Below are 55,080 nucleotides of genomic sequence, written 5' to 3' on the forward strand. Positions count from 1 at the left end.
CGCCCCGAGCGCGTCGCGGACGACCTCATAGGCCCCGGCGCTGACGCCGCCGACGGTGATCGCGAGGTCCACCTCGGCCGCGTGCGCATCGAGGAGCGCGAGGAGGTCCTCCGGCCGGTCGCTGCCGCACGGCACGACCACCGGCAGGCCGCCGGCCTCGCGGACCGCCTCGGCCAGCAGGGATCCGTTGGCGTCGTAGATCTGCGCGTCCTCGAGCTCGGAGCCGGCCGCGCGGATCTCGTGCCCGGTCGGCACGATCAGCACGCGGACGCGGGGGAGCACCTCGACCTCGGTCCGACCGAGCGAGGCGAGCAGACCGTAGTGCGCAGCGCGCAGAACGGTGCCGGCGGGCAGCGCGAGATCGCCCTGCCTCGCGTCGCTGCCCCGGGCGCGGACGAAGGTCGCCGCGACGACGGGGCGCGAGAACGCCACCCGGACGCCGGTGCTGCCGGGCGCGGGGAAGCGCGGCGGGTCGACGGTCTCGATCGCGACGACGGCGTCGGCGCCGGCGGGCAGCGGCGAGCCGGTCATGATCGGCACCGCGGTGCCCGCCTCGTGCCGGGGAGCGCGGTCGCCGGCCGGGATCGGCGCGGTGACCGGCAGCGAGACCGGGCTGTCGGCGCTCGCGCCGGCGAGGTCCGCCGCGCGCACCGCGAAGCCGTCCATCTGCGAGTTGTCGAAGCGCGGCAGATCCAGCGGAGCGTCGACCGAGCGGGCGAGCACCCGGCGGTCGTAGGCGCCCGGGTCGGCGGCGACGACGGCGGGATCGAGCGCCAGCGTCTCGCGGGCGCCCCGGGTGGCCAGCGGCGAGAGCAGGGCGCGCACGCGGGCGGCGTGCAGATCGATCGAGGTCATCGGGTCCTCTCGGAGGTCCTGGCCGGGGATGGCGTGCCTGAAGGGGCGCGGGCGTTCCTGACCGGCGGCAGGGACGTCTCCATCTTGCCCGCTCCCGCCCGGATCCGGCGCGTAGTCTGTCCGGATGAGCACAGCACTCGGGATCCCCGGCCTCCGGCCCCGTCAGCGCAGTGCCGTCCTCCCGGCCGAGCGGCCCGACACTCCGCTCCTGCTCGACACCTACGGGCGCGTCGCCGACGACCTGCGCATCTCGCTCACCGATCGCTGCAACCTCCGCTGCACCTACTGCATGCCGGCCGAGGGGCTGCCGTTCCAGCCGCCCGCCTCGCTGCTGAACCGCGAGGAGATCGTCCGCCTCGCCCGCATCGCCGTCGAGCAGTTCGGCGTCCGCCAGATCCGCTTCACCGGCGGCGAGCCGCTGCTGCGCAAGGACCTCGTCGATATCATCCGCGACGTCGCCGCGATCGAGCCCCGCCCCGAGATCTCGCTGACCACCAATGCGATCGGCCTCTCCGGCCGCGCACAGGCGCTCGCCGACGCGGGCCTGGACCGGGTGAACGTCTCGCTCGACTCCATCTGCGCCGAGACCTTCGCGAAGGTCACCCGCCGCCCCTTCCTCGACCGGGTCCTCGCCGGCATCGACGCGCTTGGCCCCGCGGGCCTGAAGCAGACCAAGATCAACGCGGTGCTGCTGCCCGGGATCAACGACCACGAGGCGCCCGAGCTGCTCGCCTGGGCGCTCGCCGGAGGGCACCAGCTCCGCTTCATCGAGCAGATGGCCCTCGACGCCGACCACGGCTGGGACCGCTCGACCATGATCACGGCGGCGATGATCCGCGACCTCCTCTCGGAGCGCTTCGTCCTCACGCCGAACGCCGCCCCGCGCGACGGCGCGCCCGCCGAGCTGTTCGACGTCCGCGCGATCGGCTCCGACGAGCTGCTCGGCACGGTCGGCATCATCGCCTCGGTCACCGAGGCCTTCTGCGGCGACTGCCGCCGCACCCGGCTCACTGCCGAGGGCGGCGTGCGCAGCTGCCTCTTCTCCAATGAGGAGACCGACCTGCTCGGCGCGATGCGCTCCGGTGCCGACGACCACCACGTCGCCCAGCTCTGGCGCGGCGCGATGTGGGCGAAGCCGGCCGGCCACGAGATGAACCGGGCCGGCTTCGTCCAGCCCGAGCGCACCATGAGCGCGATCGGCGGCTGAGCGTGCGCGTCCGCTACTTCGCCGCGGCGAAGGCCGCCCTGGGGCGCGCCTCCGACGAGCTCGAGGGCGTGGCCGACCTGGCGGCGCTGGAAGCTGTGCTGGTCGCCTCCGTGCCGTCCGCCGCCGACGTCCTCGCGCGCTGCAGCTACCTGGTCGACGGTGTCTCGACGACCGACCGCGCCACTCCGCTGCCCGCGGGCGCCGCGGTCGACGTCCTGCCGCCCTTCGCCGGCGGCTGACCCGCCTTCCGTCCTCCGGGTCCCCGCCCGTTCCGCAGGTAGCCGTCCCGTCTGCAGGTGCTGGTCCGATCTGCAGGTGCCTGTCCGATCCGCAGGTGCCTGTCCGATCCGCCGGTGCCTGTCAGTTGTGCAGGCTCCTGTCTGTTGTGCAGGAGATCTCGGCTCCGGTCTGCCGCGCCACGCGGCGAGACGGCACAGGGAACGCGGAAGACCTGCGAATCGAACCTCCGACCGGCGATCGGATCAGTGCCAGCCCGCCATCCCGCCGAGCAGCGAGTCCGACGCGATCCCCGCCGCCGCCGCGCGGTCGGCCGCGATCCGCGAGCGCACCCCCGACGCGCAGTGCAGCACCAGCGGCCCCCCGGGCAGCAGCGCCGGATCGAAGCGTGACATCGGCAGCCGCACCGCCCCGGGGATCGCGACGGTGCGGTCCTCGTCGTCCTCCCGGAGGTCGACGACGGTCGGCGGGGTCGATCCCGCGAGGCGCGCCCGCAGCTCGTCGGCGGTCACGGCTCCGGCGACCGCCGAGACGACGGCCACCGGCGGCACCGCGCGCGCCAGCGGCAGCTCGCTCCACGAGCCGTCCAGCGCGTCGTGCACCACGACCCGCCCGAACAGCGGCTCGCCGACGCCCGTGACGAGCTTCACCACCTCGCTCGCCATCGCCGAGCCGACCGCCGCGCAGAGCGAGCCGAGCACCCCGACCGTCGCGCAGCTGTCGGCCGCGTCCTCCGCTCCGGGATGCAGGGCGCGGAGGGTGACCCCGCCGCCGGGCGCGTCGGCCCAGAAGGTGGACAGCTGCCCGTCGAAGCCGAGCGCCGACCCCCAGACGTGCGGGATCCCGGCCCGGGTCGTCGCGTCGGAGGCGAGGTAGCGCGAGCCGAAGGTGTCGAAGCCGTCGACCACCACGTCCCAGCCCGCGACGAGCGCGTCGGCGTTCGCGCCGGTGAAGGAGACGGGGAAGGCCTGCACGTCGATGCCCGGGGACAGCCGCCGCGCGGTCGCCGCCGCGGACTCCGCCTTGGAGGAGCCGATCGACGACTCGTCGTGCGCCGTCTGCCGCGCCAGGTTGGAGGCCTCGACCACGTCGCCGTCGACGATCCCGAGGTGGCCGATTCCGGCCGCGGCGAGCGCCGTGATCACCGGGGAGCCGATGCCGCCCGCGCCGAGCACGAGCACCCGCGCGTTCCGCAGCCGCCGCTGCCCGAGCTCGCCGAGCGGCGAGAGCCGGATCTGCCGGGCGAAGCGCTCGCGCTCCGCGGCGGTGAGCGGCGGTCCGGGCTCCACGAGCGGGGTCACCGCGTCGCCTCCGTCGAGGTTCCCCGGCGCTCCGGCGCCCCGTGGTCGTCGAGCCGCCACTGGCCCTCCACCGCGATCGCGCGGAAGCCCACGGCCTCGTTGACGGCGAGCATCGGCCGGTTCTCCTCCGCGTTCCAGGTGTAGACGGCACGGCAGTCGGGGTCGGCCGCGGCCAGGTGCTCGAGCGCGTCGAGCTTGAGCAGCATCCCGAGGCGGTGCCCGCGGTGCGCCGGCTGCACGAGGGTCGCTCCCCACAGTGCGGCGCGACCCGGGAGCACGTCGACGGTGCAGTAGCCGACCGGCTGCCCGTCCCGCAGCGCGACCGAGGTCAGCTCCACCCGCCCGCCGGCGGTCGCCGCGCGGTCGTGCGCCTCCAGCCGCTCGCGAGTCCAGGTCTCCTCGGGCACGGACAGCCCGGCCGTCGGCGCCTGCGCGGACATGCTCGCGCGCAGGGCGAGCATCCCGTCGACGAGCTCCGCGGGCGTCGCGCCGCTCCAGTGCCGCAGCTCGTAGCCGTCGGCGTGCGCCAGCGCGCCTCGGCGCCGGGACGCGGCCAGCACGACGTCGAGCGGCAGCCGCACCACGCTCACCCGCTCCACATGCTCGAGCACCCAGCCGCGCGAGGCGAGCCAGCGCGCGCCGGGGTCGTCGGCGGGCACGGAGCCGGCACCCGAGCGTGCGGTCAGTCGCGGCCCCGAGCGGTCGGCCCGGTGCGCTGTCCAGGTCTGCAGCACGGTCCGCCCGAGCGCGTGCGCCTCCGCCGTCAGCCGCTCGAGCAGGGCGGAGCCGACGCCGTGCCCGCGCTCGGCGTCGAGGACCGAGAACGCCAGCCAGGCCGCGTCGTCGCCCTCCTCGGTGCTCCAGTGCAGCTCACCGCTGCCGACGGCGCGGACACCGTCCGCCGTCACGAGCTCGGCGAGGAACGCGCGGCGCGGGTCGAACTCCTGCTGCCGCCACTCGCCGAGGTTCGTCTCGGCCGGGAAGCCGAGCTCGTCCGTCCCGGTGCCCTCGGCCTCGACGGCGTTGCCGATCGCGGTGAGGGTGACGAAGTCGTCCCAGCCCTCGGCACCCGGGCGCTCGGGGATCGGCAGCTCGCGGATCCGGAGCGCGGGGTCGGTGGGGCTCGTCACCTCCCCAGTGTGCACGCCGCCGGGCCGCACCGCGCGGTTCCGCGGCACGACGGAGACCGTCGAGTACCGTAGGGAGCGTTTTCGAGCGGAGCGAGGCGGCCGGGTGTACCTGAAGAGCCTGACCCTCAAGGGGTTCAAGTCCTTCGCGCAGCCGACCACGTTCGCCTTCGAGCCCGGGGTCACCTGCGTGGTCGGGCCCAACGGCTCGGGCAAGAGCAACGTCGTCGACGCGCTCGCGTGGGTGATGGGGGAGCAGGGCGCGAAGACCCTCCGCGGCGGCAAGATGGAGGACGTCATCTTCGCCGGCACCTCCACCCGCGGCCCGCTCGGCCGCGCGGAGGTCGCGCTCACCATCGACAACACCGACGGCGCGCTGCCGATCGAGTACACCGAGGTGACGATCAAGCGCACCCTGTTTCGCAACGGCGGCAGCGAGTACGCGATCAACGGCCGCGCCTGCCGGCTCCTCGACGTGCAGGAGCTGCTGAGCGACTCCGGTCTCGGCCGCGAGATGCACGTGATCGTCGGCCAGGGCCAGCTCGACGCCGTCCTGCACGCGACCCCGGAGGAGCGCCGCGGCTTCATCGAGGAGGCGGCCGGCATCCTCAAGCACCGCCGCCGCAAGGAGAAGACCCTCCGCAAGCTCGACGGGATGCAGGCGAACCTCACCCGCCTCTCCGACCTCGCCGGCGAGATCCGCCGCCAGCTCAAGCCGCTCGGCCGCCAGGCCGAGGTCGCCCGGCAGGCGCAGACCATCGCCGCGGTCGTCCGCGACGCCCGCGCGCGCCTGCTCGCCGACGACGTCGTCACCCTCCGCACCGCGCTCGACGGCTTCGCGCGGACGGAGAGCGAGCGGCACAGCGAGCGCCTCGTGCTGCAGGAGCGGCTCGAGCAGAGCACTCTGCGGACCGCCCGGATCGAGTCCGAGATGGTCGGCGACGCCGTCGACGACGCCCGGCGCACCACCTTCGAGCTGGAGTCCGTCCAGGAGCGGCTGCGCAATCTGGCGGCGCTCGCCGGGCAGCGCCTCGCCCTGCTCGAGGCGGAGTCGGAGCAGCCCGCGGTGCAGCCGCGCGTCACGGCACCCATGGTCGAGGAGGCGCGCGCCGAGCTGGAGCGCCTCCGCGTCGCCGTGCTCGACGCCGAGACCGCGTGGACCGACTCCCAGAAGGCGACGGTCCGCGCCCGCGGCGCCCTGGACGCGACCGACGAGGAGATCGCGGCGCAGTCGGCGCTGGTCTCCCGGCACGACCTCGAGCTGTCCAAGCTCACCGGCCAGGCCGACACCGCGGCCTCCCGCCTGGCGGCCGTCCGCGGCGAGGTGCTCCGTGCGCAGAACACCCTCGACTCCGCCGTGCAGCGCCGCGAGGCCGCTCAGCGCCAGCTCGACGCGCTGGAGGACGAGATCGGCGAGGCGGGCGGCGGCACCGACGGCACGCTCGACGAGGGCTACGAGCTCGCCCAGTCCGCCGTCTTCGAGGCCGAGGGCGAGATCGAGCGGCTCCGCGAGGAGCTGCACGCTCTCGAGCGCGAGCGCGACGGCCTCGCCGCCCGCCGCAGCGCCCTCTCGCTCGCCCTCGACGTCTCCGACGGCTCCGCCGAGCTGATCGCCACCCGCTTGGACGGGATCCGCGGCCGCGTCGCCGAGCGCATCCAGGTCCGCCCCGGCTACGAGGCGGCGATCGCGGCGGCCCTCGGCGCTGCCGCCGACTCCGTGCTCGCCGACTCGCAGCCGCAGGCCGAGGCCGCACTCGACGAGGCGATCCGCCGCGAGCTCGGCCGGGTCGAGCTGCTGATCGGCGACGCCGCCCGCCCCGCCCTCGCGATCGAGGTGCCGGAGGGGGCGATTCGCGCCCGCGACCTGGTCACCGGACCCGACGGCGTCCTCGCCCTGCTCGAGCAGGTCGTCGTCGTCGACGACCTCGACGCCGCCCGCCGGCTCTGGCCCGCTCTGGCCGGCGGCGAGCACCCCGTCACCGTCGTCACCCGCGACGGCGCCTCGATCTCGGACGCCGTGCTCAGCGGCGGAGCGGGCGGGCAGCGCAGCCGCCTCGAGCTGGTCTCCGAGCGCGACGCGGCCGCGAGCCGGCTGGAGGAGATCGAGGGCCGGATCGATCGCCTCCGCTTCGACCTCGCCGAGCAGACCGGCGCCCTGCGCGCCGCCAAGGACCAGTCGCGCCTCGCCCTCGCGGCGCTGCGGGAGCACGACGCCGCCCGCGCCGCCCACACCGAGCGGCTCGGCCGGGTGCGCGCGCAGCTCGAGGGCGCCACCGCGGAGCTCGGCCGCGGCGAGAAGGCCCTGACCATCGCGACGGAGCGGGTCGGCGACGCCGAGGCCGCGGCGCAGAAGGCGAAGGGCGAGCTGGACGTCGCCCGCTCGCGCCCCCGGCCGGTCCTCGACGTCAGCGCGCGCGACGCGCTCCAGCGCGAGGTCGACGCGGCCCGCGAGCGCGAGATCGAGGCGCGCCTCGGCGTCGAGACCGCCAACGAGCGCGTCCGGGCCGAGCAGTCCCGCGGCGAGTCGCTCGAGCGCCAGCTCGCGGCCGACCGCGCGGCCGCCGACGAGGCCGCCCGCCGCGCGGTGATCCGCCGCCGCCAGCACGACGCCGCGGCCGACGTGACCGGCGCGACCCCCGCCGTGCTCGCCTCCGTCGACCGCTCGGTGCAGCAGTCGCGCGCCGAGCTGCTGCGCGCCGAGACCGCCCGCTCGCAGCAGAACGAGGAGCTGCAGGCGCTGCGCCGCGAGGAGGGCGTCCTCCGCGACCGGCTGCAGAGCGTCACCGAGAGCGTGCACGGCCTCGAGCTGCAGATCTACGAGAAGCGCCTGCAGCTCACCGGGCTGCTCGAGCGCGCCGGCTCCGAGCTCGGCCTGGTGGAGGACGTGCTGGTCGCCGAGTACGGCCCCGAGGTCGCGGTCCCCGACGAGACCGACGCGGAGGCGCCCGCGCGCCCGTTCCTCCGAGACGAGCAGCGCCGCCGCCTGGACAAGGCCGAGAAGCAGCTCGGCCAGCTCGGCCGGGTGAACCCGCTCGCCCTCGAGGAGTTCGCGGCACTCGAGCAGCGGCACGTCTTCCTCACCGAGCAGCTGACCGACCTGACGAACACCCGGCGCGACCTGCTGACCATCATCGAGGAGCTCGACGAGACCATGCAGACGGTCTTCGCCTCGGCCTTCGACGACACCCAGGCCGCCTTCGCGGACGTCTTCCCGGTGCTCTTCCCCGGCGGCACCGGCAGTATCCGGCTCACCGATCCGGAGAACCTGCTCACCACCGGCATCGAGGTCGCGGTGCGCCCGGCCGGCAAGAAGATCGAGCGGCTGTCGCTGCTCTCGGGCGGGGAGCGCTCGCTCGCCGCGGTGGCCTTCATGGTCGCGATCTTCAAGTCGCGGCCGAGCCCGTTCTACATCATGGACGAGGTGGAGGCGGCGCTCGACGACGCGAACCTCGGCCGCCTGCTCAGCATCTTCCAGGACCTCCGCACCTCGAGCCAGCTGATCGTGATCACGCACCAGAAGCGCACGATGGAGATCGCCGACGCCCTGTACGGAGTCTCGATGCGCCAGGACGGGGTCTCCGCCGTGGTCGGTCAGCGCGTGGAGGCGCCGGCGGTCTGACACCCGCGTCCGATTCGCAGGCGATGCCGGCCGGCAGGCCCATCCTGCCGCAGGTGCAGGCGCCGCGAAGGGCGGATCGCCTGCAGATCGGACGTCCACCCGCCGGTAGCCTGGGCGCATGGCAGAACGCAGCTCCTGGTCGCTCGGTCGCGCACTCCGCGGCCTGTTCGAGAAGCGCACGATCGACGAGCAGACCTGGGACGACCTCGAGACCGCCCTGATCACCGCCGACTTCGGGCCCGACATCACTGAGGAGATGGTGGAGGACCTCCGCGCCAAGGTCGCCCGCTACAACACGACCGACCCGCGCGACCTCCAGCGGATGCTCCGCGAGTCGCTCGAGGAGCGCCTCTCCAAGTACGACACGACCCTGAAGCTCAGCGAGCGGCCGGCCGTGATCCTGGTCGTCGGCGTCAACGGCGTCGGCAAGACCACGACCATCGGCAAGTTCGCGAAGTTCCTCCGCAACTTCGATCGGAGCGTCGTGGTCGGCGCCGCCGACACCTTCCGCGCCGCCGCGGTCGACCAGCTCGCCACCTGGGCGCAGCGCGCCGACGCGCAGATCGTCCGCCCGCAGCAGGAGCGCCAGGACCCGGCCTCCGTCGCCTACCAGACCGTCGAGTACGCGAAGACCCACGGCATCGAGATGGTCATCATCGACACCGCCGGGCGCCTGCACACCAAGGGCGGCCTGATGGACGAGCTCGGCAAGATCAAGCGCGTCGTCGAGAAGCAGGCGCCGATCTCCGAGATCCTGCTCGTCCTCGACGCGACCACCGGTCAGAACGGCCTGATGCAGGCCCAGGCCTTCATCGAGCACGCCGGCGTCACCGGCCTCGTCATCACCAAGCTCGACGGCTCGGCCAAGGGCGGCTTCGTCCTCGCCGTCCAGGAGAAGACCGGCATCCCCATCAAGCTCGTCGGCCAGGGCGAGGGCATCAACGACCTCACCGGCTTCACCCCCCACGTCTTCGCCGCCCAGCTCGTCGCCTGACCCGGGGGAGCCCTCCCCCCTCCGCGAGATGCCACTTGTGCACGCGACACGCCGCGAAAAGCGAGCACAACTGGCATCTCGCGGGGTGAGTCAGAGGCGTCGGGTCCGAAGTGCCTCGGCCAAGGGCAGGAGCTCCTCGTCGAGGATCTCGACGATCAGCTCGGGCTGGATGCGGAAGTACTCGTGGATGATCACGTTGCGGAGCCCCGCGATGGCCGCCCAGGGAACGCCGTCGAACTCGGCCAGAGCAGAATCGGGGAGTGCGCGCACGGCCTCTCCGATCACGGCGAGATTGCGCAGGACCGCGTCCAGAGCCATCCCGGCCATCGCGGTGTCGGCGCCGCTGAGGTAGGGCCGGTACTCGATGCAGCGGTCGATCGCCGCGCGGATGTCCGAGAAGCGGTCCTCGGGCGATCTGCTCACAGGGCGACCATGTCGCGGTGCGCTGTCTCCGAGACGGGTCTGCGGAGCAGCGACTCCGTCACCACGTCCACCCGCACCCCGAGGATGCGGCTGATCTCCTCGCCGATCCCCGCGACCCGCAGCAGGGTGTTGCCCCTGCCCTTCTCGAGGTCGACGAACAGATCGATGTCGCTGTCCGGACGGGCATCGCCGCGAGCGACGGAGCCGAAGAGCCGCGGGTCGCGCGCTCCGTACCGGGCGAGGACCTCGTCCACTGCGGCGCGATGCGTCTCCAGCGCTCGGCGCAGGAGGACTGCTCGCGCCGTGGCCGTGGACATGCGTCCAGGATACGAGGCGGGGTCACCCACCGCTGCCCCTCCTTGCGAGATGCCACTTGTGCACGCGACACGCCGTGAAAGGCGTGCACAAGTGGCATCTCGCGGAGGAGGCGGCCGGTCAGACCGCCTGGGAGAAAGTGAGCGCGGCGTCGGCCAGATGGCGGAGGTGCTCGGGGACCGGCAGGCCCTTCGACTCCATCGAGCGGGCCCAGAGGCGGCCGGCGCGGTAGGAGGAGCGGACGAGCGGGCCGGACAGCACGCCGAGGAAGCCGATGTCCTCCGCCTCCTCCTTGATCGCGACGAACTCCTCCGGGTGCACCCAGCGGTCCACCGGCAGGTGCCGCGGAGTCGGGCGGAGGTACTGCGTGATCGTCACGATGTCGGTGCCCGCGTCGTGCAGGTCCTGCAGCGCCTGCGAGATCTCCTCGCGCTCCTCGCCCATGCCGAGGATGAGGTTCGACTTCGTGATCAGCCCCGCGTCGCGCCCCTGGGTCAGCACGTCGAGCGAGCGCTCGTAGCGGAAGGCCGGCCTGATCCGCTTGAAGATGCGCGGCACCGTCTCGACGTTGTGCGCGAAGACCTCGGGCCGGGCGTCGAACACCCGCCGCAGGTGCTCCGCTCGCCCGGTGAAGTCGGGCACCAGGATCTCCACGCCCGTCCCCGGCGCCTGAGCGTGGATCTGCCGGATGGTCTCGGCGTAGAGCCAGGAGCCCTCGTCCGGCAGGTCGTCGCGGGCCACCCCGGTGACGGTCGCGTAGCGCAGCTTCATCCGCGCCACCGACTCGCCGACCCGGCGCGGCTCGTCGGCGTCGTAATCGGCCGGCTTGCCGGTGTCGATCTGGCAGAAGTCGCAGCGCCGCGTGCACTGCGAGCCGCCGATCAGGAAGGTCGCCTCGCGGTCCTCCCAGCACTCGAAGATGTTCGGGCAGCCCGCCTCCTGGCAGACCGTGTGCAGCTCCTCGTCCTTCACCAGGGACTGCAGCTGCCGGTACTCCGGTCCCATCACGGCCTTCGTCTTGATCCACTCGGGCTTGCGCTCGATCGGCGTCTCGGCGTTGCGCACCTCGAGGCGCAGCAGCTTCCGGCCGCCGGTCTCGGCGCTCACGCGGCGACCCCCGCGACGACGTCGACGACCGCGAAGGCGGGTGCCGCCTCCCGGAACCGCGCCTCGACCCGGTCCCGCACCGACTCCATCGACGGCGCCTCGCCGCGCTCGCGCTCGACGGTGGTGACCCCGGCGTCGGCGATGCCGCACGCGATGACGCGGGAGTAGGGCTCCAGGCTGTTCGACACGTTCAGCGCGAAGCCGTGCATGGTCACGCCGTGCGCCACACGGATGCCGATCGCCGCGATCTTGTCGGCGCCGTCGCCGCGGCGGATCCAGACGCCCGAGCGTCCCTCGATCCGCACCCCGGCGACGCCGAGATCGTCGAGCACGTCGATCAGGACGCCCTCGAGCGAGCGGACGTAGGCGACCACGTCGACGGGCTCCCGCAGCCGCACGATCGGGTAGCCGACGAGCTGACCCGGGCCGTGCCAGGTGAGCCGGCCGCCCCGGTCGACGTCGACGACGGGGGAGCCGTCGACCGGCCGCTCGTGCGGCTCGGTGCGCTTGCCGGCGGTGTAGACGGACGCGTGCTCGCAGAGCACCAGCACGCCGGGCCGCGCTCCCGCGACCACCTCGCTGTGCAGCCGGCGCTGCAGCTCCCAGCCGTCGCGGTAGTCCAGGGGATCCGCGGAGTCGCCCGCGAGCAGTGTCTCGATCACGCGGCCACCCTAGACGACTTCCTGCACTCGGTACGGTTAATCGCGCACGGGCGTCGTCGTCCGACGTCCGGAATGGCTCCGGTAGAATTCCCGGCATCATGGCTACTTTCGGCACCCTCTCCGATCGACTCGTCGAGACCTTCAAGAACCTGCGCACGAAGGGCAAGCTCTCGGCCTCGGACGTCGACGGCACCGTCCGCGAGATCCGGCGCGCGCTGCTCGACGCCGACGTCGCGCTCGACGTCGTCAAGGCGTTCACCGGCAAGGTCCGCGAGCGCGCCCTCGGCGACGAGGTGAACAAGGCGCTGAATCCCGCGCAGCAGGTCGTGCAGATCGTCAACGAGGAGCTCGTCGCGATCCTCGGCGGCCAGTCGCGCCGCCTCGAGTTCGCCAAGCGCCCGCCGACGGTCATCATGCTCGCCGGCCTCCAGGGCGCGGGAAAGACGACCCTCGCCGGCAAGCTCGGCAAGTACCTCGGCAAGGACGGCCACACCCCGCTGCTCGTCGCGGCCGACCTCCAGCGCCCCAACGCCGTGCAGCAGCTGCAGGTCGTCGGCGAGCAGGCCGGCGTCGCGGTGTACGCCCCGGAGCCCGGCAACGGCGTCGGCAACCCGGTGAAGGTCGCGCAGAACGCGATCCGCTTCGCCACCGACAAGCAGTACGACACCGTCATCATCGACACCGCCGGTCGCCTCGGCGTCGATGCCGACATGATGAAGCAGGCCTCCGACATCCGCCGTGTGACGAACCCGGACGAGGTCCTCTTCGTCATCGACGCGATGATCGGCCAGGACGCGGTCGCCACCGCGAAGGCCTTCCAGGAGGGCGTCGACTTCACCGGCGTCGTCCTCTCCAAGCTCGACGGCGACGCCCGCGGCGGCGCGGCCCTGTCGGTCGCCTCGCTCACCGGCCGCCCGATCCTCTTCGCCTCCACCGGTGAGGGCCTCGACGACTTCGAGCAGTTCCACCCGGACCGCATGGCGAGCCGCATCCTCGACCTCGGTGACGTCCTCACGCTCATCGAGCAGGCGCAGAGCGCGTTCGACGAGGACGAGGCGCGCAAGATCGCCGAGAAGATCATGGGGGACACGTTCACCCTCGACGACTTCCTCGGCCAGATGCAGCAGCTGCGCAACATGGGCTCGATCAAGAAGATGATCGGCATGCTCCCCGGTGCCAAGGGCATGCGCGAGCAGCTCGACCAGTTCGACGAGCGCGAGATCGTCCGCACCGAGGCGATCATCCAGTCGATGACCAAGGCCGAGCGGGTGAACCCGAAGCTGCTCAACGGCTCGCGGCGCCTGCGCATCGCGCGCGGATCCGGCATGACCGTGACCGACGTCAACCAGCTCGTCCTCCGCTTCGACCAGGCCGCGAAGATGATGAAGACCGTCGCCAAGGGCGGCGTGCCGAACGTCCCCGGCATGGGCCCCGTGCCCGGCGCCGGCTACCAGGGCCGCCCGAAGCCGCAGAAGAAGAAGAGCAGCAAGTCGGGCAACCCGGCCAAGCGCGCGGCCGAGAACGCCGCGATCTCCTCCGGCCCGCAATCCACGAACGCGGGCGGTTCGGGCTTCGGCCTCGGCGGCGGCGCGGGTGCGGGCGCGCAGCCCACTCCGGAGGAGCTGGAGCAGCTGCAGAAGCTCCTCGGCCGATGAGGAGCGTGCGCGCCGGTCTCGCGGTCGCCGCGGCGGCCGCACTGGCCCTCGGGCTGGCCGGCTGCTCCGAGGGCTCGGGAGTCGACGCCGCGTCGGCCCCGTCGCCGGACGAGCTCGTCGGCCGCTGGGTCACCGGAGTCTCCTACGAGTCCCCGGAGGTCCCGTTCCTGCTCCTCGCCGAGGACGGCACCTGGACCGGCTCGGACGGCTGCAACGGCGTGCAGGGCGAGTGGTCGATCGACGGCGAGGGCGCGCTGACCGTCGACGCCGGCCCCAGCACGATGATCGCCTGCGACGGCGTCGCCCTCCCGATGATCTTCGCCGACGCGATGACGGCCTCGATCGACGGCGGCCGCCTCCGCCTCTTCGACGCCGACGGCGCCACCACCGTCAAGCTCGCCCGCTCCACCAGCGACGACGCCCCCACCGCGTCCCCCGACCCGGCCGGCGAGTAGCCGCCCCTTCTGCATGCTGACGGCCTCGCCCCGTGCTGGCCGGGCATTCCGGCTTCCATGCTGGTCGAGCAGCCCCGCAGGGGCGTATCGAGACCTGCCGTCGCCGTGCGGTGGCCTCGCTGCGCTCTCGTCCCGATCACGTGGATCTCGATACGCCCGCTGCGCGGCCTACTCGATCAGCATGCTCCCGCGACTCCCGGACCGCCCGTCGCGAGGTCTAGCGTGAAGGCATGACAACCGCTTCTCCGCGCCCCGTCCGCATCGGCGTCCAGATCGCTCCGCAGCACGTCTCCTACGAGGTCATCCGCGACACGCTCGCCGAGCTCGAGGACATCGGCGTCGACATCGCCTTCAACTGGGACCACTTCTACCCGCTCTCCGGCGAGCCCGACGGCCTGCACTTCGAGGGCTGGAGCATGCTCGCCGCCTGGGCCGAGCAGACCAGCCGCATCGAGTTCGGCCCGCTCGTCACCTGCAACAGCTACCGCAACCCCGATCTGCTCGCCGACATGGCCCGCACCGTCGACCACATCAGCGCGAAGGGCGCCGAGGGCCGCCTGATCTTCGGCATCGGCTCCGGCTGGTTCGAGCGCGACTACCAGGAGTACGGCTACGACTTCGGGACCGCCGGCTCGCGCCTGGACGAGCTGTCTGAGGCGATGCCGCGCATCCGCGCCCGCTGGGACAAGCTGAACCCGCAGCCCACCCGCGACATCCCCGTGATGATCGGCGGCGGCGGCGAGAAGAAGACCCTCCGCATCGTCGCGGAGCACGCCGACATCTGGCACAGCTTCTCCGACGTCCCCACCCTCGAGCGCAAGCTCGGCGTCCTCGCCGACTGGTGCGGCCGCGTCGACCGCGACATCGACGCCATCGAGATCTCGACGGGCGCGAGCGTCCGCGGGGGAGTCGGCGACGCCTCGTTCGGCGTGCTCGACCAGCAGTTCGATCTCGGCGCCCGCCTGTTCACGCTCGGCATCACCGGCCCGGACATCGACCTCCAGCCGGTGCGCGACCTGCTGTCCTGGCGCGACGGCAAGAACAGCACCACCCGCTGAGCGGATCCCCGGGGTCAGTCGGGCGCGTCCGTCGCCCGCTGATCGCCGGGGATCGCCTGCGCGAGCCCGGCCTTCTCCGCCGCCAGCACGAAGGCGTCCGCGAGCGCGGCCTGGCCCTGGGCTGTCGGATGCACGCCGTCCTCGGCGAGCAGCCCGTCGGGCCGCAGCGGATCCGGATACTCCAGCGCGAAACCGCCCGCCGCGTCCACCGCGTCCACGAGCGCCGCGTCGTACGCGTCCAGGTCCTCGGGACGCGGATCCGGACCCCACACCGAGTCGAGCGCGATCAGCTGCGCCGAGGGGGAGGCCTGGGCGATCGCCTGCACGGCCGGGCCCATCGCGTCCGCGACCTCCTCGGGCGTCCAGCCGAGGTCGTTGCTGCTGGCGATCAGCACGATCGCATCGGGCCGTGTGTCGGCGATCTCCTCGGCCCGGTCGCCGATCGCCACTCCGCAGTCGCCCGGCTCGATGAAGCCGCCGCCGTCGCAGCCCAGGTTGTCCACGGTCCAGCCGAGGTCGTCGCCGACGAGCGCGGGCCAGGCCTGCCCGGGGTCGAGCCCCAGGCCGCGGACGATGCTGTCGCCCACGATCGTCACCCGCGCGCCGGCGGGAAGCGTGCCGCCGAGGGCGAGGGGTGCGGAGTCGGACAGCGGATCCGGGGTCGGCGTCGGGAGGGCCGCTGCGGTCGCCGTGGCCGACGTCGGGGCGCCGTCTCCTCCGGCCGGGGACCCGCTGGCACTCGAGCACCCGGCCAGGGCGAGCGCTCCCGCACCGAGCAGCATCACGCTCGCGACGAGCCGGCGCGTCATGCCCGCGGGTCCTTGAGCCCGTCGCGCAGCTCGCCCGCGAGCGCGCGGACCACGGCCTTCAGATCGCCGTCGTTCTCCGACGCGGTGCGCAGCTGGCGCTGGTAGCTCGCCCCGGCGACGAGGATCAGCTCGACGTCGGCGAGCTCCGCGGCGCAGTCGAGGCGCTCCGCCACCGGTGCGAGGGTCGTCAGCAGATCGCGGATGTCGTCGGTGACGAGCCGCTCGTTCCCGGCCGCGTCGAGGATGATCTCGGCGTCGAGTCCGTAGCGGGCGGCGCGCCACTTGTTCTCCCGGACGTACCAGGGCTGCATCGTGGCGAGCGTGCCGCCCTCGTCGAGCTGGGTCGACAGGTGCTCGACCAGGCACTGGATGAGCGCGGCGACCGCTCCGATCTCCTCCGGCGAGGACAGCCCGTCGCAGGCGCGCATCTCGATCGTGCCCCACTGCGGGGAGGGGCGGATGTCCCAGCGGACCTCGGTGTGATCGTCGATGACGCCGGTGCGCATCATGTCGTCGACGTACTCCTCGTAGTTCGCCCAGGCGCCGAACTGCGGCGGCAGACCCGCGGTGGGCAGCTGCTGGAACATCAGCGCGCGGTTCGAGGCGTAGCCGGTGTCGACGCCGCCCCAGAACGGGCTCGACGCCGAGAGGGCCTGCAGATGCGGGTAGTAGTCGAGCAGCGAGTTGAGGATGGTGAGGACCTTGTCGCGGTCCTCGATCCCCACGTGCACGTGGATGCCCCAGATCATCATGTTGCGGCCCCACCACTGCGTGCGGTCGATGAGCCGGTGGTAGCGCTCCTTGTCGGTGATGGTCTGGTCGTACCACTGCGCGAAGGGGTGCGAGCCGGAGCAGACGAGGTCCAGGCCCATCGGGTCGGTGATCTCGCGCACCTGGCGCAGCTGGTCCTGCAGATCGGCGACGGCGTCGCGGACGGTGCGGTGCACTCCGGAGACCAGCTCGACCGTGTTCTTCAGCAGCTCGCCGGTGATCCGCGGGTGCGGCGACCCGTCCTCGCCGCGGAGCGCCTCGAGCACGACGTCGGCGACGTTGGCGAGATCGCCCGTCTGCCGGTCGACGATGGCGACCTCCCACTCGATCCCGAGGGTGGAGCGGTCGGATTCGGCGAAGGTGATCTCCATGACGGCGTCCTCGTCAGTCGGGCGTCCACCGGGGCGGGACGCGCCCCCACATCCTCGCATCAGAGACCGGAGCGGACGCCGAGTGACGGGTGTCCGTGTCGGCGCCGCAGGGCGCGGGTTTTTCTGGCAGAATGATCCGTCGGGTCCGAGGCGGTCGACCCTCTACTCACCGCCGAAGAAACCCCCTCGAGCTTCCGGCCGGGTGTGCCCCCACGCTCACGGCTCAGTTCATCCATCATCGACCTCACGGTCAACGACCACACAGGAGAATTGTGGCTGTCAAGATTCGTCTGAAGCGCCTCGGCAAGATCCGAGCGCCCTACTACCGCATCGTCGTCGCCGACTCGCGCACCAAGCGCGACGGCCGCGTGATCGAGGAGATCGGTCAGTACCACCCGACCGAGCAGCCCTCGTTCATCAAGGTCGACTCGGAGCGCGCGCAGTACTGGCTCGGAGTCGGCGCGCAGCCGACCGAGCAGGTCGCCGCGATCCTCAAGCTGACCGGCGACTGGGGCCGCTTCAAGGGCGACGCCGACGCCGTCAGCACCGTCCAGGTGAAGGAGCCCAAGGCTCCGTTCGTCGTCGACGCGAAGAAGAAGCCGGTTCTCAAGCCGAAGTCCGAGGCTCCCGCCAAGGCCACCGCGCCCGAGGCGCCCGCCGCCGACGAAGCCTCCACCGAGGCGTAGTCCGTGCTCGCTCCCGCCGTCGAACACCTCGTCAAGGGGATCGTCGAGAACCCCGATGAGGTCAAGGTCGTGGCTACGAGCTCCCCGCGCGGAGAGGTCCTCGAGGTGCGCGTGCACCCCGAGGACCTCGGCCGCGTGATCGGACGTTCCGGTCGCACCGCCAAGGCCGTCCGCACCCTCGTCGCTGCCCTCGCCGACGGGCGACGCGTGCGCGTCGACGTCGTCGACACCGACAAGTAGGGTGGCGACCCCCGCAGCGGGCACGACGCAGCTCCGCGTCGCCCGACTCACCAAGGCCCACGGGCTCAAGGGCGCGATCAAGCTCGAGCTCTACACCGACGAGCCCGACAAGCGCTTCACCCCCGGTGCCTCCTTCACCCTCCAGGTGCCCCGCACCTCCGAGTGGCACGGCAAGAAGCTCGAACTCGTCGAGCTGCGCTGGTACAACAGCCACCCCGTCGCCTTCTTCAAGGGCATCGCCGACCGCGACGCCGCCGAGACCCTCCTCAAGGCGATCCTCTGGATCGACGAGGCGGTGCAGACCGAGCCCGGCGACGACGACTCCTGGTACGACTACCAGCTGGTCGGCATGTCCGTCGTCCGCGACGGCCGCGAGGTGGGCACGGTCCGCCGCGTCGACCACTTCCCCGCGCAGGACCTCCTCATCGTCGGCACGCCGTCGGGCGAGGTGATGGTCCCGTTCGTGAACGCGATCGTGCCGTCCGTCGACCCCGTCGCCGGCGTCGTCACCGTCACGCCGCCGATCGGCCTCTTCGAGGAGGCTCCCGAGGAGGAGCCCGCCGAGGTGGACCTCAGCGGCGTCGACCTCTCCGACCCCGAGCTGGCCGCGGCCGCCCCGGTCGAGGAGGAGGACGACGCCGTCGACGCTGATCCGGCTGACGCGTCCGCTCCGGCCGCGGACGACGACTCCGCCGACGCCGCGACCCCGGACTCCCAGGAGGAGCCGCGGTCGTGAGGATCGACATCGTCACGATCTTCCCGGAGTTCTTCGGCGTCCTCGACATCAGCCTGCTCGGGCGCGCGCGCCAGAGCGGGCTGATCGAGCTCGGCGTGCACGATCTCCGCTCGTTCACCCACGACCGGCACCGCACCGTCGACGACACGCCCTACGGCGGCGGCGCCGGCATGGTGATGCGGCCGGAGCCGTGGGGCGAGGCGTTCGACACGATCCTCGATGCGGCCGCGGACCCGCTGGTGATCTTCCCCTCGCCCGCCGGCGAGGTCTTCACCCAGGCCACCGCGCGCGAGCTCGCGCAGGAGTCGTCCCTCGTCTTCGGCTGCGGCCGCTACGAGGGCATCGACCAGCGCGTCGTCGACCACACGGCCGAGCGCGCCCGTGTGCGGATGATCAGCCTCGGCGACTACGTCCTCAACGGGGGAGAGGTCGCCGTGATGGCGATGATCGAGGCCGTCGGCCGCCTCGTCCCCGGTGTCGTCGGCAACCCGGCGAGCCTGGTCGAGGAGAGCCACTCCGACGGCCTGCTCGAGTACCCCAGCTACACCAAGCCCGCCTCCTGGCGCGGCCTCGACGTCCCGCCGGTGCTGCTCAGCGGCAACCACGGAGCGATCGCCGCCTGGCGCCACGAGCAGAGCGTCGAGCGCACCCGCCGCGTCCGCCCGGAGCTCCTGCCCTGACCGCCCCTCGCGAGATGCCACTTGCGCACGCCTTCCACGGCGTGTCGCGTACCCAAGTGGCATCTCGCCACTGCGTGCCACGGTCCGATCTCGCGAGATGCCACTTGTGCACACCTTCTGCGGCGTGTCGCGCTCATAAGTGGCATCTCGCGAAGGGGGTCAGGGCTCCCGGGCCAGGGTGAGGTGGCGTTCGCGGAGGGCGAGGAAGAGAGGGAAGGCGAAGGCCAGCGCGACCAGCGGCGCGAGTACCACGAGGATCCAGACCTGCTTCATGCCGATGCGGCGCCCCTCGGCGATCATGAAGGCGACGGCGGCGATCGCCACCACGAGCAGATCCGTCGTGATCGACGAGACCGCCGGTCCGCCGCCCGCGAGGTCGCCGAGGAAGTCGACGCTCTCCAGCACGGCGCGGACGTTGTACGTCCAGGTGCCGACGAGGCCGGCGACGGCGAGCAGCAGGTAGATCACTGCGGGCGGCGTCCAGCCGCGGCGCAGCCGGCTCATCGCGCGACCTCGACGGAGGCGCGGCGGACGGCGACGACCGCCGCGAGGACCAGGACGACCGTCACCGCGCCGCCGACGGCGAGGGTGAGCGCATCCGGAGCCACGATCGACTGCCCGCGCAGCGCCTGCCAGCAGGTCAGCGCGACGACGGCGGCCCAGGCGAGCGCCGCGAGCGCGACGAGCCGGAATCGGAGGGTCGCGTCGCCGAGCAGCCGCACCCGCGACGCCGGCCAGCCGAGCGCGACGGCCAGCAGCGGCAGCCCCTGCAGCGCGTGCATCCCGAGGAAGTGCGGGATCCGCAGATCTCCGCCCGTGGTGCTCCAGCCGAGCAGCGGCAGACCCGCACCGCCGTCGTCCACGCCGACCGCGTGCGCGCCGACGACCCCCTGGTAGTCGGAGAGCTGCGACGCGGTCGGCCCGGTCATCAGGAACGCGAGCGCCATCCCGACCAGTCCGATCACGAGCCCGGCGCGGACCGCGAGGGTGAGGGCGGGATCGCCCAGCGGCACCCGCGCCAGGAGCGCGGCGAGCACCAGGGTGACCAGCCAGACGACGACGATCGAGACCGCCATCGCCGCCCACAGCGCCGAGTGCAGCGGCGTCGTCACGTTGAAGTGGCTCGTGACGCCGACCGCGGCGGCCCCGCCGATGACGACCATCTCGATCGCGAGCCCGGCGACCGCGACGCTGCCGAGGAGCCGCGCGAGGCGACGGCGGCGCTCGGGGACGAGACCGATCAGCCAGGCGAGGGTCAGCGCGTACACCGCGATGGAGAGGCAGAACTTCAGCGGCTTCCCCCAGAGCGGCTGGCCGCCGAGCTCGCGCGGGTCGACGAGCAGAAGGACGAAGCAGGCCAGGACGCCGACGGCCATCGCCGCGGCGAGGACGAGGAGCGGGCGGTGCGGCCGGCCGGGGGTCGCGGCGGCCCGCTCCGGGCGCTGGATCGTGGCGGTCATCGCGCCACCTCGGCGATCTCTCGCGCCGCGGCGTGCTCGGAGGCGGACACCGAGTCCTGCCGCTCCCCGAATCTCCGCTGCGTCTCCCGGGCCTGGGCGACGCGGCGCATCGACTGCAGCACGACGTCGCCGAGGGCCGTGCCGACCGCCGCGATCGACGTCTGCTCGCTCACGCTGCTGCGCGCCTCGAGCTCGTCCAGGTCCGCGCTCGCGACGATCTCTGCCGCCCGGGCGTAGGCGGCGAGCCAGGACGGCGTCATCCCGCCCCCGGAGAGCTCGAGGGCGTCGAGGGCTCGGGCCGCCGTCCGCACCGCCGGGTGCTCGCAGTAGTCGTCGCCGACCACCGACCGCACCCGCTCGAGTGCGTCGTCCGAGGCGACGGCCTCGGAGTCGACGTTCGCGGAGACGACGTCCTGCGCCACCTCGAACGCGACCGCCGGGGGAGCGCCCTCGTCCAGCACGGCCGTGATCCGCTTCGCTCCCGCGATGCCGACTCCGCCGCTCTCGATCAGCGCGCGGAGCAGGCGGAGCCGGGCGAGGTGCTCGTCGCCGTAGTCGGAGCGCTGCGGCCCGGACGCCCTGCCCGGTGGCAGCAGACCCTCGCGGATGTAGTACTTGATCGTGGGCAGGCTGACACCGCTGAGGCGGCTGAGCTCCGAGACTCGCATGCGGATAGTATCGCTATCGGATACTGCTGCTGTCCAGTGATCAGTCCAAGAACGTCCCGGGTCGCGGTCAGGCGCGGAGGGAGGTCAGTCCCGCGCGGAGAGGACGATGTTGCCGGTCTCCGTGATGGCGATGGTGTGCTCCATGTGCGCGCCGCGCGAGCCGTCGCGGCTGCGGAGGGTCCAGCCGTCCTTGTCGGTGTAGATCTCGTCGGTGCTCTGCAGGAACCACGGCTCGATCGCGACGACGAGGCCCGGGCGCAGCGGGTAGCCGCGGCCGGCGCGGCCGTCGTTCGCGATGTGCGGGTCGCCGTGCATGGTGCGGCCGACGCCGTGACCGCCGAAGTCGGTGTTGATGCTGAGGCCCTCGGCGCGGGCGACCGCGGCGATGGCGGCGGAGATGTCGCCGATCTTCTTGCCGGGCTGCGCGGCGGCGATGCCGGCCTCGAGCGCGCGGGTGGTGGTGTCGACCAGCTTCAGGTCCTCGGGGCGCGGCGTGCCGACGGCGACGGTGATCGCGGAGTCGGCGACCCAGCCGTCGACGGAGGCGGCGAAGTCGAGGGTCAGCAGGTCGCCGTCGCGCAGGCGGTAGTCGAAGGGGAGTCCGTGCAGCACGGCGTCGTTGACCGACGTGCAGATCACCTTGCCGAACGGGCTGGCGCCGAACGAGGGGTGGTAGTCGATGTAGCAGGACTCGGCGCCGGCCGAGCGGATCATGTCGTGCGCGAGGCGGTCGAGCTCGAGCAGGTTGACGCCCACGGCGGCCGCGGCGGACGTCGCCTTCAGCACCTCGGCGACGAAGCGGCCGGCCGGGCGCATCTCCTCGATCTCGGCGGGTGTGCGCAGCTCGATCATGCTGATCCTCTCGGTGGTCGCTGAGGCGTTCTTCAGCGGTCGTGGGTACCGTCGGTGCATGCGCACGAGACGGGCTTTCGGTTCCTGGCTGTACCCGGCGGCGGTCGTCCTGCCGCTCTGGATCCTCCTGGGGTACGGACTCTTCGGAGGATCGAGCGGCTGGACCGTGCTCGGCCTGGTCATCGCCCTCCCTATTCTGGCGGTCGGCCTGGCCGTCGTCGCGAGCATCGTGGCGTTTCGGGTCACCGTCCGCCCCTCGCGGACACCCGCCTGGGGCGACGTGGCGGCGCTCGGCGCCTGGCACGCCTCGCTGATCGCCTTCGGCTTCTTCCCTCCGGGCGCGTGGGCGCTCGGCCTGCTGTCGGTCCTGCTGGGCGTCCTCGCCTTCACGCACTCCGTCTGGCGCTTCTTCACGGATGCCCGCGCGACGCTCCTCGCCTTCGCCGCGGCCGCCGAGGTGCAGGCCCAGGGCGGCCCGCAGCCCCAGCCCGTGACGGACGAGCGCTTCGACCCGGACCGCCCCCAGGACGGCCAGACGATCGTCCTCTGAGGGGACCGTGCCGGAACGCGGCTTCCACTCCTCGCACGTTGTCGTAGTGGACGTCCGAGTACGACAACTTCTGCGTTCTTCCGCTGGACCTGCGCGACCCCGCGTCGCCGCTCTCCAGAAGTTGTCGTGGCGGGCGCCCCGGTACGACAACTTCTGCGGAGTTGCGCTCGCGCACCCGTCCTCTAGACCTCGACCGGCCGGTCGCTTTGACGCACGCTCCGGCGCCATGGCAGAATGGGCGCTTGTGCCTCGCGCAGGCTCTGCCACAGGGGAGCCGCGACGACGTGGGCACGACCGACTTCCATCAACGAAACGGTGTTCGACCTGTGGCGGGCACGGAGAGCGATACAGCATGCACATCCTCGACTCACTCGATGCGGCGTCACTCCGCACCGACATCCCTGAGTTCCGCGCCGGCGACACCGTCAAGGTGCACGTCAACATCGTCGAGGGCACCCGCTCGCGCATCCAGATCTTCCAGGGCGTCGTCATCGGCCGCTCGAACGAAGGCGTCCGCGAGACCTTCACGGTCCGCAAGGTCAGCTTCCAGGTCGGCGTCGAGCGCACCTTCCCGGTCCACTCCCCGGTGATCGACCACATCGAGGTCGTCACCCGCGGTGACGTGCGTCGCGCGAAGCTCTACTACCTCCGCAACCTCCGCGGCAAGAAGGCGAAGATCAAGGAGAAGCGCGACTCCTGAGCGGCGTCCGCACAGCGATTCCCGGACCCCGGCCCATCTATGATGGACCGGGGTCCGACCCTTTTCCGGGGCGGTACGACCCGGTGATCCACAGATCGGCGCTGCACCGCGCGGGTCGACCACAGTAGGGGCCACGGCACGCGATGACAGACAGCACGGCCCCCGTGACCCTCCCGCACGAGGGCGGCCGTCACTCCGCCGATTCCGACGGTGACGACCGTCCCCGCCGTCGTCGCCGCGGCGTGCTTCTCTTCCTCCGCGACGTGCTGATCATCGTCGTGGTCGCCGTACTGGTGTCGTTCCTGGTCAAGACGTTCCTCATCCGCTCGTTCTACATCCCGTCCTCCTCGATGGAGCAGACGCTGGTCGAGAACGACCGCATCCTCGTGAACGAGCTGGTCCCCGGCGTCGTCCCGATCTCCCGCGGCGACGTGGTCGTCTTCCGCGATCCGGGCGGCTGGCTCTCGCCGACCACCGAGCCCGAGGTCCCCGCGTTCCAGGCCGCCATCGACTCGGCCCTCGCGCTCGTCGGCCTCACCGCGCCCGACAGCAACGACCACCTGATCAAGAGGGTCATCGGCCTGCCGGGCGACCACGTCACCTGCTGCACCCCGCTCGGCCAGGTCGAGATCAACGGCAACCCGATCTCGGAGCCCTACGTGAAGCTCCCCGAGGGCGTCCAGGCGGTCTCGGCCACCCCGTTCGACGTGGTCGTGCCCGAGGGCTCGCTCTGGGTGATGGGCGACAACCGCTACAACTCCGCCGACTCCCGCTACAACACCGACAAGCCCGGCAACGGCTTCGTGCCGATCGACAACGTCGTCGGCCGCGCGATCCTGGTCACCTGGCCGGTGCAGCAGTGGGCCTGGCTGGACGACTACCCGTCGGTGTTCCGCGGCGTCGACACCGAGGCGTCCGAGGAGCAGTCGGAGGACGACCGGGCCAGCGCGGGCGGTCGCTAGGTGGCCGTCGCCGATCCGGACCTCCGCGAGGAGCGCCGGCTGTTCCGTCAGGGCTACGAGAGCGTCATCGGCTGCGACGAGGTCGGCCGCGGCGCGATCGCCGGACCCGTTTCGGTCGGCGTCGTCGCGATCGGCTCGCGCTGCGGCCGCTTCCCGGAGGGCCTGCGCGACTCGAAGATGCTCGCCCCTGCGCGTCGTGAGGGGCTGCTGCCCGGCGTCGTGAAGTGGGCGTCCGGCTGGGCGATCGGCGAGTCCTCCGCCGACGAGATCGACGACACCGGGATCATCGCCGGCCTCGGCAGCGCCGCCGCGCGCGGCATCGAGCGCCTCGTCGACCAGGGCGTCGAGCTGTCGCGTGCCGTCGTCCTGCTGGACGGCAAGCACGACTGGTTGACCCCCGCGCTCGGCCCGTGGGCGGCGGAGCTGACCATCGTCACCCGGATCAAGGCCGACCGCGACTGCGCCTCCGTCTCGGCCGCGTCCGTGCTGGCGAAGGTCGGCCGCGACGGCCAGATGGTGCGCCATCACGACGACTTCGCCGACTACGCCTGGGACAGCAACAAGGGCTACGGCAGCGCGGCGCACTGGGCGGGCCTCGACCGTGTCGGGCCGTCGCCGCTGCACCGGGTGACCTGGCTGTCGCGCTCGCGCGAGGCGGAGGCGGACGCCGTCTCTGCCCAGGGCGGTCCCGACGCGGGGTCGTGTCGCGTAGAATTGGCGAACGATGGATGACGACGAGTTCGAGGACTACGACCGCGAGGTCGAGCTGGCACTGTACCGGGAGTACCGCGACGTCGTCTCGCAGTTCTCGTACGTCGTCGAGACCGAGCGGCGCTTCTACCTCGCCAACGAGGTGGAGCTGGTCCGCCGCGACACCGAGCACGACTTCTACTTCGAGCTGACCATGCGCGACGTCTGGGTCTGGGACGTCTACCGCTCCGACCGCTTCGTGAAGTCCGTCCGCGTCCTCACCTTCAAGGACGTCAACGTCGAGGAGCTCTCCCGCAAGGAGTTCGAGCTCCCGAAGGAGCTCGCCCTCGACGAGTAGGGCCTCCGGCTCGTGCTCGCGGCGCTGAGGAGCGCTTCCAGCGCATACTTCCCCCTGCCGAGGAGCGCTTGCAGCGCACCGTTCTCCGGCTGGGGAGCGCTTGCCGCGCACCCTTCCCTCCGCTGATCGAGTAGCGGCGGCGATCATCGAAACTTCGCAGACGGACGTCGCTGACGGCTCTTCCTTCGCGACGCCGCCGGCACCACCCATGCTGGTCGAGTAGCCGCCGAAGGCGGCGTGACGAGACCCACCCTCACAAGGGGCCGGCAGCGGCTGGTCTCACGATTCCGGCATGCATCACGCACCGCCCGGCCTTCATGCTGGTCGAGTAGCCGCCGCAGGCGGCGTATCGAGACCCACTGTCGACGGACGATCCCGCGCCGATCGACGCCGCCGGGCCCGCCCTCCACATCTCCTGATTTCCCGCTCCCTCCCCAGTTCTACCGCCGCCCGCCCCGTGCCGCCTCTCCCTCAGCGACCCTTCCCCCGGGAGGTTCTGCATCGACAAGGACGAGTTGGGCCGTCGTGGCGAGGACATCGCTGCGGCGCACCTGAGGGAGCGCGGTTTCGAGATCCTCGACCGCAACTGGCGGGTGCGCGAGGGGGAGTTGGACATCGTGGCGCGGGAGGGTGCGGCGTTGGTGGTGGTGGAGGTGAAGACGCGGTCCTCGACGCGGTTCGGGTTGCCGATCGAGGCGATCACGCGGGTGAAGGCGCAGCGGCTGCGCCGGTTGGCGTATGCGTGGGCGCGGGCGCACGACGAGCGGTCGCGGCATCTGCGGATCGACGCGGTCGGGATCGTCGCGCCGGAGGGTGTGCCGTCGCAGGTGCGGCACGTGCGGGCGGTGGCGTGATGGGGCTGGGGCGGACGTCCGCGGTCGGTCTGGTCGGCTTCACCGGTGCGGTGGTGGGGGTGGAGGCGCACTCGGCGGACGGCACTCCGGGGATGGTGATCATCGGGTTGCCGGATGCGGCGCTGTCGCAGGCGAAGGAGCGGGTGCGGTCCGCGGCGATCAACTCGGGGAGTGGGATCGCGGAGTACAAGATGACGGTGAACCTGTCGCCGGCGGCGATGCCCAAGCACGGGTCCGCGTTCGATTTCGCGATCGGGCTCGCGGCGCTGGCGGCGCTGGGGGAGGTGAACCGCGAGTCGGTCGCGGCGGTCGTGCACATCGGCGAGCTCGGGCTCGACGGGCGACTGCAATCGGTGCCGGGCGTGCTGCCCGCGGTGCTCGCCGCCGCGCGGGCGGGCCGATACAGGGTGATGGTGCCCGAGGACGACCGTCTCGAGGCGGAGCTGGTGGACGGGGTGGACGTCATCCCGGTGTCGTCCCTGGCGGCGGCCGCGGTCTGGCACGGGGCGGAGTGGGACGTGCCGGTCCTGCCGGAGCGCACTGCTGCGCCTCCTGCCGTTCGTGAGCCGGAGTCGCGCCTCGATTTCGCGGACGTGATCGGCAACGAGGAGGCGGCGTCCGCGATGGTCGCCGCGGCGGCGGGCGGGCACCACGTGTTCCTGCTCGGGCCGCCCGGAGCCGGGAAGACGATGCTCGCGTCACGCCTGCCCGGGATCCTGCCGGATCTCGACGACGAAGCGGCGCTCGAGGCGACCTGCATGCGCTCCCTCGTCGGGGAGCACACCGGCGGGACACTGGTGAGGCGTCCGCCGTTCGAGAGCCCGCACCACTCCGCCTCCGCCGCCGCGATCGTCGGTGGGGGCAGTGGGAGGATCCGACCGGGAGCCGTCGCACGCGCGACCCGCGGCGTCCTCTTCCTGGACGAGGCGTGAAGTTGCAAAGTACACCACGTGCTGTCGGAGGTCGATGGAAGGATCAGACACATGCAGACCGCCGTAGAGCCGACGTTCGAAGAAATCCTGTCCGCATGGTCGACCTTCGGAACCGCCGTTGTGGCCTTCCTCGCGCTGGTCGCTGCGCTGTGGGTCGGAATCCGTCAGCTCAGCGCCGCAGCCAAGCTCGATCGCGAGCGGTCTCAGCCCTACGTTGTCGTGTCGATGGAGGCCGTACCCGGCACTCCGGGCTTCATGGATCTGGTCATTCGCAACTACGGGCAGACGCTCGCGCGCAACGTCCGCTTCAAGACGGACACGGATCTGCAGTCTAGTAACCACGGTGATCCCGAGACCTTGATGTTCCCGCAGCTCATCCCAGTGCTTGCTCCTGGTCAGGAGTTCCGTACGTTCTGGGACGTCTCACGCGACCGTCTTCACTTCAACTTGCCGCGGCGCCACGACGGTCGGGTTTCGTACGAAGGCATCGGAGGCGACAAGCTCAAGACGGACGTCGTGCTCGACTGGGACGTCTACATGCACCAGAGCGCGATCGCTAGACGTGGCGTGCACGACATCGCCGAAGCCCTCCGCGACATAAAACGAAACACCGATTGGTGGACCGACCAAGAGCACCGCGGTTTCCGTGTGTTTGGGCGCAGCGGCGAGCGCGCTGATGCAGCGGTCGAGAAGCGGTGGCGTAAGGGCAAGAAGGAACGCCGCAGTCGACGAGCGAGCTAGCGAGCGGCCACAGGGAGTTCTTCGTGGTCTCGTACCGACACCATTGCTGCAACCGAAGTGATAACGGCTTGATCCTCAACCACTAACGGAACGCCGCTCGCTTGAGTGGATTCGTTGACGTAATTGGTGAGGTCGAACGTATCTTGCATGTGTACATCTATTGTCTCAAACAGGGGTCCTTAAGTCTGTTGTAATTTCTACGGTTTACGATCTAGCGCGCATGCTTCTTACTAGTGGCAGACCGACACATCCCGTGACGGTCAACGACAACAAGGAGTGTGATCCCCATGGGGTTCCGCCAGATCAGGGTCTCGGACCTCACCGGGGCCGAAGCGACCGAGGACGAGATCGTAACGATCGTCGTCCGCAGCCACCCCGACCTCGACGAGCCGAAGCAGTTCGACGCGCTTCCGTCCGAGGTCAAGGATCTGAAGCCCGCCAGCAACCTGGTGGCGCTGGAGATCCGCAACGGCGAGACGACCGAGATGGTCGTCACCGTGGCCGAGTTCAACAAGCTCGCGCCGAACATCAGCGCCGTCCTGGAGAACGCTGACGGCCTCAAGGGTCGTCGCAAGGGCTACAAGCCCGGCTCCTGAACGGTCCACCGACGCCCCTACCATCCACTTGAGCGACCCGAAGGCTCGTGGATGGTAGGGGCCCCTTCATTTACAGTGGCCAGTTTTGTAGCAGGATCGCGATGATCGCGCCCAAACCAGCCAGCACCGGACCAACGAACGATGCTGTCATCGAAAACTTCGTCGTTGTAGACTCGTTCTGCGAGGTTTTAATTTTTCGTGTAAACTTCAGCATGTGAAGCTCCTCCAAAGGGTTTTGCGTAGATATTGCAATATGGGTCGCAAGCGGGAACTTGCGGTCACAAAAAGGGGCCGGTCGTCCGAAAGGATGGCCGGCCCTTCTGTTCGAAGTGGCAAGTAGGACTCTAGCACCTATGCCCCGCTTATGGAAGGCCTAGGGCAAAGAGCCTTAACTCTCAGCCTGGCACTTAGAGAGGCCATGCCCCGTGCTTCGTCAGTGGATCAATATTCGTCGTAATTTTGATCATCAGTCTTCATCGTTAATGTTGATCATCATATATACGGTGAATAAGTTCATCAGTTAGGAAAACCCATGGCTGATTACGGCACGGGGTTCCCCACGATCATTTTGGTACAACTTTAAATTTCGTGATGTCTTCATGAGCGCCTTGCAGATTCAGCGCAGCGTTGTATGCAGAACGCCACGTGTCGAAGGGCATGCGCATGTCGATCCACTCGTCGCTGTTCGCGCGCTGCACGAGCACGGTCAGCCGTTTTGACGGGAACATCGGATCGACGTAGTGGTCGTCCACATCTGACAGTCCGTCCTCGTTGGTGCGCATCGGTCCGGTGAGCACCATGGTTCCGCGAAGGAACGGGTTCGTAGTCGGGTGTACGGAGTGAACGACGAGCAGCCACATCGCGTGCTTGTTCCACTGCTTGCCGTCGATCGCCGCTTCGTCGTTGATCCAGAGCGTCGCGTCCGGGGTGGCGAGATCGAGGATCTCGAACCAGCCTTCGACGAGTGCGTGGATGTCAGCTGCGCTGTTGACGTCGACGAGGTACGGGGCGTCTGTTGCGGGCAAGACGATGGCCTTGGTCACGAGGTCTCCTAGTGATCGTGGGTGGTCAGCACGTCCGGTTGGGCGTGCAGTTCGACCCGCGTTAAAAGAGGTACGACTCGATCAGCGCCACGGCTGCGTCGTAGCCGATCGCGAACTCAGCTCGGTACCCGCGCTCGCGTAGTGAAGCGAGCATCGCCGCCTGCTCTTGGAGGTGCTCGTCAGCCCGCAGCGTTCCGTCCTGCTTGAACACGACGACACCCTTGCGCTTCAGCTCGATGAAGAGTCCGGCGTGTTCACCGCGTGGCTCGACGATGTGGAGATCTGGCCACGCCCTGCTCGACTGGAGTCGCTTGTGGAGCGACGCCTGCGCGATCGACAACTTCAGCCCCGACGCGAAGTCTGAGCGGAAGATCACATCGGGGTAGTGCGTCGCCAGGTACAGGCAGACGCGCTGCTGGATCACGGACTCGCTGTTGGGCAGCATCGCGCTACGCACGGCGGCCGGCTCTGATGATGGGGGAGTGGGTTGGTATTGCTGTGTCCTCCTAGTTCCACGCACCTGCGAGGTATGCGCGGAACTAGGAGGTCGACGAGGCGGAGGGTAGTTGCCTGGTCGACCACTGGCTGAAGCGCACGATCAGGGGGACGCCTGAAATCGCGCGCCCGTCTGGTCCGTCCTGTCCCCGCCTCGCAACATGGGCGGCGACGGTGAACGAGCCAGACGGCTCAACGACTGCATCGCGAGGTGAGGACTTGCACCTCACAGTGGGGACGGTTATCGGACGAAGGATCGCCCGTGCGGGTCCTCTCGGTACTCCGCCGTCATCGGCCTAAACTTTGACCTAGCGTACTTCTCTCACGCTTCTTGCGTGCATGTCTGTCGTTGATCCGGTTGTGAAAGGTGCGAGGCGGCTGTGCTTGATACGTTGCGCACACGGTACGTCTGCCACGGTATTGACGCTCACCGTCTTCTGTCTTCAAGGACACCCTGATATTCGCATTTCTAATGGTTTGGTCAATAGTTCACAATCGGATGCCAAGCTTCCGGCGTTGCGCACGATTCATCTCAGCCGCACGTGCAATGGAGATAAGACCTCCGTCCTTCTGCTCCACCCATGAAGGCTTCATATTGGTGATGATCATGCCTGACTCCGACTCAATCACTCGCGAGTCTCGCATAAGTTCGTTCACCTCTTTTTCTTTTCGTTCCTGCGCCCGGATACAGATTGGGTCTGAGCAGAACCACCCTGAATGTTGTGGATGCCCATGGGGGAAATCACTCACGCCTTGGCCTCTGCTTCAGGTTGCCCTGCTTTGACGATCCGGTCCGTGGCCCTGAACACTTGACGGACGTCTAGCTCGTTCGGCTCACCTCCGCGTAGCCAGTGCTGCACATAGGCACGGCTCTCGCTTGCATCCATCTGGTCTTCGGCACCTAGCTGGTGCAGCGTCAGGTACGCGGTCGACTCCGCTTGAAACTCACCGATGCCCTGATGCATGGATCCCGGCTCTTCTTCCTCATCGGGAGCGTCCCCGGTGTGCCCAAGCTCAACGTGGCCTAGCTCGTGGATCTTCGTCTTGAACGGGTACGGCGCAACAGGGGAGACGGCGATGGTCCGGTCGTAGGAGTAGCCCATGATGTTGCCGTTGTAGTGCGCGAACGGCTCTTCGGTGATGTCGAGTGTCTCGAGCGCACGGTCCTCGTCCCAGTTCGGCGGAACGTACGGCGGTAGACCAGCCTCGCAGGCCACCTGCGCGTAGTGGAACAGCGCCCGCACTACCTTGAAGCGACGCATCATCTTCGGCTGCTCCGGCTCCGTGTCGGGCGCCGGTCCAGCTTCGCCCTCGTCCCGCTTCAACTTGACGGTGATGGGTCGGAGGATCGAGTACGCCTTCTCTCCCTTCTTAACGTGGTAGCCGAGCTCCTGCCAGCGCTTGAAGGTCGCGACCGGTTGAGGCGGGCATCCTTGCAGTGCGAGGAAGCCGATGTTCCGGAGACTGTAGCTGTGGAAGCGGTTGTAGCTGGCTCCGAACGAGCCCTCGACGTGAAGGATCGACTCCAGCAGCTCGGCGTTACTCGGGACGTCGATGGGCGGCTGTCGCTCGCTCACGCGTCCCACCCGCAGCGGTTGCCTCCTCTGCACGGCCATCCGGCCTGTTGACGCGGGCACTGGCCGAAGTTGTGGAGCAGTCGGTGGAGGAAGCGCGTCATCGCTGCGTTCCGGTCGTCATGTGGTTGGTCTGGTTCATATCACCTCCTTCGGTGTTCGTTGGTGGGTGGTCAGCCCTAGTGTTTGACCGTGAACTGGTGGACAGATTTCTGGTCAGCGGCCCCTTGGTGGCAGGACGTCCTCAACCGCACGAGTTGGCTAGAACTGATCGCCTCGTTCGTGAGCATCATCCTGTCCGTGCTCGTGGCGCTCTGGATCCAGCGTGCAGACTTCGAAAAGCGCGCGGAGGAGGCGGCTGCTGCTGAGCAGGCGCGGGTATCTGATGTAGCTGAGGAGGCTCGCCGCGACCTCCTCATCCGTGCGTATGACCTCATCGCAGACGCGACCTCGGTTGGCCTGCAACTGACGGCAGTCAAGGGTCGGAAGGAGATCTACCGATTGCGAGCCATGACGACGGCGTCTCTCTTCCGGCTTCAGAAAGAACCAGGCGCCCGAGGCTTTGCAGGGAAGTTCACCGACGACATCGTTCATCTGCTGGACAGTCCGCAATACAGTTTCGTCGCGCCAAGGCTTGTCTTCTTTCTGGAGGAGTGGGCACGAGGCGAGGTCGGGCTGCGCGACTATCACTGGCAGAATGAGCCGCCGATCGTCGACTAGTCGCGATCCGAAGCGAACGGCGGGTGTATAGCACTAACGGTTAGTTGTTAGTCCCGCTCGCTCAGTTCGAGCCGCGACCTGTGGAAAAGTGGTCGGCGCTGTCGTCTTTGACAGACCCGTCCGACCGTGGTGTGCGATGCATACAAGGCCACGAACGCGGGCCGCAGTCCAACTTTTCAACTAATTGACAATGTGCGGTTCTGGGGTGTCGCTACCGTCGCTTGGCCGACCCCGTCCTGAGATAAGCCCGTAGGGGGTTGCATTTCATTCACGTTGCTTCATAATGATACGTGAACGAACAGCTAACCGTCCTACCAAGGGCGGTTCTTTTGTAGTCTCGGGAGTCCCTGACTGTTGGCTTCCGTGCAGACGTTAAATGGCACGGTAAAACAGCTCAACGTTTTCGGCTATCGTAAAGCCTGCTCTGTACTGATGGGATCAAAGAGAAACAACCCGCGTACCTTCACAACCTGGTTCAGAACATGCTCAGAACGTGCGCAACACGTGCTCAACTGGTCATGAGGGAGTTACTATTCACCCTAACCCTGAAGAACCAACCGACTGCAACCCACTCAGGGAATGCTTCAATACTAACTCCCCGAGCCTGTTACGCGCTCGACGGGGGGTCTGTTTGCGTTTGCGTTAAATCCTTGCGATGTACGTGGATATGGCCGCAAGAAGTGAGCCCAGTGCAGACATCGAAAGTGTCGTGAAAATATACTTCCAGGTTACGTTACCGACGCCTCTGGCAAACACCAGCACGATGCGCACAAGTCCCATTAGAACGAGAGGGACTGCGGCTACGAGAAGTACTACGCTAATGATCTGTCGCGCTGACGGTAGTTTGAAGATGCCCAAAATCAGCGCCGTTAAGTAGCTCAGCAGTAGGACGATCAGCGCGGCAAGGACACCAGCGATCGTGCGGGTTGTTACTTCGCGCCAGAACTTCTCGTCGTACCACCACTCGCGTGGCCAGTTCCATGGTCTGGAGACCCTGTCCTCGTTCGTCATGACCCTCACCGTAGGACACGCCGCACGGGCTCGCGTTCGTACATACGTTCTACTACGGTCTGACGCCATGGGATCGAACCGACGCTACGAAGACCACTACGACCGGCTGACGCAGCAGCGCGTGTCGGAGGCAGCGGTCAGGCCGGAGCCCGTGTCCCTCACGCCCGCCGAGCTCGATGAGGCGAACCATCCCATCCGACGAGGGCCGGCTGTGCCAGTGCGGGCCTGGGTGCGCTTCCAGGAGCGACCCGTCGTCACCGATGCGTTCGCGGTGGAGTGGACCGACCGCGCAGTGCACGTTGAGTGGAGCATGTCGGACGGCACGAAGCTCGACGCCTGGGTGTGGGCCAACGCGGTACGGCGGATCTGACCGGTACGTTCGTGGCATGAAGAACCTCCGGCCACGAAGCGGTCCAGTGCCCACTGACGTGCTCTGGCACTACACCGATGCCACGGCCGCAGTGAGCATGATCCGCAACAAGGAGTTCTGGGCTTCCCATGTGCGTCATATGAACGACACGGGAGAGATGCAGCAGTTTGCGGATAGGATCGCGCAAGCCCTTCGGGTCCAGGTCAAGCTCCCCATCAATTCCGAGATTGTCGAGTCCATAGAACGCGCAATCGATGGTTTCGAGTCCTGGCTTGAGGTCAACTATTTTGTCGTCTCCTTCTCCCAAGAGCCCGATTCCCTGAGCCAGTGGAGAGGGTACGGTGGGACTGGCCAGGGTTACGCGCTCGGATTTGCTAAGTCGATGTTGACCGATATAAATGGCTGGCGCTTGGTTGAGTGCGCCTACGTCGACGAAGTCGCACGAGATTTCGCAGCCGAGATTGTAAATGACGGTCTTCGGGCGGTTCGGGCGGGGGGCTTCGAGTACGAGATCCCAGAGGGTCGAGTCTGGCAAGCGATCTATCCGAGGGCCATCACGGAAGCACCTTCGGTGAAAGATCAAGCGTTTCGCGAGGAGCGCGAGTGGCGCCTGGTCGGAGGCCCATTCCCTGGTGGTTCAGTCGAGGTTCGAGCGGGCCGCCGTGGCATGTTGCCTTACGTGAAGCTTCCGTGGAAAGTGGATGGTGAGGGTCAGTATGATCTTCGCGAAATCGTCGCCGGTCCAGGGGCGGCTGAAGACACTTTTCATGCGATGGAAATTGCGACTCATCACGACGCGCTGTTCCCGGATTTTCCTCGAGTACTTGGGAGCGATGTGCCATATCGTGCGTAAATAGTATTGACTTTATGTGACGCTTGTGTTTGGCTAAGGACAGCCCAATAAACACGAAAGGACAACATGACTAACCTAATAGCTATCACAGATTACCGAGCGCCCAACAAGATCACGTTCGTAACAGTCAAGGAAGCACAACTAAACAAGGAAAACTGAAAATGAGTACGACCAACACACAAGAACCATCACTACCGAAGAAACCTCGAACCATCGAGTTGAGCGTCGCGCTCCCATGGTTCATCGTCGCCGTCATGACCTTCGCCCTCGCTGGCATCATCACCGGTTGGACGCTTCGCTCAGAGAACGTGAGCCAGATCGAGCAAGCGGTCGCTGCAGCGTCTTTAGAGCAACGCCAGTAGAAGCCGTCTCTACCGCGCCCATCATCCAGATGGCACCAGAACCACCCGAAGCACTCATCGAGCACCAGCAGGCCTCAGAAGAGCTCACAGCCTCCGTCTCAACAGCAGCGCCGGCCATCGACGCTGAAGCAGAGGCCAAGGCGTTCGTCTACCAGCACGAGAGCGGCAACCGTCCAGACGCGATCAACCCGAGGTCTGGGGCGTGCGGGATCGGCCAGGCCCTTCCGTGCAGCAAGCTCCCGTGCGCGCTGTCCGACTACGCGTGTCAGGACGAGTGGTTCACCAGCTACATGCGTGAGCGCTACGGCTCGTGGGTGGCTGCGGCCGCGTACTGGTCCTGCACCGAACACTGCACCAACAACTACGGAACGGTGTTCAAGGAGAACACGTGGTGGTAGGCCAGAGCCCCAGGGGCCTCGACACCCTCCGCGCTGAGCTGCACGCTCGCGTCAGGGCTGCCTCGCAGGCACGGTTGGACTCACGCACCAAGGCGACCGGCTGCGCTCACACATGGGCGTCGTTCAAGCAGACCGTCGTGGTCGAGAACGATCGGTTCCGCGGGACGGCTCACTTCGTCGTGCGAGGGTGCACGCGCTGCCACGCCAAGGAGCTGCTGGATTACGTCGTCGGATGTCAACGCTAGGCTCCGGGCATGGAGTTGTTTTGGGACTGGGTTAAGTCGTCGTTCGCGTTAGAACCAGGGGAATTCGCTGATCTCTTGTCCGGGGTCGGCACACTTCTAGCCTTCGTCCTTGGTCTAGTCATTCTCTTTCAAGATCGGCAGCGCCAGGCACGCATCCAGGCTGGTCGCTTCGTCGCCTACGCTGAGGCACTTGATGATTGGAATGGCTTCGATATTGTTGAAAGGCATCTGATTATTCGCATGACTAACACGAACGATGTGCCGATGCATCTGGTGAGTGTGATGACCTCTCAAAAATCACAAGAGTTCATCAATCTAGTTGTTCGAGATGAATCTTTGGACAAGGATAGTCTTGTCGAGAAGGGTGTTGCTTTCAAACCTGGTGAGAACTGGGTAAAGCGTTTCACCGTTTCCGGACCAATACTCCGAGAGCATTTAGTCGTCAGCTTTGTAGATGGCGCCGGAAAGCAATGGATGCGCGATTTGAGGTCGCAGAAGTTTCTCAGTGCACGCAAACAACGCATGATCATCGAGTTCGCGAGGAACATGCAAGCCAATCCAGCGGTGGACTACCGAAAGATCGGAAAGAATCTTGCTTGAATGGGGAAGCGTCGCTGAATGGGTGAGCGGTGTCGGTACTCTTGCAGCATTCGGCCTCGGTATAAAAACCTTTGTTTGATGAGCGGGCTAGGTCGAGGAGAAGACCTGCGGATGCCTTCGCTTCGTGGACTCAAATCAGCATCACTAAGAACCTGGCGAATATCGGAGTCCTTGAGTGGAGGCTGACGGTCAACGTCCACAACTCCGGGACAGAACCGATCATCTGGGCAAGCGTCGCTGGACCAGAAGACATCTCTGAGACCTCTTTTATCCCTGTGCACGCTCGACGCGACAGCCATCAGAATCCGTACACCGTGCGTGGTGAGGACGGACCTATTCTCAAGGACTCGTCTCGCAGTGTTCAACTGATTTATAAAGAAGAGCACGAACTATCCGAATTCTTTCTAGAGTTCGCTGACAGCCATGGTGTGCATTGGGTGCGTCATCTCGGCAACCTGAAGTACATTCCTGAGCGAGTGCATCGCAAGACCCATCGCCACGCTTCATCTATACCAAAGTATGATAATGTGCTATAACCATTAGTATATGCAAGACCCACGGCTCGAGCGAAGTCCGAGGCGAAGCGCATCGTGCCGTTCTACTTCTACCGGAACTACCGCAAAAAGAGCTTGTTCTACGCGTGCAGCGAGCTGAACGCGATCGCCAAGGAGGTCGAGCGCCTGAACGACATGACCAACATGGAGGGCGACGCCATCATCAAGCAGCTCGCCATGCAGCGTGAGTTGGACGAGGACTACATCGACTTCATCGACCTGATCAACGACGACCCGGGCACCGTCTACCCGTTCAAGCTCGGTTCGCTCGGCAACATCCCTGGCCCGGTCATCCCGGCCAACTCGTTCAACAACCGCGTTGAGATCAAGAACGGCATCCGCGAGGCGACGGCCATCTCCGAGGCTGCCAACGGCACGCTCAGCGAGAAGGACCGCACCAAATTCGAGGTCGGCTCCGCGCTCCAGCAGACCGGCGCACGCATCGAGAGCAAGGCCCGCATCTTCACCGCCGACGCGCTGTACTGGAAGTACTGGATCCTGCTCAAGATGATCCAGCTCTACGTGGACCGGCCCCTCGTCGTGGCAGCCCCTGAGGCGAAGAAGACCGGCGCCGACGTGCTCGTGGAGTACGGCTTCGACGTCGCGAACATCGACCCCGACCTGATGGAGGGCGTCGCTGTGTTCGACCCTGCCTCCATCCAGGGCGACTGGAAGCCGCGCATCGCGCTCGAAGTGGACGCCGAGTCCAAGCAGGCCGAGAGCCGCCGCGAGGCACGCGAGACGTACCAGGCCGTGATCCAGGACCCGACGAACAACCTCGCTGAGGCCAAGAAGCGGTGTACCCGAAGATGCTCAAGAGGACAAGGAGGACATCGAGGCCATCATCACGCCGGATCCAGCGATGGCCGGCCAGATGCTCGGTGGCGGTCCGGTTGATCCTGCCGCGTTAGGTGGTGCACCAGCAGCTCCACAAAGAGCGATCCTACTGCGAAGAAAACACCCGCGAAGAAATAGCGCACGGCGTGCATTGCCTTGGAGCGGCCCTATGTGGCCGCTCCTTCTACTTCGAAATCATCTTCGTAGTCGCTCAGTGGTTCGCAGTCGACGTAGGTGCCCTGAACCTCTCCCGATCCAAGCTCTTCACGTGCGGCAATTAGAAATGGACCAATGCTCGTTCTGAAGTTACATCCGAGAGCTTCCTGATAGGTGCTAAAATAGTCTTCATCGAATACGGAAATCTTGCGCGTCGCCAATGTTGTGTTGAGTAGAGCGCTTTGAGCCGACGACGATATCTCAAGCTGGGCTTGGAGCAGGTCCGCACTGCTTGTTTGAACTTCCGCAGAACCAATTACGAGGATCTGGGCGTAGGACGCCGTAATGCGATCTATGCCTTCCTGAAGACGATCACCCGACGCGGTCATTTCATCAAGTGTGTAATCCTGATCGACGTAGGCCCTGGCCATGACCTCAGTAAGAGTGTTGCTCTGAGACGTCAAAGCAGAAAGCATCTCAGAGTAGGCGACCGAACGGGTCTCCCGGATACTTGCGCTCCTCTCTTCTGTTGCGGAGTACCACTGAGTACCAATCGATCCGGCTAGAGAGAGGGTGGCGCCCAGAAGGAGCGCCCCGCCTGTCTTGAGCCAGGACCACCTGTCTTTCGGCAACTTTGTCGCGTCGGGATATTCGATCTTGAGGGTTATCGGTAAAGGCGCGGCTGCAGGAGGTGCTGACACCCTGCGAGGCTTGATGATGTTCCGGAAACCCATGGCCGCATCGTACACGACATCTACGCAGTTCTAAGTCAATTTGTTATCTTAAAAACAACTAGGACGAGTCGCGCGGGAACAACATGGCCGACTACAACGTGTCCACACTCATCGACAAAGTTATCGCACGGGCGAAAGACTCGTCGTTCAGCCGCGACCTGGTCCGGGGCTACCTCCAGGACACGCAGGACGAGGTGCTCGGGCGACACCGTTTACCGTTCACCGAGGCACGCCTGGTCGAGACGCTCTACGCCGACTCCACGACCTTCGCCTACGACATCGGCCACCAGGAGATCCTGCAGGTCGTCCTGAGCAGCGTCGCCTCACCCGCGACGCGCGGTCAGCCTGAGTTCGTCGAGTCGAGCGCCTCCTTCGATCGCAACCCAGTGCCAGACACCAACGCAGCAGGCATGCCGTCGACCTACACGGACTACGCAGGCGAGCTGTACTGGGACCGTCCACTGGACCTGGAGTAGACGGCCGGCCTCGGCTACCGAATTGGAGCGAGGCGCTTAGATGACGGTGCAGCTCCAGTCATACCCGAAAGTCCAGCAACCTGCTCTTTGAGGGTGGTGTCGAATGTGTCGAGCGCCTCCGTGGAATTTTTGGCATCTCCTGATTGCTCCATCCCGGAATGGGCGGCGTCGCCGGGAAAATGCGCCAGCCCTTTAACTCTATGATTAGAGCTGTCGTGATTCTCGAGGGTCAGGAGAGTCTTCGACTGCAACACCTTGCATGTTAGGCGTGTAAAAGGTCGTTAGAGTCCCAGTGAGTCCTGCGACGCTCCTCCACATCGCAGTAGTCTTGGTCTTATTCACAGTTCTCAAAACTCGTCGTCAATGTAGACGCTGCTTCCGCGACCCTTCCCTCGGGAGGTTCTGCATGGACAAGGACGAGTTGGGCCGTCGCGGCGAGGACATCGCTGCGGCGCACCTACGGGAGCGGGGATTTGAGATCCTCGACCGCAATTGGCGGGTGCGTGAGGGGGAGCTGGACATCGTGGCGCGCGAGGGTGCGGCGTTGGTGGTGGTGGAGGTGAAGACGCGGTCCTCGACGCGGTTCGGGTTGCCGATCGAGGCGATCACGCGGGTGAAGGCGCAGCGGCTGCGCCGGCTGGCATACGCGTGGGCGCGGGAGCACGACGAGCGCTCGCGGCACCTGCGCATCGATGCGGTCGGCATCGTCGCTCCGGAGGGTGTGCCGTGTCAGGTGCGGCACGTGCGGGCGGTGGCGTGATGGGGCTGGGGCGGACGTCCGCGGTCGGTCTGGTCGGCTTCACCGGTGCCGTGGTGGGAGTGGAGGCGCACTCGGCGGACGGCACTCCGGGGATGGTGATCATCGGTCTGCCGGATGCGGCGCTGTCGCAGGCGAAGGAGCGGGTGCGTTCCGCGGCGATCAACTCGGGGAGCGGGATCGCGGAGTACAAGATGACGGTGAACCTGTCGCCGGCGGCGATGCCCAAGCACGGGTCCGCGTTCGATCTCGCGATCGGGCTCGCGGCGCTGGCGGCGCTGGGGGAGGTGAACCGGGAGTCTGTCGCCGCGGTGGTGCACATCGGCGAGCTCGGGCTCGACGGGCGACTGCAATCGGTGCCGGGTGTGCTGCCCGCGGTGCTCGCCGCAGCCCGAGCCGGACGACACCGGGTGATGGTGCCCGAGGACGACCGTCTCGAAGCCGAGCTGGTGGACGGTGTGGACGTCATCCCTGTCTCGTCCCTCGCGGCAGCCGCCGTCTGGCACGGGGCGGAGTGGGACGTGCCGGTCTTTCCAGAGCGCTCTGCTGCGCCTCCTGCCGTTCGTGAACCGGAGTCCCGGCTCGACTTCGCGGACGTGATCGGCAACGAGGAAGCGGCGTCCGCGATGATCGCCGCGGCGGCCGGTGGCCACCACGTGTTCCTGCTCGGTCCGCCCGGAGCCGGCAAGACGATGCTCGCGTCACGCCTGCCCGGGATCCTGCCGGATCTCGACGACGAGGCCGCGCTCGAGGCGACCTGCATGCGCTCGCTCGTCGGCGAGCACACCGGCGGGGCACTGGTGAGGCGCCCGCCCTTCGAGAGCCCGCACCACTCCGCGTCCGCCGCGGCGATCGTCGGCGGAGGCAGCGGGAGGATCCGACCGGGAGCCGTGGCACGCGCCACCCGCGGCGTCCTCTTCCTGGACGAAGCTCCGGAGTTCTCGACCGTCGCCCTCGACGCGCTGCGGCAGCCGCTCGAATCGGGCGTGATCCGCATCCACCGCGCGAACGTCACGGCGGAGTTCCCGGCCCGCGTGCAGCTCGTGCTCGCGGCGAACCCGTGTCCCTGCGGCCGCCACGGCATCCGGGGTGAGATCTGCTCGTGCTCCCCGCCGGTGCGGCGCCGCTACCTGGCACGGCTCAGCGGCCCGCTGCTCGACCGCGTCGACATCCGGCTGACGGTCCGGCGCATCGGCGCGGCACAGCTCGCCGTCCGTCGAGACGAGCCGGGGCTCTCGACGGCGCAGGCTCGCGCGCGAGTGGTCGCCGCGCGCGCCCGTGCTCGAGCGCGCTTGGCAGGCACACCGTGGTCGGTGAACGCCGAGGTCGACGGCGCGTGGCTCCGCGCGAGCCCGCAGCGCCCGACCGCCCGGGAGTCGGGCACCCTCGACCTGGCCCTGGAGCGTGGTCTGGTGACGATGCGCGGCTACGACCGCGTGCTGCGACTCGCCTGGACGCTCGCCGACCTCGACGAGGTCGACCGCCCCGCTGCGAGTCACCTCGCCCGCGCACTGATTCTGCGGGGAGCGGGCTCGTGACGGCCGTCGCCGAGCTCTTCGACCGGACCGAGACGCGCCTCGCGCGGCGGCTGCTTCCCGAGGACAGCGAGTCCGATCCGGTGGAGGCGCTCGCGCGCGCGGCCTGGTCCTCGCTCGCCGAGCCGGGCGATGCGGTGGCCGGGACGCTGATCGAGCGATTCGGCGCTGGCGGCGCGCTCGCGAAGGTGGTGGGGACGGCGTCGGCGGGGGAGATCCTCGCGGAGGCGGCGGCGGCGGACGTGCGCCGGAGGGGGACCGGATGCGCGGATGACGCTGCCGCGGAGAACGGCAGCTCCGAGAACTCGTTCGACTCGACAGGCGACGGAGAGAGCGACGGGGACGACTCCCGCAGCGGAACGCGGGTCCTCGCCGCAGGTCTGGCGCGCTGGCGCCCCCGGGTCGACAGGGCCCTGCTCCTCCGCCGCCTGGAGATCGCGCACCGTCTCGACGCACGCCTGCTGCTGCCGGGCTGCCAAGGCTGGCCGCAGCCGCTCGCCGATCTGGGGGAGCACGCGCCGTTCGTGCTCTGGAGTCGCGGCGATCCGCTAGCGCTCGCCGCTCCGCACCGGCTGGCTGTCGTCGGGGCCCGCGCCGCGACCGGCTACGGCGAGCACGTCGCCGCGGACCTCGCCGCCGGCACCGCCGAGCGCGGCGTCCTCATCGTCTCCGGAGCCGCCTTCGGGATCGACGCGGTCGCGCACAAGGCGGCCCTCGGGGCGGGCGGCCGCACGGTCGCCTTCCTCGCCGGCGGCTCCGACAGGCTCTACCCGACGGCACACAGCGACCTCCTGCACCGCGTCATCGCGACGCCCGGCTGCTCCGTGGTGACGGAGGTGCCGCCGGGCACGACGCCGACGCGCTGGCGCTTCCTGCAGCGCAATCGGCTCATCGCCGCAACGACTGCCGCCACGGTCGTCGTGGAGGCGGGCGCCCGCTCCGGGTCGTTGAACACCGCCGGCCACGCGGCGGCGCTCGGGCGCCCGCTCGGTGCCGTGCCCGGACCTGTGACGAGCGCCTCGTCCGCGGGCTGCCACCGTCTCCTCCGGGAGTACGCCGCGACCTGCGTGACGTCGGCTCCGGAGGTCGTCGAGCTGCTCGGCATCTCCGCGGTGCTCGCTGCTGCACCGGAGGTCTCACGGACGGCGTCGCGCGTCCTGGACGTCCTCCGCGCGGACGGTGCGCACGAGACCGAGGCGCTCGCGCAGCGCTTCGGCCTGTCCGTCCCCGAGACACTCGATGTGCTCGGGACCTGCCTCGCGACCGGACTCGTCCAGCGCGACGCGGAGGGGAGGTGGAGGGCAGCCGCATGAGAAGCGGGTGAGGGGAGGTGGCGGTCCGCCGCAGGAGGACCGGGTGACGTTCCGCTCCGTCCCTCGCCGGCCGGCGTGGCATCCGATCCTCGACGACGCCCGAAGGCGAGCGACTCGCGGGAGGAGGTTCTTCCGGCCTCTCAAGGCACGGGGGAGAGGCCCCGCCTCGATCCACGGAGAAGCAGCCCGTCCGGAGCATCCCGCACGCACGGCCTGCCGCCGAGCCGCCGGGGCGCTGTCGGCGGTGCGCCCTACGCTGTCGAACAAGCAGCGAGGGGAGCCGCATGGGTGACGAGACGACGACGAGGACGCAGCCGGAGCATCCGCAGCTCGGGCACTTCCGGGCCGCCGACCGGGTGATCGCGCACCTCAGCGACACGCACTTCCTCGCGGAGGGGGCTCCGCTCTACGGGCGGGTCGACACGGTGTCCCGGCTCGAGCAGGCGGTCGCGCGGCTCGTCGAGCGCGGCGGTCGCCTCGACGCGATCCTCGTCACCGGCGACGTCGCAGACCGGGGCGAGGCGGACGCCTACCGGCGGGTGAGGGACGTGCTCGATCCCGTAGGAGAGCGCTTCGACTGCCCGATCGTCTGGGTGATGGGCAACCACGACGAGCGCGGTGCGTTCCGTCGTGTCCTCCTCGACCAGGAGGAGAGTGACGCGTCGGGCGAGGCTCCGATGGACCAGGTCGTCGACCTCGGCGGGTTGCGGCTCATCGCGCTCGACAGCGCGGTGCCCGGCTACCACCACGGTGCGCTGACCGGCGAGCAGCTCGAGTCCCTCGCCGCCGAGCTCGCGACGCCCGCCCCGCTCGGCACGATCCTCGCGCTGCACCACCCGCCGCTCCCGACGCCGCTCGGGGCGATGACCGTGCTCGAGCTCCGCGGGATGGACCGGCTGGAGGAGGTGGTGCGCGGGACCGACGTGCGCGCGATCCTCGGCGGGCATCTGCACTATTCGACGGCCGCCACCTTCGCCGGCGTCCCGGTCTTCGTCGCCGGAGCGACCAGCTACACGATGGACCTCGGCGCTCCGGAGCGCGAGCTCGCCGGCATCGACGGCGCGCAGAGCTTCTCGCTCGTGCACGTGCACCCGGAGACCGTCGCCACCTCGCTCGTCCCGAGTGCGACGGCTCCGATCGCCACCCGCTTCGGCACCGACCTGATCGAGAAGCTCGAGAGTCTCGACGAGCAGGGCCGCATCGACCTGTGGTCGCGGATGCCGGGGACCGATGGCTGACACTCGTCCCTTCGACGCACGACCGCACGACGGACCGCCGCGCGGCGAGCCGCTCGCGGCGGCCGTCGAGGACTTCCTCCGCTACGTCCTCGACGAGCGCTCGCTCTCACCGGCTACGGCTCGGGGCTACCGCGCCGACCTCTCGACGCTGATCGACTTCGCCGCGAGCCGGAAGCAGCCGATGCTCGCCCAGCTCGACCTCGAGCTGCTGCGCGACTGGCTCTGGCACGAGTCGCAGACCGGTGTCGCCCGCGCGACGCTCGCCCGGCGGACCGCGGCCGTCCGCTCCTTCTCGTCCTGGGCGCAGCGCTCCGAGCGCCTGCCGATCGACGTCGCCGCGCGCCTGCGCACCCCGAAGGGCGGGCGCCCCCTGCCGCGCGTGCTCACGGAGCCGCAGACCGAGCACCTGATCGACGTGGTCGCTGCGCGCGGGGCGACCGAGGACCCGGTGGCCCTGCGCGACCTGGCGATCGTCGAGCTCCTCTACGCGTCCGGCATCCGCGTCTCCGAGCTCGTGGCGATCGACGTCGGCGACCTCGACCTGAGCCGGCTCACCGTGCTGGTCACCGGCAAGGGGAGCAAGCAGCGCGTCGTGCCGTTCGGCGTGCCCGCGAAGGAGGCGCTCATCGCCTACCTGGAGAAGGCCCGCCCGCAGCTGCTCCCGGACGTGACCGCGACCGGCGCGAGCACGTCGGCCCTGCTCCTCGGCCGACGCGGCGCCCGCCTCACCCCGCGCACCGTCTACGGCGTCGTCGCCCGGCTCCTCGACGGCGGCCAGGGCTCCGGCCCGTCCGGCCCGCACACCCTCCGGCACACCGCGGCGACGCACCTGCTCGACGGGGGAGCGGACCTCCGCGCCGTGCAGGAGCTGCTCGGCCACGCGAGTCTCGGCACCACGCAGATCTACACCCACGTCTCGACCGAGCGGATCCGCGAGGCCTACCGCCTCGCTCACCCGCGCGCCTGAGCGCGCCGCAGTCACCGCCGCCTGCCACGGATCGGCGACCGCCTGCGCGGCCACCCCGTCCATCGGCAGCAGCACCGCCCGCGGGATCCCGCCGAAGAACCGCATCGGGTTCACGTACTCCCCGTCCTCGCGCACCCCGAGGTGCACGCACGAGCCGTCGCAGTGCCCACCCGCGCCCACGGTGCCGATCACGTCCCCCGCGCGCACCTCCTGGCTCTCCGCGACGGACGGCTCCACCGGCTCCACGCTCGACACCAGCCCGTCGGCATGCGCGATGCTGACCACGCTCCGATCGACCACCCGCCCCGCGAACGACACCCGGCCGTCCGCGACGGCCCGCACCGGAGCACCCGCCGTGGCAGCGAGATCGATCCCGCGGTGGCCCGCGGCGTAGCGGTGAGCCGGCGCCCGCCACGGCTCGACCACCGAGAAGCCGTCCACCGGCGGCGTCCAGAGCATCGCGGCGAGCAGAGCGAGCACCGCGAACACGCCCGGGCGGAAGTGGCGGAGGAGGAGACGAGCAGCCATCCGCACACCCTCGTCCTCCGCCGGGCGGCGCGGGCGACCCGCCGCGCGACCGGGGGAGAAGACGACCACAGGGTCCGCTGTGGAGGACGACGAGGTCAACCCCACTCCGCAACCCGCCCCGGGACATTCGCAGGCGGGAGTAACGTGCCTGTGATCCGGAGCGGGCGCGGAGACACCGCACCCACCGGCGGCGAGAATCGGAGACGACCATGACCAGCGGACGATCTGACACCATCCCGAACCCCTCGGCGGCGAAACTGAAGAGGAAGGTGATCGGTCTCGCCATCGCGGCGGCGGTCGGCGGCTTCCTCTTCGGCTTCGACTCGTCCGTGGTCAACGGAGCGGTCGAGGCGGTGCAGGGCGAGTTCGAGCTCTCGGCCGCGCTGATCGGCTTCGCCGTCGCGTCGGCCCTCCTCGGCTGCGCACTCGGCGCCTACCTGGCAGGTCGCCTCGCCGACCGCTGGGGCCGCATCAAGGTCATGCTGCTCGGCGCAGGCCTCTTCTTCATCTCCTCGATCGGCGCGGGCGCGGCCTTCGCCGTGTGGGACCTCGTCCTCTGGCGCGTCGTCGGCGGCCTGGGCATCGGCATCGCCTCGGTGATCGCCCCCACCTACATCTCCGAGATCGCGCCGAAGGCGATCCGCGGGGCGCTCGCATCGCTCCAGCAGCTCGCGATCACGCTCGGCATCTTCGCCGCGCTGCTCTCGGACACGATCATCGCGGAGGGCGCCGGCGGCGCGTCCGAGCCCTACTGGTTCGGCGTCGCGGCCTGGCGCTGGATGTTCATCGCCTGCGCCGTTCCGGCCGTCATCTACGGTCTGCTCGCCCTGACGCTGCCCGAGTCGCCGCGCTACCTCGCGACACGTGGCCGCTCGGAGGACGCGCGCAAGGTCCTCGCGACGGTGACTCCGCGCGACGAGGTGGACGAGGCGCTCGCCGACATCCAGAAGAAGATCGACGAGGACGCCGAGAACGCCCAGCGCTCGAGCCTGCGCGGACCGGCGCTCGGCCTGCTGCCGGTCGTCTGGGTCGGCATCCTGCTCTCGGTGTTCCAGCAGTTCGTCGGCATCAACGTGATCTTCTACTACTCGACCTCGCTCTGGAGCGCCGTCGGCTTCGACGAGTCGAACTCCTTCGCCATCTCGGTCTTCACCTCGGTGGTCAACGTCGTGGTCACCTTCGTCGCGATCTTCCTGGTGGACAAGGTCGGCCGGAAGCCGCTGCTGCTCGTCGGCTCCGCCGGCATGGCGATCTCGCTCGGACTGATGGCGCTCGCCTTCAGCCAGTCGACGATCAGCGGCGAGGACGTCTCGCTGCCCGGCGCCTGGGGCCCGATCGCGCTGGTCTCGGCCAACGCCTTCGTCGTCTTCTTCGGCGCGACCTGGGGCCCGCTGGTCTGGGTGCTGCTCGGCGAGATCTTCCCGAACCGGATCCGCGCCGCCGCCCTGGGCCTCGCCGCCTCGGCGCAGTGGATCGCCAACTTCGCGATCACGGTGACCTTCCCGATCCTGTCGCAGGACGTCTCGCTGACCCTCGCCTACGGCCTCTACGCGGCCTTCGCGCTGATCTCGTTCTTCTTCGTCTTCATGTTCGTGCCCGAGACCAAGGGCCGCTCGCTGGAGGAGATGGACACCCTGCACATCCGCACCGTGATGAAGTCGGCGCGCAAGTAGCGCCGCACCTCGCGACACCGACGGCCGCCCTCCCGCACCCGCGGGGGAGGCGGCCGTCCTGGTGCTAGGCTTCTCGGAGCACCTCGCTCGTCGGGGTGACTACGCGCGCCCATTCGGCCAACGCTCCCCACGGTCCCCTTCGCCCTGCGCGAGGAGGGCGGGAGCGCGCCGGGCGCCAGGGCGACGTGCCGACCGGCCGTCGCGGACAACCGAACGGGAGTTCGGCGCCGTCGTGCGCCCGAGCCCCAGAGAAGGAGAACGACTCATGGCAGTCGTCACCATGCGCCAGCTGCTCGACAGCGGCGTCCACTTCGGGCACCAGACCCGTCGCTGGAACCCGAAGATGAAGCGCTTCATCCTGACCGAGCGCTCGGGCAGCTACATCATCGACCTCCAGCAGTCGCTGGCCTACATCGACAAGACCTACGACTTCGTCAAGGAGACGGTCGCCCACGGCGGCACCATCCTCTTCGTCGGCACGAAGAAGCAGGCGCAGAACGCGATCTCCGAGCAGGCGACCCGCGTCGGCCAGCCCTACGTCAACCAGCGCTGGCTCGGTGGCCTCCTCACCAACTTCCAGACGGTCTCCAAGCGCCTCGCGCGCATGAAGGAGCTCGAGGAGCTGGACTTCGACGACACGACGAAGAGCGGCTTCACCAAGAAGGAGCTCCTCATCAAGAAGCGGGAGCTCGACAAGCTGCACAAGTCGCTCGGCGGCATCCGCAACCTCTCGAAGACGCCGTCGGCCCTCTGGGTCGTCGACACCAAGAAGGAGCACCTCGCGATCGACGAGGCCAAGAAGCTGGGCATCCCGGTCATCGGCATCCTCGACACGAACTGCGACCCGGACGAGGTCCAGTACCCGATCCCGGGCAACGACGACGCGATCCGCTCGGTGAGCCTGCTCACCCGCATCGTCGCCGACGCCGCGGCCGAGGGCCTCATCCAGCGTCACCAGAAGCCCGAGGCCGAGGGCAACGTCTCCGCCGTCGAGCCGCTGGCCGAGTGGGAGAAGGAGCTGCTCACCACGAGCGACGACTCCGCCGCCTCGACCGACGCCGCCGCGACCGACGCCCCGGCGTCCGACGTCCAGGAGCCCGCCGAGCAGGCCGGCGCCGAGACCGAGAAGGTCGCCGACGCCGAGCTCGCCACCGCCGACGAGGCCGTCGCCGAGGCCGAGGCTCCCGCCGAGTCCGCGACCGACGAGACCCCCGCGTCCGTCTGACACCCGCTCTGAGCCGGGGGTCGGACGGGTCGCGCGAGCGCCCGTCCGGCCCCTGCTCATTCGGTGCACGTCCACCACGAATCAGAACCGCCGACACTCCGGCGTGATGGAGTCCTCGAGACCGAGGCCCGTCGCCGCGGGAACGGCAGACCACGACGTCCGGACGGGCGCAGGCGCTCGAAGCGCCGCGCCGGCCGGGCACAGACAAGAGGAGTCCGCAGAACTATGGCTAATTTCAGCCTCGCTGACGTCAAGACGCTGCGCGAGCAGCTCGGAACCGGCATGGTCGACACCAAGAACGCGCTCGTCGAGGCCGACGGCGACCTGGACAAGGCGGTCGAGATCCTCCGCCTCAAGGGTGCCAAGGGCAACGCGAAGCGCGCCGACCGCTCCACGAGCGAGGGCCTCGTCGCCGCCGCCGAGAAGGACGGCGTCGCCACCCTGATCGAGCTCGCCTGCGAGACCGACTTCGTCGCCAAGGGCACCAAGTTCATCGCCCTGGCCGACGGCGTGCTCGCCGCGGTCGTCGCCGCCGGCGCCACCACCGTCGAGGAGGGCCTCGCCGCCCCCGCCGGCGACAAGACCGTCGCCGACCTCATCAACGACGAGGCCGCGATCCTCGGCGAGAAGGTCGAGCTGCGCCGCGTCGCCGCCGTCTCCGGCGAGCACTTCGCCGTCTACCTGCACAAGACCAACAAGGACCTGCCGCCGCAGGTCGGCGTGGTCCTGGGCTACTCGGGAGACGACGCGGAGACCGCCCGCTCGATCGCGCAGCACATCTCGTTCGCCAACCCCTCCTACCTGTCGCGCGAGGACGTGCCGCAGTCGGAGGTCGACAACGAGCGCCGCATCGTCGAGGAGATCTCGCGCGGCGAGGGCAAGCCCGAGGCCGCCCTGCCGAAGATCATCGAGGGTCGCGTCAACGCGTACTTCAAGCAGGTCGCGCTGCTCGACCAGGACTACGCCAAGGACAACAAGCTGTCCATCAGCAAGGTCGTGGCGGACGCCGGTCTGACCGTGTCGGGCTTCGCCCGCTTCAAGGTCGGCGCGTAGCACGCACGGCGGAGGGAGTCCGGGTCGTTCAGTCGACCCGGGCTCCCTTCGCTCTGCCCGGGGGAGGTGCCCGGGCGTGGTCGCGGGGCGTGCTCCGCGCGGGATAGGTTTGTACGGGTCTACGGGAGGAAACGTCCATGACGGAGACGGATGCGAAGACGACGGGCAAGCGCCGCAGGGTGCTGCTGAAGCTGTCGGGAGAGGCGTTCGGTGCCGGCACTCTCGGTGTGAACCCCGATGTGATCAGCGCTCTCGCCCGCGAGATCGCCGATGCCGCGACGGAGGTCGAGATCTCGGTGGTCGTCGGCGGTGGCAACTTCTTCCGCGGTGCCGAGCTCTCGCAGCGCGGCATGGACCGCGGTCGCGCGGACTACATGGGCATGCTCGGCACGGTGATGAACGCCCTCGCCCTGCAGGACTTCCTCGAGCAGGCCGGTGCGGAGACGCGCGTCCAGTCCGCGATCGCGATGACCCAGGTCGCCGAGCCCTACATCCCCCGCCGGGCGATCCGGCACATGGAGAAGGGCCGCGTCGTGATCTTCGGCGCCGGTGCGGGCCTGCCCTACTTCTCCACCGACACCGTCGCCGCGCAGCGCGCGCTCGAGACGCACGCCGATGTCGTGCTCGTCGCGAAGAACGGCGTGGACGGGGTCTACGACGCCGACCCGCGGACCACCCCGGACGCGAAGAAGCTCGACACGCTCACCTACCTGGAAGCGCTGCAGCGCGGCCTGAAGGTCGTCGACTCGACCGCCTTCAGCCTCTGCATGGACAACGGGATGCCGATGCAGGTCTTCGGGATGGAGCCGGCCGGCAACGTCGCGGCCGCCATCCGGGGAGCCCGGCTCGGCACCCTGGTCTCCAACTAGGGCACTCCCGCCTCGAACTAGACTGACCACTTCTCTCTCTTAAGGAGCCCCCTGTGATCTCGGATGTACTGGCCGACGCGACCGTCAAGATGGACAAGGCCGTCGGGGTCGCCAAGGAGGACTTCTCCACGGTGCGCACCGGCCGGGCGAACCCGGGTCTGTTCCAGAAGGTGCTCGTGAGCTACTACGGCACGCCCACCCCGCTGTCGCAGCTCGCGTCGCTGCAGAACATCGAGGCGCGCACCCTGCTCGTCACCCCCTACGACAAGGGCGCGCTCCGCGACATCGAGCAGGCCATCCGGGACATGCCGAACCTCGGCGCCAACCCGACCAACGACGGCTCGGTCATCCGGATCAACCTGCCCGAGCTCACGGCCGAGCGCCGGAAGGAGTTCGTGAAGATCGTCCGCACGAAGGCGGAGGACGCGAAGATCGCCGTCCGCAACATCCGCCGCAGCGCCAAGAGCGACCTCGACGCGCTCAAGGGCGACATCGGCGACGACGAGCTCTCCCGCGGGGAGAAGGAGCTCGAGGCCCTGACCAAGCAGCACGTGGACGCCATCGACGAGGCGCTCAAGCGCAAGGAATCCGAACTGCTCGAGGTGTAGTGCCGTGCCCGTGAACCCCGAGGAACCCGAGAGCAGCGACGACGCTCCGGCGCCGCACGTTCCGGGCGCCCGGGGTTCGCGGATGGTCACGCGCGACGCCCTGCGCGCGCGGGCCCAGCAGGGGCGCGCCGATGTCGAGCGCCAGCTCGAGGCCACCCGGGCCCAGCTCGAGGCGACCAACGAGCGCCTCACCGCCCGCTCCGGCCGCAACCTCGTCTCCGCGACGATCATCGGCCTGATCGGCGGCGGCGCGATGGTCGTCAGTCTGCTGGTGATCAAAGAGCTCTTCATGGTGCTGGCCGGCGCGCTGGTGCTGCTGGCGGCGCTGGAGCTGTCGAACGCCCTGCGGCAGGCCGGCCGGGACATCCCGCGCATCCCCACCGGGGTCGTCGCGGTGGTGGCCGTTCCGGCGGCCTACTACGGCGGGATGCAGGCCGCCTGGTTCGCCGTCCTCGGCGGCTCGGCCCTGGTCGCCCTCTGGCGGCTGGGCGAGCAGCTCTTCCGCCGGACGCGGTCGACAGGGCGCGAGCTGCTGCTCGATGTGGGCCTCGGCGCCTTCGTGCAGATCTACGTCACCTTCCTCGGCGCCTTCGCGATCCGCCTCGTCGCGGAGGAGGGCGGCCAGCTCTGGGCGCTGTCCTTCCTGATCCTGGTGATCGTGGTCGACACCGGCGCCTACGCCAGCGGTCTGACCTGGGGCAAGCACCCGATGGCGCCGCGGATCAGCCCGAAGAAGACCTGGGAGGGGTTCGCGGGTGCCGCGGCCGCCGGCGTCGGCGTCGGCGTGCTGCTCGCCGTCCTGCTCCTCGGTCAGCCCTGGTGGGTCGGCGCGGTCTTCGGCGGCGTCATCCTGCTGACCGCGACCCTCGGCGACCTCGCCGAGTCGCTGATCAAGCGCGACATCGGCATCAAGGACATGAGCTCCTGGCTGCCGGGTCACGGCGGGTTCCTCGACCGGCTCGACTCGATCCTCCCGTCGGCGGCCGCGGCGTACGTGCTGTACTTCGTCTTCGCGCACTGAGTCCTCGCGCACCGGGTCGTCACGCACCGGGTCGTCGCGCACCCGGTCCCCGCGCACCGGGTCGCCGCCCCACCCGATCGACGCGCCGATTCCCGGACCGGGCCGCCGTCTTGGCAGAATGACGGGATGGACGCTCCCTTCCCCCGCGCGCGCGAGTCCCGGCCCGGCTACGACACGGACGAGGTCGACTCCTTCCTCGCCTCGGCCAGGGACGCCTACGCCCAGCTCTCGGGCGGCCCGGCGGACCTGCGCGCGGCCGATCTGCGGCACACCGCCTTCTCGCTGAAGAAGGGCGGCTACTCGGCTCCACACGTCGACGCGGCGCTCGAGCGCCTCGAGGACGCGTTCGCCGTGCGCGAGCGGCAGTTCGCCATCGCGGAGCAGGGCGAGGAGGCGTGGCTCCAGAACGCCCGCGACACCGCGCAGGAGATCGTGAACCGCCTGGCCCGGCCTGCGCGGGAGCGCTTCACCCGCGCCGGCGTGCTGACCACCGGCTACAACATCCGCCAGGTCGACGCCTTCTCCGACCGCGTCTCGGGCTACTTCCGCGACGGCTCCGTGCTCACCGTCGACGACGTCCGGACCGTGTCGTTCGCGCCGCAGCGCGGCGGCTACTCCGAGCCCCAGGTGGACCTCGTGCTCGACGCCGTGGTCGACGTGATGCTGGCGGTGCGCTGAGCGGAAGGCCGTGCACTGGCGGATCCTGAGGGCGTCCGTTATGCTTTCGTGATCGTGGGTATGCATCAGAGAACGTCCGTCGCGCAGCCACCCGTCTCCCGATCCTCGGTCGAGACCTCGAAGCGCCCGGCGGCCCGTCGGTCCCGGACCCGTCTCCCGCTGGCGTTCCTCGCCTTCGCCGCCTCGATCGGCTTCGTCGCCGTGAGCGCGGTCGACCCGTCGAGCGGTGCCGTCGCATCCCCCTTCTACCAGGCGCCCGAGCGCTTCAACGGCGATCCGGCTCAGCGCCTCGTCGTCGCCGAGGCCGCCGTCGAGCGCACCGTCCAGCGCGACACCTTCGACGCGCAGGCGAAGCCGACCCCCACGCCCACTCCGACGCCGACCCCCACTCCGACGAAGTCGAAGCAGGCCGTCGTCGAGGAGGACGACGAGGAGGAGGCCGCCGTCGCAGCGCCCGTCGCCCGGTCGGCCGCTCCGGATCCCGGCTCGGCGAAGGCCATCGCCTACGACCAGATCGTGCAGCGCGGCTGGGCCGACAGCGAGTACGACTGCCTCGTTCTGCTCTGGACCCGCGAGTCGGGCTGGAACGTCTACGCCGAGAACAAGTCGAGCGGTGCCTACGGCATCCCGCAGGCGCTCCCCGGCAGCAAGATGGCGACCGTCGCCGGCGACTGGCAGACCAACGCCAGCACCCAGATCACCTGGGGCCTCGGCTACATCTCGGGGCGCTACGGCTCGCCGTGCGGTGCCTGGGCGCACTCCGAGAGCGTCGGCTGGTACTGACCCCGCCGCCGCCGGTCTGCCAGAGGGACGGTCGGTGGGCCCGGTAGCCTGAGAGCGTGGATTACGCGCTGCTCGGAGTCGTCGGGATCATCACCGTCGTCACGGTCGCGCGGTTCTCGAGCAGGCTCGGGGTGGCCGCGCCGCTGCTCCTCGTCGTCATCGGCATCGGCGCGTCCTACCTCCCCGGCGTGCCGGAGATCGAGGTCGAGCCGGAGCTGATCCTCGCGGGGGTCCTGCCGCCGCTGCTCTACTCGGCGGCGATCCAGGTGCCGCTGGCCGACTTCCGGCGGAACCTGCGCTCGATCTTCGGGCTCTCGGTGCTGCTCGTGGTCGTCACGGCGCTCGTCGTCGGCTTCTTCCTCTACATGCTGCTGCCGGATCTCAGCCTCCCGGCCGCGATCGCGCTCGGTGCGGTGGTCAGTCCGACCGATGCGGTCGCCGCCACCTCGATCGGCAAGAAGCTCGGCCTTCCGCCGCGGCTCGTCACCGTGCTCGAGGGCGAGAGCCTCGTCAACGACGCGTCGGCACTCGTGCTGCTGCGCGCCGCGACGGCCGCGACCGCGGTGGTCGGCGCGTCCGTCTCGAGCGACGCCATCGACATCGGCGAGGTCGGCGTGCTCTTCGTCTACTCGGTCGTGATGGCCGTCGCGCTCGGGCTGGTGATGGGCGTGCTGACCGTGTTCGTGCGGTCGAAGCTTCGCGACCCCGTCCTCGACACGGCGGTGTCCTTCGCGGTCCCCTTCCTCGCCTACATCCCGGCGGAGGAGCTCGGTGCCTCGGGGGTCCTCGCGGTCGTCGTCACCGGCATCTACACCGGGCACAACAGCGCGCGCTTCCTCAGCCCGCAGTCCCGGATCAGCGAGCGGGTCAACTGGCGGACCGCGCAGTTCCTGCTCGAGAACGGCGTCTTCCTGCTGATGGGCGCCGAGATCAAGGCGATCGTCGGCGACATCGAGCCGGGCGGCGTCGGCGTCGACACCGCGGTCCTGCTCGGGCTCGCGACGGTCGTGATCCTGATCGTGCTGCGCACCCTCTTCGTCTGGCCGCTGCTTCTCTGGCTGCGCGGCTCCGGCCGGCGGGCCGAGCGGATCAACCGGCGGCTCGCGGTCGGGGTGATGCGGCTGCGCAACAGCGCCAGCAGCGACGAGCGGTTCGTCCGCCGGCAGCAGCGCGCGGAGCGGCTGTACCAGCGGCGGGAGACGGACCTCGCGGCGACGACGAGCGAGGCGTTCGGCTGGCGGGGCGGCGTCATCCTCTCCTGGTCCGGGATGCGCGGCGTGGTCACCCTCGCGGCGGCGCAGTCGCTGCCCGGGGAGACGCCGTACCGCTCGCAGCTGATCCTCATCGCCTTCACGGTCGCGGTGGTGACCCTGCTGCTGCAGGGCGCGACGCTGCCCGCGCTCATCCGGGTGACGGGCATCCAGGGCAGCGACGGCGACGCCGACCGCCGCGAGCTCGCCACCCTGCTCGACGAGGTGGCGGCGACCGGGATCCAGGCGCTGCCGGAGGCGGTCGACGATCTGCCGGAGGGGAGCGTCGGCGAGCGGGTGCTGGAGCGGGTCCGCCGCGACACGCTGACGCGCTCGCAGGTGGCGTGGGAGCAGGTCGAGCGCGAGGCGGACGATCCGCTCGGACCGCAGGGGCAGTACCTGCATCTGCGCCGGGCGGTGCTGAACGCCGAGCGTGAGGCGCTGCTGGAGGCGCGCGGTCGCGGGGTGTACTCCTCGCGCATC

60 protein-coding genes (2 of these 60 running past the window's edge) are annotated in these 55,080 nt (G+C 69.2%); 42 read left to right on the plus strand and 18 right to left on the minus strand.

Going from position 1 to position 55,080, the window contains the following annotated elements:
* On the minus strand, window positions 1–855 hold the 5' portion of the coding sequence (glp, locus tag GTU73_RS09270; RefSeq protein ID WP_160088862.1) for a gephyrin-like molybdotransferase Glp. It extends 417 nt beyond the left edge of the window; the window shows 855 of its 1,272 coding nt (coding positions 1–855); its start codon is at window positions 853–855; the stop codon falls past the left edge of the window.
* Between the two features lie 124 nt (window positions 856–979).
* Between glp and moaA the strand changes: the two genes are divergently transcribed.
* Complete coding sequence (gene moaA / locus GTU73_RS09275) at window positions 980–2,062, plus strand: GTP 3',8-cyclase MoaA (RefSeq protein ID WP_160088864.1); 1,083 nt, start codon at window positions 980–982, stop codon at window positions 2,060–2,062.
* A 2-nt stretch (window positions 2,063–2,064) separates the two neighbouring features.
* Window positions 2,065–2,301 (plus strand): MoaD/ThiS family protein, encoded by a 237-nt coding sequence (locus tag GTU73_RS09280; protein WP_208543757.1) that lies wholly within the window; start codon window positions 2,065–2,067, stop codon window positions 2,299–2,301.
* A gap of 243 nt (window positions 2,302–2,544) precedes the next feature.
* On the opposite strand, the gene GTU73_RS09285 is transcribed toward GTU73_RS09280, so the two are convergent.
* Window positions 2,545–3,600: a HesA/MoeB/ThiF family protein gene (locus GTU73_RS09285; protein ID WP_160088866.1), complete on the minus strand. Its 1,056-nt coding sequence runs from the start codon at window positions 3,598–3,600 to the stop codon at window positions 2,545–2,547.
* On the minus strand, window positions 3,597–4,730 hold the full coding sequence (locus tag GTU73_RS09290) for a GNAT family N-acetyltransferase (protein ID WP_160088868.1): 1,134 nt from the start codon (window positions 4,728–4,730) through the stop codon (window positions 3,597–3,599). Before GTU73_RS09290 ends, GTU73_RS09285 begins: the two co-directional genes overlap by 4 nt.
* A gap of 103 nt (window positions 4,731–4,833) precedes the next feature.
* Here GTU73_RS09290 and smc point away from each other — a divergent pair, with 103 nt between their 5' ends.
* Both smc and ftsY read left to right on the plus strand, forming a co-directional pair.
* Window positions 4,834–8,346: a chromosome segregation protein SMC gene (smc, locus tag GTU73_RS09295; protein WP_160088870.1), complete on the plus strand. Its 3,513-nt coding sequence runs from the start codon at window positions 4,834–4,836 to the stop codon at window positions 8,344–8,346.
* A gap of 118 nt (window positions 8,347–8,464) precedes the next feature.
* Complete coding sequence (gene ftsY, locus GTU73_RS09300; RefSeq protein ID WP_123445706.1) at window positions 8,465–9,340, plus strand: signal recognition particle-docking protein FtsY; 876 nt, start codon at window positions 8,465–8,467, stop codon at window positions 9,338–9,340.
* 90 nt (window positions 9,341–9,430) lie between these two features.
* Here the strand turns inward: ftsY and GTU73_RS09305 are convergent, their stop codons facing one another.
* The 4 genes from GTU73_RS09305 to lipB form a co-directional block, all read right to left on the minus strand.
* Window positions 9,431–9,763: a HepT-like ribonuclease domain-containing protein gene (locus GTU73_RS09305; RefSeq protein WP_160088872.1), complete on the minus strand. Its 333-nt coding sequence runs from the start codon at window positions 9,761–9,763 to the stop codon at window positions 9,431–9,433.
* On the minus strand, window positions 9,760–10,080 hold the full coding sequence (locus GTU73_RS09310; RefSeq protein WP_160088874.1) for a nucleotidyltransferase domain-containing protein: 321 nt from the start codon (window positions 10,078–10,080) through the stop codon (window positions 9,760–9,762). Before GTU73_RS09310 ends, GTU73_RS09305 begins: the two co-directional genes overlap by 4 nt.
* 118 nt (window positions 10,081–10,198) lie before the next feature.
* The gene (gene lipA / locus GTU73_RS09315) at window positions 10,199–11,185 is read right to left on the minus strand and encodes a lipoyl synthase (RefSeq protein WP_208543758.1); all 987 of its coding nucleotides are present in this window, start codon (window positions 11,183–11,185) and stop codon (window positions 10,199–10,201) included.
* Entirely contained in the window at window positions 11,182–11,847 is a 666-nt protein-coding gene (gene lipB / locus GTU73_RS09320) for a lipoyl(octanoyl) transferase LipB (protein ID WP_160088876.1), read from the minus strand. The genes lipA and lipB overlap by 4 nt, the downstream gene beginning before the upstream one ends.
* A 98-nt stretch (window positions 11,848–11,945) precedes the next feature.
* Here lipB and ffh point away from each other — a divergent pair, with 98 nt between their 5' ends.
* The 3 genes from ffh (at window position 11,946) to GTU73_RS09335 (ending at window position 15,015) form a co-directional block, all read left to right on the plus strand.
* A complete protein-coding gene (ffh, locus tag GTU73_RS09325) occupies window positions 11,946–13,502 on the plus strand; it encodes a signal recognition particle protein (RefSeq protein ID WP_160088878.1) in 1,557 nt (518 codons plus the stop codon).
* Window positions 13,499–13,957, plus strand: a complete 459-nt coding sequence (locus GTU73_RS09330; protein ID WP_160088880.1) for an META domain-containing protein — start codon at window positions 13,499–13,501, stop codon at window positions 13,955–13,957. Before ffh ends, GTU73_RS09330 begins: the two co-directional genes overlap by 4 nt.
* 230 nt (window positions 13,958–14,187) lie before the next feature.
* On the plus strand, window positions 14,188–15,015 hold the full coding sequence (locus GTU73_RS09335) for an LLM class F420-dependent oxidoreductase (RefSeq protein WP_160088882.1): 828 nt from the start codon (window positions 14,188–14,190) through the stop codon (window positions 15,013–15,015).
* 14 nt (window positions 15,016–15,029) lie between these two features.
* Here the strand turns inward: GTU73_RS09335 and GTU73_RS09340 are convergent, their stop codons facing one another.
* Window positions 15,030–15,824, minus strand: a complete 795-nt coding sequence (locus tag GTU73_RS09340; RefSeq protein ID WP_160088884.1) for an SGNH/GDSL hydrolase family protein — start codon at window positions 15,822–15,824, stop codon at window positions 15,030–15,032.
* Window positions 15,821–16,966, minus strand: a complete 1,146-nt coding sequence (locus GTU73_RS09345) for a glutamate--cysteine ligase (RefSeq protein WP_160088886.1) — start codon at window positions 16,964–16,966, stop codon at window positions 15,821–15,823. The genes GTU73_RS09340 and GTU73_RS09345 overlap by 4 nt, the downstream gene beginning before the upstream one ends.
* Before the next feature lie 272 nt (window positions 16,967–17,238).
* Here GTU73_RS09345 and rpsP point away from each other — a divergent pair, with 272 nt between their 5' ends.
* From rpsP to trmD, 4 genes are read left to right on the plus strand one after another with little or no spacing between them, the layout of a single operon-like run.
* Window positions 17,239–17,652, plus strand: a complete 414-nt coding sequence (gene rpsP / locus GTU73_RS09350; RefSeq protein ID WP_123445713.1) for a 30S ribosomal protein S16 — start codon at window positions 17,239–17,241, stop codon at window positions 17,650–17,652.
* A gap of 3 nt (window positions 17,653–17,655) precedes the next feature.
* A complete protein-coding gene (locus tag GTU73_RS09355; RefSeq protein WP_123445714.1) occupies window positions 17,656–17,892 on the plus strand; it encodes an RNA-binding protein in 237 nt (78 codons plus the stop codon).
* A gap of 1 nt (window position 17,893) precedes the next feature.
* Window positions 17,894–18,628 (plus strand): ribosome maturation factor RimM, encoded by a 735-nt coding sequence (rimM, locus tag GTU73_RS09360; RefSeq protein ID WP_160088888.1) that lies wholly within the window; start codon window positions 17,894–17,896, stop codon window positions 18,626–18,628.
* On the plus strand, window positions 18,625–19,308 hold the full coding sequence (trmD, locus tag GTU73_RS09365) for a tRNA (guanosine(37)-N1)-methyltransferase TrmD (protein ID WP_160088890.1): 684 nt from the start codon (window positions 18,625–18,627) through the stop codon (window positions 19,306–19,308). Before rimM ends, trmD begins: the two co-directional genes overlap by 4 nt.
* A 159-nt stretch (window positions 19,309–19,467) precedes the next feature.
* Here trmD and GTU73_RS09370 read toward each other — a convergent pair whose 3' ends face one another.
* The 4 genes from GTU73_RS09370 to map form a co-directional block, all read right to left on the minus strand.
* The gene (locus GTU73_RS09370) at window positions 19,468–19,812 is read right to left on the minus strand and encodes a DUF2834 domain-containing protein (RefSeq protein ID WP_160088891.1); all 345 of its coding nucleotides are present in this window, start codon (window positions 19,810–19,812) and stop codon (window positions 19,468–19,470) included.
* Window positions 19,809–20,768: a hypothetical protein gene (locus tag GTU73_RS09375; RefSeq protein ID WP_160088892.1), complete on the minus strand. Its 960-nt coding sequence runs from the start codon at window positions 20,766–20,768 to the stop codon at window positions 19,809–19,811. Before GTU73_RS09375 ends, GTU73_RS09370 begins: the two co-directional genes overlap by 4 nt.
* Window positions 20,765–21,436 (minus strand): MerR family transcriptional regulator, encoded by a 672-nt coding sequence (locus GTU73_RS09380; protein WP_160088893.1) that lies wholly within the window; start codon window positions 21,434–21,436, stop codon window positions 20,765–20,767. The genes GTU73_RS09375 and GTU73_RS09380 overlap by 4 nt, the downstream gene beginning before the upstream one ends.
* An 84-nt stretch (window positions 21,437–21,520) precedes the next feature.
* The gene (map, locus tag GTU73_RS09385; RefSeq protein WP_123445720.1) at window positions 21,521–22,288 is read right to left on the minus strand and encodes a type I methionyl aminopeptidase; all 768 of its coding nucleotides are present in this window, start codon (window positions 22,286–22,288) and stop codon (window positions 21,521–21,523) included.
* A gap of 58 nt (window positions 22,289–22,346) precedes the next feature.
* On the opposite strand from map, the gene GTU73_RS09390 reads away from it, so the two are divergent.
* The 9 genes from GTU73_RS09390 (at window position 22,347) to GTU73_RS09430 (ending at window position 28,671) form a co-directional block, all read left to right on the plus strand.
* Window positions 22,347–22,838 (plus strand): hypothetical protein, encoded by a 492-nt coding sequence (locus GTU73_RS09390; RefSeq protein WP_160088894.1) that lies wholly within the window; start codon window positions 22,347–22,349, stop codon window positions 22,836–22,838.
* A gap of 352 nt (window positions 22,839–23,190) precedes the next feature.
* Window positions 23,191–23,538 carry a 50S ribosomal protein L19 gene (gene rplS, locus GTU73_RS09395; protein WP_123445722.1) on the plus strand — a complete coding sequence of 116 codons (348 nt, stop codon included), beginning with the start codon at window positions 23,191–23,193 and terminating at the stop codon, window positions 23,536–23,538.
* A gap of 143 nt (window positions 23,539–23,681) precedes the next feature.
* Window positions 23,682–24,500 carry a signal peptidase I gene (gene lepB, locus GTU73_RS09400; RefSeq protein ID WP_160088895.1) on the plus strand — a complete coding sequence of 273 codons (819 nt, stop codon included), beginning with the start codon at window positions 23,682–23,684 and terminating at the stop codon, window positions 24,498–24,500.
* The gene (locus GTU73_RS09405; RefSeq protein ID WP_160088896.1) at window positions 24,501–25,232 is read left to right on the plus strand and encodes a ribonuclease HII; all 732 of its coding nucleotides are present in this window, start codon (window positions 24,501–24,503) and stop codon (window positions 25,230–25,232) included.
* Window positions 25,225–25,548, plus strand: coding sequence for a DUF2469 family protein (locus GTU73_RS09410; RefSeq protein WP_160088897.1), 324 nt, complete (start codon window positions 25,225–25,227; stop codon window positions 25,546–25,548). Before GTU73_RS09405 ends, GTU73_RS09410 begins: the two co-directional genes overlap by 8 nt.
* Window positions 25,549–26,063: 515 nt before the next feature.
* Entirely contained in the window at window positions 26,064–26,402 is a 339-nt protein-coding gene (locus GTU73_RS09415) for a YraN family protein (RefSeq protein WP_244231833.1), read from the plus strand.
* Window positions 26,402–27,334, plus strand: a complete 933-nt coding sequence (locus GTU73_RS09420) for an ATP-binding protein (RefSeq protein WP_160088898.1) — start codon at window positions 26,402–26,404, stop codon at window positions 27,332–27,334. Before GTU73_RS09415 ends, GTU73_RS09420 begins: the two co-directional genes overlap by 1 nt.
* Window positions 27,335–27,385: 51 nt before the next feature.
* Window positions 27,386–28,075 (plus strand): hypothetical protein, encoded by a 690-nt coding sequence (locus tag GTU73_RS09425; RefSeq protein WP_160088899.1) that lies wholly within the window; start codon window positions 27,386–27,388, stop codon window positions 28,073–28,075.
* A gap of 287 nt (window positions 28,076–28,362) precedes the next feature.
* Window positions 28,363–28,671, plus strand: coding sequence for a hypothetical protein (locus GTU73_RS09430; protein WP_160088900.1), 309 nt, complete (start codon window positions 28,363–28,365; stop codon window positions 28,669–28,671).
* 563 nt (window positions 28,672–29,234) lie between these two features.
* Here GTU73_RS09430 and GTU73_RS09435 read toward each other — a convergent pair.
* From GTU73_RS09435 to GTU73_RS09445, 3 genes are all read right to left on the minus strand, one after another.
* Window positions 29,235–29,714 (minus strand): DUF3846 domain-containing protein, encoded by a 480-nt coding sequence (locus GTU73_RS09435; RefSeq protein ID WP_160088901.1) that lies wholly within the window; start codon window positions 29,712–29,714, stop codon window positions 29,235–29,237.
* Window positions 29,715–29,775: 61 nt separating this feature from the next.
* Window positions 29,776–30,159 (minus strand): hypothetical protein, encoded by a 384-nt coding sequence (locus tag GTU73_RS09440; protein ID WP_160088902.1) that lies wholly within the window; start codon window positions 30,157–30,159, stop codon window positions 29,776–29,778.
* A gap of 796 nt (window positions 30,160–30,955) precedes the next feature.
* A complete protein-coding gene (locus tag GTU73_RS09445) occupies window positions 30,956–31,786 on the minus strand; it encodes an ArdC-like ssDNA-binding domain-containing protein (RefSeq protein ID WP_160088903.1) in 831 nt (276 codons plus the stop codon).
* A 189-nt stretch (window positions 31,787–31,975) separates the two neighbouring features.
* Here GTU73_RS09445 and GTU73_RS09450 point away from each other — a divergent pair, with 189 nt between their 5' ends.
* A complete protein-coding gene (locus GTU73_RS09450; RefSeq protein WP_160088904.1) occupies window positions 31,976–32,503 on the plus strand; it encodes a hypothetical protein in 528 nt (175 codons plus the stop codon).
* Window positions 32,504–33,145: 642 nt separating this feature from the next.
* Here the strand turns inward: GTU73_RS09450 and GTU73_RS09455 are convergent.
* Complete coding sequence (locus GTU73_RS09455; protein WP_160088905.1) at window positions 33,146–33,514, minus strand: hypothetical protein; 369 nt, start codon at window positions 33,512–33,514, stop codon at window positions 33,146–33,148.
* Between the two features lie 67 nt (window positions 33,515–33,581).
* Between GTU73_RS09455 and GTU73_RS09460 the strand changes: the two genes are divergently transcribed.
* The 6 genes from GTU73_RS09460 to GTU73_RS09485 all read left to right on the plus strand — a co-directional run bounded on the left by GTU73_RS09460 (window position 33,582) and on the right by GTU73_RS09485 (window position 37,793).
* The gene (locus GTU73_RS09460; protein ID WP_244231834.1) at window positions 33,582–33,884 is read left to right on the plus strand and encodes a hypothetical protein; all 303 of its coding nucleotides are present in this window, start codon (window positions 33,582–33,584) and stop codon (window positions 33,882–33,884) included.
* 58 nt (window positions 33,885–33,942) lie between these two features.
* Window positions 33,943–34,737: a DUF2971 domain-containing protein gene (locus tag GTU73_RS09465; protein WP_160088907.1), complete on the plus strand. Its 795-nt coding sequence runs from the start codon at window positions 33,943–33,945 to the stop codon at window positions 34,735–34,737.
* A 161-nt stretch (window positions 34,738–34,898) separates the two neighbouring features.
* Complete coding sequence (locus tag GTU73_RS09470) at window positions 34,899–35,099, plus strand: hypothetical protein (protein ID WP_160088909.1); 201 nt, start codon at window positions 34,899–34,901, stop codon at window positions 35,097–35,099.
* A gap of 29 nt (window positions 35,100–35,128) precedes the next feature.
* Window positions 35,129–35,497: a hypothetical protein gene (locus GTU73_RS09475; RefSeq protein ID WP_160088911.1), complete on the plus strand. Its 369-nt coding sequence runs from the start codon at window positions 35,129–35,131 to the stop codon at window positions 35,495–35,497.
* A gap of 254 nt (window positions 35,498–35,751) precedes the next feature.
* Window positions 35,752–36,342 carry a hypothetical protein gene (locus tag GTU73_RS09480; RefSeq protein ID WP_160088913.1) on the plus strand — a complete coding sequence of 197 codons (591 nt, stop codon included), beginning with the start codon at window positions 35,752–35,754 and terminating at the stop codon, window positions 36,340–36,342.
* Between the two features lie 590 nt (window positions 36,343–36,932).
* A complete protein-coding gene (locus tag GTU73_RS09485) occupies window positions 36,933–37,793 on the plus strand; it encodes a hypothetical protein (RefSeq protein ID WP_160088915.1) in 861 nt (286 codons plus the stop codon).
* A 107-nt stretch (window positions 37,794–37,900) separates the two neighbouring features.
* On the opposite strand, the gene GTU73_RS09490 is transcribed toward GTU73_RS09485, so the two are convergent.
* Window positions 37,901–38,623 carry a hypothetical protein gene (locus GTU73_RS09490; protein WP_160088917.1) on the minus strand — a complete coding sequence of 241 codons (723 nt, stop codon included), beginning with the start codon at window positions 38,621–38,623 and terminating at the stop codon, window positions 37,901–37,903.
* An 83-nt stretch (window positions 38,624–38,706) separates the two neighbouring features.
* Between GTU73_RS09490 and GTU73_RS09495 the strand changes: the two genes are divergently transcribed.
* The 15 genes from GTU73_RS09495 to GTU73_RS09570 all read left to right on the plus strand — a co-directional run.
* Entirely contained in the window at window positions 38,707–39,099 is a 393-nt protein-coding gene (locus GTU73_RS09495) for a hypothetical protein (protein WP_160088919.1), read from the plus strand.
* Between the two features lie 406 nt (window positions 39,100–39,505).
* The gene (locus GTU73_RS09500) at window positions 39,506–39,859 is read left to right on the plus strand and encodes a YraN family protein (protein ID WP_160088921.1); all 354 of its coding nucleotides are present in this window, start codon (window positions 39,506–39,508) and stop codon (window positions 39,857–39,859) included.
* Window positions 39,859–41,394 (plus strand): YifB family Mg chelatase-like AAA ATPase, encoded by a 1,536-nt coding sequence (locus GTU73_RS09505; RefSeq protein WP_160091305.1) that lies wholly within the window; start codon window positions 39,859–39,861, stop codon window positions 41,392–41,394. Before GTU73_RS09500 ends, GTU73_RS09505 begins: the two co-directional genes overlap by 1 nt.
* Window positions 41,391–42,704 carry a DNA-processing protein DprA gene (gene dprA, locus GTU73_RS09510; protein WP_244231835.1) on the plus strand — a complete coding sequence of 438 codons (1,314 nt, stop codon included), beginning with the start codon at window positions 41,391–41,393 and terminating at the stop codon, window positions 42,702–42,704. The genes GTU73_RS09505 and dprA overlap by 4 nt, the downstream gene beginning before the upstream one ends.
* A 284-nt stretch (window positions 42,705–42,988) precedes the next feature.
* Entirely contained in the window at window positions 42,989–43,942 is a 954-nt protein-coding gene (locus tag GTU73_RS09515; protein ID WP_160088923.1) for a phosphodiesterase, read from the plus strand.
* Window positions 43,935–44,909 carry a tyrosine recombinase XerC gene (locus GTU73_RS09520; protein WP_160088925.1) on the plus strand — a complete coding sequence of 325 codons (975 nt, stop codon included), beginning with the start codon at window positions 43,935–43,937 and terminating at the stop codon, window positions 44,907–44,909. The genes GTU73_RS09515 and GTU73_RS09520 overlap by 8 nt, the downstream gene beginning before the upstream one ends.
* A 737-nt stretch (window positions 44,910–45,646) precedes the next feature.
* Entirely contained in the window at window positions 45,647–47,110 is a 1,464-nt protein-coding gene (locus GTU73_RS09530) for a sugar porter family MFS transporter (protein ID WP_160088927.1), read from the plus strand.
* Between the two features lie 265 nt (window positions 47,111–47,375).
* Window positions 47,376–48,335 carry a 30S ribosomal protein S2 gene (rpsB, locus tag GTU73_RS09535; RefSeq protein WP_160088929.1) on the plus strand — a complete coding sequence of 320 codons (960 nt, stop codon included), beginning with the start codon at window positions 47,376–47,378 and terminating at the stop codon, window positions 48,333–48,335.
* A gap of 225 nt (window positions 48,336–48,560) precedes the next feature.
* The gene (gene tsf, locus GTU73_RS09540; RefSeq protein WP_160088931.1) at window positions 48,561–49,388 is read left to right on the plus strand and encodes a translation elongation factor Ts; all 828 of its coding nucleotides are present in this window, start codon (window positions 48,561–48,563) and stop codon (window positions 49,386–49,388) included.
* A gap of 137 nt (window positions 49,389–49,525) precedes the next feature.
* Entirely contained in the window at window positions 49,526–50,257 is a 732-nt protein-coding gene (gene pyrH / locus GTU73_RS09545) for a UMP kinase (RefSeq protein ID WP_160088933.1), read from the plus strand.
* Window positions 50,258–50,310: 53 nt separating this feature from the next.
* Window positions 50,311–50,865, plus strand: coding sequence for a ribosome recycling factor (frr, locus tag GTU73_RS09550; RefSeq protein WP_123445733.1), 555 nt, complete (start codon window positions 50,311–50,313; stop codon window positions 50,863–50,865).
* Window positions 50,866–50,947: 82 nt separating this feature from the next.
* The gene (locus tag GTU73_RS09555) at window positions 50,948–51,886 is read left to right on the plus strand and encodes a phosphatidate cytidylyltransferase (protein WP_160088935.1); all 939 of its coding nucleotides are present in this window, start codon (window positions 50,948–50,950) and stop codon (window positions 51,884–51,886) included.
* Window positions 51,887–52,012: 126 nt separating this feature from the next.
* A complete protein-coding gene (locus tag GTU73_RS09560) occupies window positions 52,013–52,564 on the plus strand; it encodes a DivIVA domain-containing protein (protein WP_160088937.1) in 552 nt (183 codons plus the stop codon).
* A gap of 60 nt (window positions 52,565–52,624) precedes the next feature.
* On the plus strand, window positions 52,625–53,347 hold the full coding sequence (locus tag GTU73_RS09565) for a lytic transglycosylase domain-containing protein (RefSeq protein ID WP_160088939.1): 723 nt from the start codon (window positions 52,625–52,627) through the stop codon (window positions 53,345–53,347).
* Between the two features lie 56 nt (window positions 53,348–53,403).
* A protein-coding gene (locus GTU73_RS09570) for a sodium:proton antiporter (RefSeq protein ID WP_160088941.1) crosses the window boundary here: on the plus strand, window positions 53,404–55,080 show its 5' portion. The gene runs 69 nt beyond the window's last position; the window shows 1,677 of its 1,746 coding nt (coding positions 1–1,677); its start codon is at window positions 53,404–53,406; its stop codon lies off the right edge, out of view.

It is taken from the genome of Rathayibacter sp. VKM Ac-2804, from assembly GCF_009866655.1.
Taxonomy (GTDB): Bacteria; Actinomycetota; Actinomycetes; order Actinomycetales; family Microbacteriaceae; genus Rathayibacter.

What these genes read in the sequence shown, in the direction of transcription:
- GTU73_RS09430 (WP_160088900.1), top strand. Translation starts at nt 28,363, where the DNA reads ATGGGGTTCCGCCAGATCAGGGTCTCGGACCTCACCGGGGCCGAAGCG.
- GTU73_RS09500 (WP_160088921.1), top strand. Translation starts at nt 39,506, where the DNA reads ATGGACAAGGACGAGTTGGGCCGTCGCGGCGAGGACATCGCTGCGGCG.
- map (WP_123445720.1), bottom strand. Translation starts at nt 22,288, where the DNA reads ATGATCGAGCTGCGCACACCCGCCGAGATCGAGGAGATGCGCCCGGCC.
- GTU73_RS09490 (WP_160088917.1), bottom strand. Translation starts at nt 38,623, where the DNA reads ATGGGTTTCCGGAACATCATCAAGCCTCGCAGGGTGTCAGCACCTCCT.
- rpsB (WP_160088929.1), top strand. Translation starts at nt 47,376, where the DNA reads ATGGCAGTCGTCACCATGCGCCAGCTGCTCGACAGCGGCGTCCACTTC.
- GTU73_RS09475 (WP_160088911.1), top strand. Translation starts at nt 35,129, where the DNA reads ATGGCACCAGAACCACCCGAAGCACTCATCGAGCACCAGCAGGCCTCA.
- GTU73_RS09515 (WP_160088923.1), top strand. Translation starts at nt 42,989, where the DNA reads ATGGGTGACGAGACGACGACGAGGACGCAGCCGGAGCATCCGCAGCTC.
- GTU73_RS09330 (WP_160088880.1), top strand. Translation starts at nt 13,499, where the DNA reads ATGAGGAGCGTGCGCGCCGGTCTCGCGGTCGCCGCGGCGGCCGCACTG.
- GTU73_RS09340 (WP_160088884.1), bottom strand. Translation starts at nt 15,824, where the DNA reads ATGACGCGCCGGCTCGTCGCGAGCGTGATGCTGCTCGGTGCGGGAGCG.
- GTU73_RS09390 (WP_160088894.1), top strand. Translation starts at nt 22,347, where the DNA reads ATGCGCACGAGACGGGCTTTCGGTTCCTGGCTGTACCCGGCGGCGGTC.
- tsf (WP_160088931.1), top strand. Translation starts at nt 48,561, where the DNA reads ATGGCTAATTTCAGCCTCGCTGACGTCAAGACGCTGCGCGAGCAGCTC.
- GTU73_RS09345 (WP_160088886.1), bottom strand. Translation starts at nt 16,966, where the DNA reads ATGGAGATCACCTTCGCCGAATCCGACCGCTCCACCCTCGGGATCGAG.
- GTU73_RS09380 (WP_160088893.1), bottom strand. Translation starts at nt 21,436, where the DNA reads ATGCGAGTCTCGGAGCTCAGCCGCCTCAGCGGTGTCAGCCTGCCCACG.
- GTU73_RS09455 (WP_160088905.1), bottom strand. Translation starts at nt 33,514, where the DNA reads ATGACGAACGAGGACAGGGTCTCCAGACCATGGAACTGGCCACGCGAG.
- GTU73_RS09370 (WP_160088891.1), bottom strand. Translation starts at nt 19,812, where the DNA reads ATGAGCCGGCTGCGCCGCGGCTGGACGCCGCCCGCAGTGATCTACCTG.
- GTU73_RS09335 (WP_160088882.1), top strand. Translation starts at nt 14,188, where the DNA reads ATGACAACCGCTTCTCCGCGCCCCGTCCGCATCGGCGTCCAGATCGCT.
- GTU73_RS09440 (WP_160088902.1), bottom strand. Translation starts at nt 30,159, where the DNA reads ATGCTGCCCAACAGCGAGTCCGTGATCCAGCAGCGCGTCTGCCTGTAC.
- GTU73_RS09425 (WP_160088899.1), top strand. Translation starts at nt 27,386, where the DNA reads ATGCAGACCGCCGTAGAGCCGACGTTCGAAGAAATCCTGTCCGCATGG.
- GTU73_RS09480 (WP_160088913.1), top strand. Translation starts at nt 35,752, where the DNA reads ATGGAGTTGTTTTGGGACTGGGTTAAGTCGTCGTTCGCGTTAGAACCA.
- GTU73_RS09495 (WP_160088919.1), top strand. Translation starts at nt 38,707, where the DNA reads ATGGCCGACTACAACGTGTCCACACTCATCGACAAAGTTATCGCACGG.
- rplS (WP_123445722.1), top strand. Translation starts at nt 23,191, where the DNA reads ATGCACATCCTCGACTCACTCGATGCGGCGTCACTCCGCACCGACATC.
- lepB (WP_160088895.1), top strand. Translation starts at nt 23,682, where the DNA reads ATGACAGACAGCACGGCCCCCGTGACCCTCCCGCACGAGGGCGGCCGT.
- GTU73_RS09460 (WP_244231834.1), top strand. Translation starts at nt 33,582, where the DNA reads ATGGGATCGAACCGACGCTACGAAGACCACTACGACCGGCTGACGCAG.
- GTU73_RS09555 (WP_160088935.1), top strand. Translation starts at nt 50,948, where the DNA reads ATGGTCACGCGCGACGCCCTGCGCGCGCGGGCCCAGCAGGGGCGCGCC.
- pyrH (WP_160088933.1), top strand. Translation starts at nt 49,526, where the DNA reads ATGACGGAGACGGATGCGAAGACGACGGGCAAGCGCCGCAGGGTGCTG.
- GTU73_RS09520 (WP_160088925.1), top strand. Translation starts at nt 43,935, where the DNA reads ATGGCTGACACTCGTCCCTTCGACGCACGACCGCACGACGGACCGCCG.
- GTU73_RS09505 (WP_160091305.1), top strand. Translation starts at nt 39,859, where the DNA reads ATGGGGCTGGGGCGGACGTCCGCGGTCGGTCTGGTCGGCTTCACCGGT.
- GTU73_RS09530 (WP_160088927.1), top strand. Translation starts at nt 45,647, where the DNA reads ATGACCAGCGGACGATCTGACACCATCCCGAACCCCTCGGCGGCGAAA.
- GTU73_RS09410 (WP_160088897.1), top strand. Translation starts at nt 25,225, where the DNA reads ATGGATGACGACGAGTTCGAGGACTACGACCGCGAGGTCGAGCTGGCA.
- GTU73_RS09420 (WP_160088898.1), top strand. Translation starts at nt 26,402, where the DNA reads ATGGGGCTGGGGCGGACGTCCGCGGTCGGTCTGGTCGGCTTCACCGGT.
- GTU73_RS09560 (WP_160088937.1), top strand. Translation starts at nt 52,013, where the DNA reads ATGGACGCTCCCTTCCCCCGCGCGCGCGAGTCCCGGCCCGGCTACGAC.
- ffh (WP_160088878.1), top strand. Translation starts at nt 11,946, where the DNA reads ATGGCTACTTTCGGCACCCTCTCCGATCGACTCGTCGAGACCTTCAAG.
- moaA (WP_160088864.1), top strand. Translation starts at nt 980, where the DNA reads ATGAGCACAGCACTCGGGATCCCCGGCCTCCGGCCCCGTCAGCGCAGT.
- GTU73_RS09375 (WP_160088892.1), bottom strand. Translation starts at nt 20,768, where the DNA reads ATGACCGCCACGATCCAGCGCCCGGAGCGGGCCGCCGCGACCCCCGGC.
- GTU73_RS09565 (WP_160088939.1), top strand. Translation starts at nt 52,625, where the DNA reads ATGCATCAGAGAACGTCCGTCGCGCAGCCACCCGTCTCCCGATCCTCG.
- GTU73_RS09310 (WP_160088874.1), bottom strand. Translation starts at nt 10,080, where the DNA reads ATGTCCACGGCCACGGCGCGAGCAGTCCTCCTGCGCCGAGCGCTGGAG.
- ftsY (WP_123445706.1), top strand. Translation starts at nt 8,465, where the DNA reads ATGGCAGAACGCAGCTCCTGGTCGCTCGGTCGCGCACTCCGCGGCCTG.
- GTU73_RS09470 (WP_160088909.1), top strand. Translation starts at nt 34,899, where the DNA reads ATGAGTACGACCAACACACAAGAACCATCACTACCGAAGAAACCTCGA.